Source organism: Nostoc sp. (assembly GCF_036917395.1).
GTDB lineage: Bacteria > Cyanobacteriota > Cyanobacteriia > Cyanobacteriales > Nostocaceae > Nostoc.
Genome location: NZ_JBALDI010000051.1, coordinates 1 through 45,298, shown reverse-complemented (window position 1 = coordinate 45,298; position 45,298 = coordinate 1). Strand labels below are relative to the sequence as shown.

45 protein-coding genes and 4 pseudogenes are annotated in these 45,298 nt (G+C 42.6%); 33 read left to right on the top strand and 16 right to left on the bottom strand.

Going from position 1 to position 45,298, the window contains the following annotated elements:
• Window positions 1–91 precede the first annotated feature (91 nt).
• The 7 genes and pseudogenes from V7K46_RS18480 to V7K46_RS18450 form a co-directional block, all read left to right on the top strand.
• Window positions 92–1,327, top strand: a pseudogene (locus V7K46_RS18480) (amidohydrolase family protein); the annotation flags it as partial.
• 208 nt (window positions 1,328–1,535) lie between these two features.
• Window positions 1,536–2,900 (top strand): FAD-dependent oxidoreductase, encoded by a 1,365-nt coding sequence (locus V7K46_RS18475; RefSeq protein WP_335115592.1) that lies wholly within the window; start codon window positions 1,536–1,538, stop codon window positions 2,898–2,900.
• Window positions 2,901–3,071: 171 nt separating this feature from the next.
• Window positions 3,072–3,692 carry a GDSL-type esterase/lipase family protein gene (locus V7K46_RS18470; protein WP_335115590.1) on the top strand — a complete coding sequence of 207 codons (621 nt, stop codon included), beginning with the start codon at window positions 3,072–3,074 and terminating at the stop codon, window positions 3,690–3,692.
• A 414-nt stretch (window positions 3,693–4,106) separates the two neighbouring features.
• The gene (locus V7K46_RS18465; RefSeq protein WP_335115588.1) at window positions 4,107–5,105 is read left to right on the top strand and encodes an aldo/keto reductase; all 999 of its coding nucleotides are present in this window, start codon (window positions 4,107–4,109) and stop codon (window positions 5,103–5,105) included.
• 439 nt (window positions 5,106–5,544) lie between these two features.
• Window positions 5,545–7,425, top strand: coding sequence for an ABC transporter ATP-binding protein (locus tag V7K46_RS18460; RefSeq protein ID WP_335115586.1), 1,881 nt, complete (start codon window positions 5,545–5,547; stop codon window positions 7,423–7,425).
• A 477-nt stretch (window positions 7,426–7,902) separates the two neighbouring features.
• Entirely contained in the window at window positions 7,903–8,193 is a 291-nt protein-coding gene (locus V7K46_RS18455) for a nucleotidyltransferase family protein (RefSeq protein WP_335115584.1), read from the top strand.
• Window positions 8,190–8,525 carry a HepT-like ribonuclease domain-containing protein gene (locus V7K46_RS18450; protein WP_335115582.1) on the top strand — a complete coding sequence of 112 codons (336 nt, stop codon included), beginning with the start codon at window positions 8,190–8,192 and terminating at the stop codon, window positions 8,523–8,525. The genes V7K46_RS18455 and V7K46_RS18450 overlap by 4 nt, the downstream gene beginning before the upstream one ends.
• Before the next feature lie 143 nt (window positions 8,526–8,668).
• On the opposite strand, the gene V7K46_RS18445 is transcribed toward V7K46_RS18450, so the two are convergent.
• The 3 genes from V7K46_RS18445 to V7K46_RS18435 are packed head-to-tail and all read right to left on the bottom strand — an operon-like array spanning window position 8,669 to window position 10,069.
• On the bottom strand, window positions 8,669–8,836 hold the full coding sequence (locus tag V7K46_RS18445; protein WP_335115580.1) for a tetratricopeptide repeat protein: 168 nt from the start codon (window positions 8,834–8,836) through the stop codon (window positions 8,669–8,671).
• A gap of 36 nt (window positions 8,837–8,872) precedes the next feature.
• The gene (locus V7K46_RS18440) at window positions 8,873–9,739 is read right to left on the bottom strand and encodes a DUF4435 domain-containing protein (protein WP_335115578.1); all 867 of its coding nucleotides are present in this window, start codon (window positions 9,737–9,739) and stop codon (window positions 8,873–8,875) included.
• Window positions 9,740–9,757: 18 nt separating this feature from the next.
• Window positions 9,758–10,069 (bottom strand): hypothetical protein, encoded by a 312-nt coding sequence (locus tag V7K46_RS18435; RefSeq protein WP_335115576.1) that lies wholly within the window; start codon window positions 10,067–10,069, stop codon window positions 9,758–9,760.
• A 13-nt stretch (window positions 10,070–10,082) separates the two neighbouring features.
• Here V7K46_RS18435 and topA point away from each other — a divergent pair, with 13 nt between their 5' ends.
• The 4 genes from topA to V7K46_RS18415 all read left to right on the top strand — a co-directional run bounded on the left by topA (window position 10,083) and on the right by V7K46_RS18415 (window position 13,892).
• On the top strand, window positions 10,083–12,272 hold the full coding sequence (topA, locus tag V7K46_RS18430) for a type I DNA topoisomerase (protein ID WP_335115574.1): 2,190 nt from the start codon (window positions 10,083–10,085) through the stop codon (window positions 12,270–12,272).
• 90 nt (window positions 12,273–12,362) lie between these two features.
• Window positions 12,363–12,596, top strand: coding sequence for a hypothetical protein (locus tag V7K46_RS18425; RefSeq protein ID WP_335115572.1), 234 nt, complete (start codon window positions 12,363–12,365; stop codon window positions 12,594–12,596).
• 448 nt (window positions 12,597–13,044) lie between these two features.
• Window positions 13,045–13,359 carry a type II toxin-antitoxin system HigB family toxin gene (locus V7K46_RS18420; RefSeq protein ID WP_335115570.1) on the top strand — a complete coding sequence of 105 codons (315 nt, stop codon included), beginning with the start codon at window positions 13,045–13,047 and terminating at the stop codon, window positions 13,357–13,359.
• Between the two features lie 119 nt (window positions 13,360–13,478).
• Window positions 13,479–13,892 (top strand): helix-turn-helix domain-containing protein, encoded by a 414-nt coding sequence (locus tag V7K46_RS18415; protein WP_335115568.1) that lies wholly within the window; start codon window positions 13,479–13,481, stop codon window positions 13,890–13,892.
• A 214-nt stretch (window positions 13,893–14,106) separates the two neighbouring features.
• On the opposite strand, the gene V7K46_RS18410 is transcribed toward V7K46_RS18415, so the two are convergent.
• Window positions 14,107–14,625, bottom strand: a complete 519-nt coding sequence (locus V7K46_RS18410) for a phosphoribosyltransferase (RefSeq protein WP_335115566.1) — start codon at window positions 14,623–14,625, stop codon at window positions 14,107–14,109.
• A 101-nt stretch (window positions 14,626–14,726) separates the two neighbouring features.
• On the opposite strand from V7K46_RS18410, the gene V7K46_RS18405 reads away from it, so the two are divergent.
• A complete protein-coding gene (locus V7K46_RS18405; protein WP_335115564.1) occupies window positions 14,727–16,178 on the top strand; it encodes an MFS transporter in 1,452 nt (483 codons plus the stop codon).
• A gap of 69 nt (window positions 16,179–16,247) precedes the next feature.
• Here V7K46_RS18405 and V7K46_RS18400 read toward each other — a convergent pair whose 3' ends face one another.
• Together V7K46_RS18400 and rtcA are read right to left on the bottom strand one after the other, a co-directional pair.
• Window positions 16,248–16,379 (bottom strand): hypothetical protein, encoded by a 132-nt coding sequence (locus V7K46_RS18400; protein WP_335115562.1) that lies wholly within the window; start codon window positions 16,377–16,379, stop codon window positions 16,248–16,250.
• A gap of 374 nt (window positions 16,380–16,753) precedes the next feature.
• Window positions 16,754–17,800 carry an RNA 3'-terminal phosphate cyclase gene (rtcA, locus tag V7K46_RS18395; RefSeq protein ID WP_335115560.1) on the bottom strand — a complete coding sequence of 349 codons (1,047 nt, stop codon included), beginning with the start codon at window positions 17,798–17,800 and terminating at the stop codon, window positions 16,754–16,756.
• Between the two features lie 421 nt (window positions 17,801–18,221).
• On the opposite strand from rtcA, the gene V7K46_RS18390 reads away from it, so the two are divergent.
• A complete protein-coding gene (locus tag V7K46_RS18390) occupies window positions 18,222–18,374 on the top strand; it encodes a hypothetical protein (protein ID WP_335115558.1) in 153 nt (50 codons plus the stop codon).
• Between the two features lie 76 nt (window positions 18,375–18,450).
• Here V7K46_RS18390 and V7K46_RS18385 read toward each other — a convergent pair whose 3' ends face one another.
• Both V7K46_RS18385 and V7K46_RS18380 read right to left on the bottom strand, forming a co-directional pair.
• Complete coding sequence (locus tag V7K46_RS18385; RefSeq protein ID WP_335115556.1) at window positions 18,451–18,852, bottom strand: ABC transporter substrate-binding protein; 402 nt, start codon at window positions 18,850–18,852, stop codon at window positions 18,451–18,453.
• Between the two features lie 361 nt (window positions 18,853–19,213).
• On the bottom strand, window positions 19,214–19,696 hold the full coding sequence (locus V7K46_RS18380; RefSeq protein ID WP_273765268.1) for a tetratricopeptide repeat protein: 483 nt from the start codon (window positions 19,694–19,696) through the stop codon (window positions 19,214–19,216).
• A 259-nt stretch (window positions 19,697–19,955) separates the two neighbouring features.
• Here V7K46_RS18380 and V7K46_RS18375 point away from each other — a divergent pair.
• The 3 genes and pseudogenes from V7K46_RS18375 to V7K46_RS18365 all read left to right on the top strand — a co-directional run.
• Window positions 19,956–20,173: pseudogene (locus V7K46_RS18375) on the top strand (GTP cyclohydrolase II); the annotation flags it as partial.
• Window positions 20,174–20,216: 43 nt separating this feature from the next.
• Window positions 20,217–20,375: pseudogene (locus tag V7K46_RS18370) on the top strand (uracil phosphoribosyltransferase); the annotation flags it as partial.
• Window positions 20,344–20,574: a hypothetical protein gene (locus tag V7K46_RS18365; protein WP_335115596.1), complete on the top strand. Its 231-nt coding sequence runs from the start codon at window positions 20,344–20,346 to the stop codon at window positions 20,572–20,574. The pseudogene V7K46_RS18370 and the gene V7K46_RS18365, both read left to right, overlap by 32 nt.
• Window positions 20,575–20,589: 15 nt before the next feature.
• Here V7K46_RS18365 and V7K46_RS18360 read toward each other — a convergent pair whose 3' ends face one another.
• Entirely contained in the window at window positions 20,590–21,909 is a 1,320-nt protein-coding gene (locus tag V7K46_RS18360; RefSeq protein ID WP_335115554.1) for a CCA tRNA nucleotidyltransferase, read from the bottom strand.
• 86 nt (window positions 21,910–21,995) lie between these two features.
• Here V7K46_RS18360 and V7K46_RS18355 point away from each other — a divergent pair, with 86 nt between their 5' ends.
• From V7K46_RS18355 to tsaB, 3 genes are all read left to right on the top strand, one after another.
• Window positions 21,996–22,244 carry a Ycf34 family protein gene (locus tag V7K46_RS18355; protein ID WP_292790237.1) on the top strand — a complete coding sequence of 83 codons (249 nt, stop codon included), beginning with the start codon at window positions 21,996–21,998 and terminating at the stop codon, window positions 22,242–22,244.
• A 313-nt stretch (window positions 22,245–22,557) separates the two neighbouring features.
• A complete protein-coding gene (locus tag V7K46_RS18350; protein ID WP_335115552.1) occupies window positions 22,558–23,049 on the top strand; it encodes a 6-aminohexanoate hydrolase in 492 nt (163 codons plus the stop codon).
• A gap of 221 nt (window positions 23,050–23,270) precedes the next feature.
• Window positions 23,271–23,927, top strand: coding sequence for a tRNA (adenosine(37)-N6)-threonylcarbamoyltransferase complex dimerization subunit type 1 TsaB (gene tsaB / locus V7K46_RS18345; protein WP_335115550.1), 657 nt, complete (start codon window positions 23,271–23,273; stop codon window positions 23,925–23,927).
• A gap of 97 nt (window positions 23,928–24,024) precedes the next feature.
• Here tsaB and V7K46_RS18340 read toward each other — a convergent pair whose 3' ends face one another.
• Entirely contained in the window at window positions 24,025–24,942 is a 918-nt protein-coding gene (locus V7K46_RS18340; protein ID WP_335115594.1) for an AEC family transporter, read from the bottom strand.
• A 102-nt stretch (window positions 24,943–25,044) separates the two neighbouring features.
• On the opposite strand from V7K46_RS18340, the gene V7K46_RS18335 reads away from it, so the two are divergent.
• Window positions 25,045–25,848, top strand: coding sequence for a M15 family metallopeptidase (locus tag V7K46_RS18335; RefSeq protein WP_335115548.1), 804 nt, complete (start codon window positions 25,045–25,047; stop codon window positions 25,846–25,848).
• A 181-nt stretch (window positions 25,849–26,029) separates the two neighbouring features.
• Here V7K46_RS18335 and V7K46_RS18330 read toward each other — a convergent pair whose 3' ends face one another.
• Together V7K46_RS18330 and mrdA are read right to left on the bottom strand one after the other, a co-directional pair.
• A complete protein-coding gene (locus V7K46_RS18330; protein ID WP_335115546.1) occupies window positions 26,030–26,500 on the bottom strand; it encodes a hypothetical protein in 471 nt (156 codons plus the stop codon).
• Window positions 26,501–27,294: 794 nt separating this feature from the next.
• On the bottom strand, window positions 27,295–29,142 hold the full coding sequence (mrdA, locus tag V7K46_RS18325) for a penicillin-binding protein 2 (protein ID WP_335115544.1): 1,848 nt from the start codon (window positions 29,140–29,142) through the stop codon (window positions 27,295–27,297).
• Window positions 29,143–29,345: 203 nt separating this feature from the next.
• Here mrdA and V7K46_RS18320 point away from each other — a divergent pair, with 203 nt between their 5' ends.
• Together V7K46_RS18320 and V7K46_RS18315 are read left to right on the top strand one after the other, a co-directional pair.
• Window positions 29,346–30,473, top strand: coding sequence for an ABC transporter ATP-binding protein (locus V7K46_RS18320; protein ID WP_335115542.1), 1,128 nt, complete (start codon window positions 29,346–29,348; stop codon window positions 30,471–30,473).
• Between the two features lie 226 nt (window positions 30,474–30,699).
• Window positions 30,700–31,149 (top strand): hypothetical protein, encoded by a 450-nt coding sequence (locus V7K46_RS18315; RefSeq protein ID WP_335115540.1) that lies wholly within the window; start codon window positions 30,700–30,702, stop codon window positions 31,147–31,149.
• Window positions 31,150–31,293: 144 nt separating this feature from the next.
• Here V7K46_RS18315 and V7K46_RS18310 read toward each other — a convergent pair whose 3' ends face one another.
• Window positions 31,294–32,067: an MlaE family lipid ABC transporter permease subunit gene (locus V7K46_RS18310; protein ID WP_335115538.1), complete on the bottom strand. Its 774-nt coding sequence runs from the start codon at window positions 32,065–32,067 to the stop codon at window positions 31,294–31,296.
• Between the two features lie 626 nt (window positions 32,068–32,693).
• Here V7K46_RS18310 and V7K46_RS18305 point away from each other — a divergent pair.
• Together V7K46_RS18305 and V7K46_RS18300 are read left to right on the top strand one after the other, a co-directional pair.
• Entirely contained in the window at window positions 32,694–33,269 is a 576-nt protein-coding gene (locus V7K46_RS18305) for a TIGR04376 family protein (protein ID WP_335115536.1), read from the top strand.
• A 547-nt stretch (window positions 33,270–33,816) separates the two neighbouring features.
• Window positions 33,817–34,377, top strand: coding sequence for a nitrate transporter (locus V7K46_RS18300; RefSeq protein WP_273765293.1), 561 nt, complete (start codon window positions 33,817–33,819; stop codon window positions 34,375–34,377).
• A gap of 304 nt (window positions 34,378–34,681) precedes the next feature.
• Here V7K46_RS18300 and V7K46_RS18290 read toward each other — a convergent pair whose 3' ends face one another.
• The 3 genes from V7K46_RS18290 to V7K46_RS18280 form a co-directional block, all read right to left on the bottom strand.
• On the bottom strand, window positions 34,682–35,365 hold the full coding sequence (locus V7K46_RS18290) for a response regulator transcription factor (RefSeq protein ID WP_335115534.1): 684 nt from the start codon (window positions 35,363–35,365) through the stop codon (window positions 34,682–34,684).
• Window positions 35,362–35,775 carry a sensor histidine kinase gene (locus V7K46_RS18285; protein ID WP_335115532.1) on the bottom strand — a complete coding sequence of 138 codons (414 nt, stop codon included), beginning with the start codon at window positions 35,773–35,775 and terminating at the stop codon, window positions 35,362–35,364. Before V7K46_RS18285 ends, V7K46_RS18290 begins: the two co-directional genes overlap by 4 nt.
• Before the next feature lie 61 nt (window positions 35,776–35,836).
• On the bottom strand, window positions 35,837–37,270 hold the full coding sequence (locus V7K46_RS18280; protein ID WP_335115530.1) for a sensor histidine kinase: 1,434 nt from the start codon (window positions 37,268–37,270) through the stop codon (window positions 35,837–35,839).
• Between the two features lie 905 nt (window positions 37,271–38,175).
• Between V7K46_RS18280 and V7K46_RS18275 the strand changes: the two genes are divergently transcribed.
• From V7K46_RS18275 to V7K46_RS18240, 9 genes and pseudogenes are all read left to right on the top strand, one after another.
• Complete coding sequence (locus V7K46_RS18275; protein ID WP_335115528.1) at window positions 38,176–38,343, top strand: hypothetical protein; 168 nt, start codon at window positions 38,176–38,178, stop codon at window positions 38,341–38,343.
• 383 nt (window positions 38,344–38,726) lie between these two features.
• Window positions 38,727–39,291 (top strand): annotated as a pseudogene (ribA, locus tag V7K46_RS32100) (GTP cyclohydrolase II); the annotation flags it as partial.
• Between the two features lie 95 nt (window positions 39,292–39,386).
• The gene (locus V7K46_RS32095) at window positions 39,387–40,406 is read left to right on the top strand and encodes a RibD family protein (RefSeq protein ID WP_442939851.1); all 1,020 of its coding nucleotides are present in this window, start codon (window positions 39,387–39,389) and stop codon (window positions 40,404–40,406) included.
• Window positions 40,407–40,499: 93 nt separating this feature from the next.
• The gene (locus V7K46_RS18265; RefSeq protein WP_335115524.1) at window positions 40,500–41,480 is read left to right on the top strand and encodes a zinc-dependent alcohol dehydrogenase; all 981 of its coding nucleotides are present in this window, start codon (window positions 40,500–40,502) and stop codon (window positions 41,478–41,480) included.
• Window positions 41,481–41,485: 5 nt separating this feature from the next.
• Window positions 41,486–41,863 (top strand): 6-pyruvoyl trahydropterin synthase family protein, encoded by a 378-nt coding sequence (locus V7K46_RS18260; RefSeq protein ID WP_335115522.1) that lies wholly within the window; start codon window positions 41,486–41,488, stop codon window positions 41,861–41,863.
• 7 nt (window positions 41,864–41,870) lie between these two features.
• Complete coding sequence (locus V7K46_RS18255; protein WP_335115520.1) at window positions 41,871–42,914, top strand: glycosyltransferase family 4 protein; 1,044 nt, start codon at window positions 41,871–41,873, stop codon at window positions 42,912–42,914.
• Window positions 42,915–42,977: 63 nt separating this feature from the next.
• Window positions 42,978–43,748, top strand: a complete 771-nt coding sequence (locus V7K46_RS18250; protein ID WP_335115518.1) for an FkbM family methyltransferase — start codon at window positions 42,978–42,980, stop codon at window positions 43,746–43,748.
• The gene (locus tag V7K46_RS18245; protein ID WP_335115516.1) at window positions 43,745–44,620 is read left to right on the top strand and encodes a class I SAM-dependent methyltransferase; all 876 of its coding nucleotides are present in this window, start codon (window positions 43,745–43,747) and stop codon (window positions 44,618–44,620) included. The genes V7K46_RS18250 and V7K46_RS18245 overlap by 4 nt, the downstream gene beginning before the upstream one ends.
• Before the next feature lie 154 nt (window positions 44,621–44,774).
• Entirely contained in the window at window positions 44,775–45,047 is a 273-nt protein-coding gene (locus tag V7K46_RS18240; protein WP_335115514.1) for a hypothetical protein, read from the top strand.
• Window positions 45,048–45,298: the final 251 nt, after the last annotated feature.

The window sequence follows — 45,298 nt, the reverse complement described above, 5'->3', positions numbered from 1 at the left end:
TTTTATTTCGACTTGTAATCTTAAACCCATCACGCTTAAACCAAATTTACCCTTGGTGATAATTTAGCGCAGCTTCATACAGAAATGGTATTACACCCTTCCCGGACTGCTCTATGAGCGTCAGGCGGAGCAGGGGTCAGACTATTCGGTGCTGTTTCCGAACAATGTCCTGGCACCGGCTGGAGCCAGTCCAGAGAACCGTCAGGCACTGCAACGTGCAGTCAATCACTATCATGCTGATATTTACCGGAAATATAGCGATCGCCTGACACCGGTAGCTGGCATCCCATTAACTACTCCCCAAGAAGGCATTGAGGAGCTAGAGTTTGCTGTGAAAACACTGGGATTAAAAGTTATTAATATCACTGGGGGTGTAAAACGGCCAATTAAAGCGATCGCTGATAAGTATCCAGCCGATAAATTCCCCGAAATCGCCAAGTATGCGTCTTATATCGACTTTTACGGACTGGATAGTGAATACGACTACGATCCCTTCTGGACCAAAGTCATAGAACTAGGCGTACCCGTCACCACCCATTACGGCAGTCAGGGTTGGACTGGACGCTCCTCCACTAGTAACTACATGAACAACCATATCGGCCACTTCGCCGATGGTTCGGAAGCCTTTGCTAAGGCGCTGTTCTTCGGCGGTGTTACCAAGCGTTTTCCGCAGTTGCGAGTGGCTATGCTCGAAGGTGGCGCAGCTTGGGGTGCCAACGTCTACATACATCTGGTGGATCGCTTCTCCAAGCGCAATCTGAAGGCGCTACAAAACTACAATCCAGCGCTGACGAATGCCGATGAGCTGTTTGAGATATTTGAGCGCTACGGTGCGGAAATCACTCAAGGGCATTCCCTCGACAAGGAGGAATTAACCAAGAGTGTCTTGGGATCTTCATTCAGCCGTTTTAGTCGGGCGCCGATTGGTAGCGAGTTGGAGGATTTTGCAGCAGCAGGCATTGAAACAACCGAGGACATCCGCGATCGCTGGGTGAACAGTTTCTTCTTTGGTTCCGAGTCCGACAATCGCACGATCACTGCGGCATTCAATGACAAAGCTAATCCCTTGGGAGTCAAAATTAACGCGATCTATTCCTCCGATGTTGGTCACTGGGATGTGCCAGACCTCACCGCCCCCTTGGCTGAAAGCTGGGATTTGGTTCAAGAAGGGGTTATTTCCGAAGCCGACTTCAAGTCTTATGTATTCGCTAATCCCTACAAGTTTTACACCCAAGCCAACCCCGAATTCTTCAAGGGTACGGCGATCGAATCCAAAGTAGGTAACACCGAATTTAAACAAGTGGACAAGAGCCTGGTAGTGGTCTAAAAGGCAAAATGAGGGAGAAACATGAAGAATATTCTCCCTCATCACCTTCTTCGATAACAGGACTTACGCAAAATCATGAAAAAACGAACCGCAAAGGACGCATTCGCGCAGCGTCTCGTAGAGAAGGACACAAAGGAATAAGGTTTCAGAGAGTTATTGCGTAAGTCCTAGATAACAAAGATATACACTTTCAGCCTGGGAGATCGACATGACGATAACGACTGACCCTGATGTTGGGGCCCGCGAGGCGCTACGCCTAATCGGCCCCGATCCCGATAACTGGATACCCGACCGCCCAGACGTCGCTCACAACGTCACGGTGGTGGGTGGCAGCGGCAGCGGCAGCACCTTTGCATTTGCGCTGCGGCGTGCCGGCATTGGCCGCGTGACAGTGATCGACGCAGCCGATGACGAGGCTCATGCTGGCGTGTGGCTCAACCGAGCGCGGATGAATAAACTACGCACGCCGAAGAACCTGCCTGGCCACGAACTTGGGATTCCAGCGCTATCGTTCCAAGCTTGGTACGAGGCGCGGCACGGTATTGAGGCATACGCAGCGATCGACCGCATCCCCCGCTTGCTATGGGCTGAGTACCTCAGCTGGTATCGGCAGTTTTTGGGCATCCCGGTTCGGTACCGGACACGGCTGGTGCGGATCGAGCCAGCAGAAGGTTTCTTTGGCCTGCACCTTGAGGTAAATGGTGTCGCGCAGGTGGAAACCACGCGCAAGATCATCTTTGCCAACGGTGTGGCTGGCACTGGTGGCCCCTACGTGCCATCGGTGCTAGCTGGCCTGCCACGCACGCTGTATGCACACACCGCCCATGCCATCGACTTTACCGCGCTGCGCGGCAAGACTGTAGCGGTGCTGGGCGCTGCGGCCTCGGCCTTCGACGCCGCAGGAGTAGCGCTCGAATCGGGAGCAAAGGCGGTGCATCTGTTCGCGCGGCGACCAGCGATCGCATCACTGCCTATAATTCGCGTGCGCGGGTATCCTGGCGCTTACTACAACTATCCAGAACTGCCCGATGCGGCTCGCTGGTTCCAGGCTTGGCGCTTTCGCCAAGTTGGTTCTACGCCCCCACCCGACGCGATTGAGCGGGCGATCGCCTTCCCGAACTTCCACCTACACCTGTCGGCAACATGGAGATCAGCGCACGAGCAGGGCAACCGCATCGTCGTTCACCTGCGCGACGATGTATTCGAGTTCGATTTTGCGATCGCTGGCACCGGCTACTTCGTTGACCCGACGGTGCGGCCCGAACTAGCGGACTTTGCACACCACATCGCCCTCTGGCGCGATCGCTACGAACCACCAACAGACCAGCGCGACGATGGGCTAGGCACGCACCCCTACCTCGGCAGCGCCCATGAATACCAGGAGAAAGTGTCTGGTAGCGCACCTTACCTGAAGGATATTCACGTCTTCAACCCCGCAGGCTTTAGTGAGCTTCGGTCTGCCCATCGGCGACGTACCCAGCATTCGGCGCGACGTGCCGGGGGTGGTGGCACGCATCAGCCACGACTTGTTCTTCGCCGACTGGGCACAGCACGAGACACGGATCACGGGTGACAACATTGCGCCAGACTTTGATGCTTCGCTGTACGCAGCCGCACTGTGGAAACAGCCAGCCAAGGCGGCAGTTAGCTAAGGAATGCATAGTCTACAGGAATTTTATATTTTAGATTTTAGATTCAATTACAATCCAAAATTGCAAATCCAAAATCCAAAATTGATTGACTTATGTCAGATTCTCGCAAAGAAATCAGAATTTGTTTTATTGGTGAATCCTTTGTCAATGGCACAGGTGATCCAGAGTTTCTGGGCTGGACAGGTAGAGTGTGCCGCAATGCTGAATCAAGAGGATACGCTATCACCCATTACAACTTAGGGGTGCGGGCAGAGACGAGTCGGTATCTTAAAGAACGTTGGTACTCAGAAGTCTCCTATCGTCTCCCAAGAGAATCTGATGGTCGAGTAGTGTTTTCCTTTGGCGTAAACGATTCAGGATGGGCGGGTAAACAGCAAGGAATCGAACTGTCAGAGTCAATTGCAAATGCTCGCAGTATTTTAAGCAAAGCAAAGCAACTCTATCCGATCTTGATGGTTAGTCCGCCACCGTGTGGTGATGTCGCTCAAGAAAAAAGAAATCAAATTCTCGCAAATCTGTCACAGGAATTTGCATTAGTTTGTGATCAACTAGATGTTCCGTATCTCGATGTGTTTTCCAGTTTGGTGAAGTCACCCATCTGGCTAGCAGAAGCAAAAGCCAATGACGGCGCTCACCCAAAAGCAGATGGTTATGCAGAATTTGCAGCGATCGTACAAAACTGGGAAGGTTGGTTAAATTGGTTCACGCCTTAAAAAATGCCGACATCGTTATTTTATTGGCTAATCATTGCTTAGTACAGTTTTGCGTAAAAGCGTAGCGTTTTTAATGCGGCTGACGCATTAACAATGTAAGCCGACGCATTAACAATGTAAATTGATGCATTAACAATGTAAACCGACGCATTAACAATGTAAACCGACGCATTAACAATGTAAACCGACGCATTAACAATGTAAGCCGACGCATTAGCATTGCAGGGTTATTGCATTTCATTAATTCGCTACGAATTAATGAAATGCTGTACTTAGTCGATGTGTCCTACAGGCTTTTAGTTCTGCGTTAGCGGTAGCGACGTCAGGAGCGTCAGCGGGGCGGAACGCACGTCGCATTCTATTTAGAAATTTCAACACTTTCTCAATCAACTACTTTCAATCAACAACATCTCCATGACATTACCAACTACCAATCTCGGTAAAACCGGATTGACTGTTTCCCGCCTTTGTCTCGGCACCATGACCTTCGGATTGCAGACCGACGAAGAAACTTCCAAGGACATCCTCGACACCGCTGCTGATGGCGGTATTAACTTTCTGGATACAGCCGACGTTTATCCCCTCGGCGGCGGGCTTGCTACTGCTGGTAGCACCGAAGAAATCGTTGGGCGCTGGCTCAAAGGCAAACGTGAACATTTTATCTTGGCTACCAAGTGCGTCGGCCGGGTTGGCCCTGCACCTTGGGATCAGGGGGCTTCGCGTAAACATATTCTGGATGCGATCGATGCTTCCCTGCGGCGGCTGGGAACTGACTACATCGACCTGTACCAATTGCACTCCGACGATGCTTCCACCCCCCTCGATGAGACTTTGGAAGCGCTGGATGCGGTGGTTCGTGCTGGCAAGGTGCGCTACATCGGGGTTTCCAACTTCTTAGCCTACCGACTCGCCCGTGCCTTGGGTCGCGCCGAGACGCGCAATCTAACTAGGTTTATCTCGATTCAGCCCCGCTACAACCTGTTGTTCCGCGAAATTGAGCGAGAACTATTGCCCCTGGCGAAAGAAGAAGGACTGGGTGTAATTTCCTATAATCCTTTGGCGGGGGGTCTACTCACCGGCAAACACATTCTCGCCAAAGGCCCCACCTCAGGCACCCGTTTCACGCTAGGTGCTGCCGCAGAACGCTATCAAGATCGCTACTGGCACGATCGCGAGTTCAATACTGTCGAGGCTTTACGCACAGTAGCGGATCTCGCCGGATTTTCCCTCACTACCCTAGCGGTGGCTTGGGTTTTATCTAATCCGATTATCACTGCCCCGATAATTGGTGCTAGCCGCCCAGAACAACTTGCTGACTCCCTAAAGGCAGTAGAACTAAAACTCGACGATAGTTTGAAACAAAAGTTAGATGACTTAACTGCCGAATACCGAAGGGGAGATTCTCTTCGTTAGTTTCAACTGATTTTCATAATTACGAATTACGAATTGGTATTATAGCGGTTCCCATTCAGATGTGGTACAACATTATATTGCGAGGTGTAGGGGCACGGCAGTGCCGTGCCCCTACGCGTGTACCTCACGTCAAAAAGAACCGCTATAGACGTTTGTCAACCCACAAAAAGAGTTTTACTTCTAGCTAATATGCAAATTCAATAAACCTCTTACAAAAATACTTGAACCGCCAAAAACTCAAGTCCCTGGCTAATAAAAAAGCTCCATTGAAACGGATTATAAATACTCTCATTATTCGGTTAAAACGGACTTTAATTATTATCCTGGAAATTTATTTCCGGGTGGGTGATTGACAGTCCCTAATACCACCGGACGGCTTATCCAGTCGTCCATTTTTATCTTACAGAAAAGCTAAAACAATGCTACGTGACCAACTTTCATGACGAAAAAAGCCAGACAATCCAAATCCTTTCAACGTGCTGCTGATGCACCAGATTTGCCATCAACTCCATTTAGGTTCATTTGCTATTTCATTAACCAGTTTCGCTGGTGGTATGTGGCAGCAGTGATCCTGGAGATAATACACGCAACCTGTGGGATTATGTTACCGTATGCCATCGGTGAGATCATCCGGGGCGTAACGCGATCGACGGGCGACAACAAGCCCATTTTTGATGCCATGAGGCAACCCCTGATGCTGTTCACCGCCTTAAGTGTAGGTGAAGTGATATTTGGGCGTTCGGCTGGACTCTTGCACACTATCCTCCATCCGATCCACCGACAGCACATCGTCCGATCGCTATATGCCTACTTGCAGCACCATTCGCATCGCTACATGAGCAGCAGTTTTTCAGGGGCATTGGCACATCGGATTAGCGAAACTTCTCTGGGTGTTACTCAGACGATGCAAATGATGATTACTGAATTTATGCCAGTAATCGTCGTGTATACTGTTGCCACAATGTTACTGTATCGCGCCTATCCTCCGCTTGCTGCACTCGTGGGGATATGGGCAGTTCTTTTCATCAGTATTTCGTTCTGGCTAGCAACTCGCTGCCGAATTTACTCCCAGAAAGCCGCAGCCGCAAGAAGTGAGACAACTGGCATCATTGTAGATGCAGTAACAAATCTTACCAGCAGCAGACTATTTGCTCGCTTGGGTTTTGAACGACGCTATTTAAATGAGCAATTAAGGCGCGAAATCAAACAGGTGAGAGAGTCCGGCTGGTACTCGGAGCGAATCCGCTGGTTTCAGTTCATCTCAGCAGCCATTCTGAAAATCAGCACCCTGTATTACTCTCTCGAACTCTGGAGTCAAGGAGTGATTGCTACTGCTGACTTCGTTGTGGCAACCAGCCTGTCGCTGTTGATCATCAGTGAAGCCCGCAATTTGAGCCGCCGCTTTCTGGAATTTTTTGAACATATCGGTAATGTCGCCAATGGTGTCTTGATCATCGTTCAACCCCACGAGTTGATTGATCGTGATCGCGCGATCGCCCACTCAATCACCCAAGGTAAGATTGAGTTTCGGCGGGTGAATTTCAACTACTCGGATGAGAAGAAAGTTTTCCACAACCTTTCTATTACTGTCTTAGCGGGACAGCGTATCGGACTAGTGGGCTTGTCCGGCTCTGGAAAATCCACCTTTGTCAATCTGATTCTACGTTTGTTCGACCCACAATCTGGACAGATTATCATTGATGGGGTTGATATTCGAGACATGACTCAGGATGCCTTACACGCTCAGATCAGCTTGATTCCCCAAGATCCGTCCCTGTTCCATCGCACTTTGCTAGAAAATATTCGTTACGGACGCTTGGATGCAACCGACTCCGAAGTGATCGAGGCGGCGCGAAAGGCTAATGCTCACGATTTCATCATCCAAAGTAAGGATGGTTACGATTCTCTGGTGGGTGAACGTGGTGTCAAGTTGTCTGGAGGGCAGAGGCAGCGCATTGCGATCGCCCGCGTAATTCTCAAAGATGCGCCGATCCTGATCTTGGATGAAGCCACCTCCAGTCTGGATTCAATCACTGAAAAAGCGATCCAGGATACCCTTGACTTAGCAATGAATGGGAAAACGGTGATCGTAGTGGCTCATCGGCTATCTACCATCGTCCATCTAGACCGGATTCTGGTGTTTGACAAAGGTGGCATTATCGAAGATGGTTCCCACCCCAAACTACTGGCACTCGGCGGCGCTTACCACAGGTTATGGAAAATGCAGGCAGGTGGATTTCTACCGGAAAATCTCGGCGAGGAACGCATACGTGAGGCTGGCACTGGCACAGATAACATCGAAGAGGAAATGATCGCTTGACATTTGCCGCTACTTGAGGTTTATTTGCAAATTCAATTCAGGAATTGTGCAAGAAAGAGTCCACAAAACTAAAGTAATGTAATTGACATGGCTTTAACCGCAATTCCTCTTGATCCATTGCTCGCTACTATTGTTATTCTCTACATCCTCAAAATCGGCTTGAATGTCTATTGTTAAGTCTACCGATGGAGGTGACGGGGGAATACCACCAGGGAAATAACTTCGTTAACTTGCGCGATCGCACTCCACTTGTAATCAACCACGGGCGATCGCATTTATAATTTGCTTATACCAATTCTGTATGAAGATGCGCCAAACGAAATGAGGAACGTAGACGCAAAGCGGCTTGCCGCAGGCTACCGCAAAGGACGCATTCGCGCAGCGTCTCGTAGAGAAGGACACAAAGAAAGAAATAAGAAGCCAAGAAAATTTGGCGCAGCCTCACAAAGAAATGGTATTACATATTTGTATTGAGTTATGAATATCTATGAAATATTGGCAGCCAAACGGGAAGAAATTTTGCAAATTGCGGCAAAATACGGAGCATATAATATCAGAATTTTTGGCTCAGTAGCCCGTCGTGAAGCTGATGTTAACAGCGATGTTGATTTTTTAGTTGAAATGGAGACAGGACGTAGCCTTTTTGATTTGGGTGGATTCTTGATGGAATTACAAGAAATACTTGGTTGTAAAGTCGATGTCGTCACAGAGAAGGGATTGCGATCGCGCATTCGAGAGCGAGTATTAAATGAGGCAGTTCCGTTGTGAGGGATAATAGTGAAAAGTTGCGCGATATTTTAGAAGCTATCGAACGGATCGACAAATATGCAGTTCAAGGTCGGGAAGCTTTTGAAGACAACGAACTAATTCAAACTTGGTTTATTCAACACCTACAAATTATTGGAGAATCATCACGTGTATTATCTGCTGATATTCGTGAGGCAAATCCCGATGTTCCTTGGTCGCAAATGATTGGGATGCGAAATATTTTAACTCATAATTACTTTAAAATCGATTTAGATGTTGTTTGGTTGGTTATTGAACGGGAATTACCAAACCTTAAGCCTCAAATTGAAGCAATTTTACAAACATTATCTTGAATATTAGACTTGCGATCGCCCTCCCCCACAAAACTCAAATGCGTACACGCAACGCGGCTTGTCGTTAGACATCGCACATCGCCCACCCTCTACTCCAGTAAACCCTTTAAAATCTCTCGCGTCACCGTAGCCATATATTCATCCTAATACTCAACATATATCTCCAACGCTGTCTGCAAATTAGCCCTAGCTTTCGCGTAATTCTCCTGCGCTTGTGCAAACAATCCTAATTGTCCGTAAGTGCTAGCACTCGAATAGCGATCGCCTGATTTTCTACCAATGCCAACACTCTTCAACCGCTGGGGTGTCAAAAAGAACAATACTATACATAGTTTACGAATTTGGTATTATCTGTCATTCCGCAAAACCCTAAATGGCTGATTATTGCTTTCCCATGTCCGAATGTCCAAGTAGAGTTGTGTTTGATGAAAGTAGATTTCTTCATAAGCAAGTCGCAAACTACGCTCAAGATTGTTCGGTTCAACATCAGCAGCTTTATTAGAACCAAGTGCTTTGCGTAAACCAAGCGACAGAATTTCTACCAAATGATGGCCACAGCAGATTTGCCAAGGATCGTGGTTATTGCTTTTCAGACTTTCTAGCCGTTTTTGCATATTTTTTTCGTCCAAAGAGAAAGCTTGGGATTTATTCTTAATCTCCTGAATCAGCTTGAGTTCATCAATTTGCAGAGTTTGCTCATCAATGAACTTGCTAAATGTAATACCCTCAAAGGTTAGATTTAATCCATCACATTTAGAGATCCAAAGCAAATAACCTACCAATATGCCATTTTCAAGTAATACTAATTTTACGTCTCGATTAAACTGAGCAATTTTATCTTCAGAACCAAATTCAGCAAGTACTTTGTTAAATGCTGGTGAATTAATCAGCATCGTTTCAAGGTCATGGCTATCAGTGCAAAGCAGATTATGATTGGTGTATAGCAAAGTTTCAAGGCGATCAAAATCTGCATCAACAATCGCTAAAACTCCCTGGAAATTTGATTCTTCCAAAATTTTTAAAATTTCAATAGCACGCTGCTTACTAGACGGTTTTCCCGATGTTTCGACTAACTCACAAACTAATTGGTCAACAAATCGCTTATAGAAAGTTTTATCAGAACTTCCTTCTACTAATAAAAAAATTCCAGTATATGTGCTTCGTCGTAATCGTATTTGGTTAGCAACACGGTCAACTGTCAGAAAATCTCTCACTTTTGTGGCCCTTTCAGTTCAACCGTCAAATCCCAGCGATCTTGAATAATATCTGGTGAATGAGTAGCCATTAGTATATTTAAATCTGCAAGCTGTGTAATATCTTGCAAGTCTTGAGTCAGTTGCAACAGCGATGGCTGCGCCAACGCCAAGGGCGATCGCACAATCAGGCATCGCGTTGGGATGATTTACCTCTAAACTGAGTTGAGCAATTTCCAAAGCTTTTTGGTACAGTATTCTAAAAAATCCCCATGAGGAAGATAGGCGATCGCCTTTGGCGTTGGCGCAGCCATCGCTCATCGCAATTGCCAGTTTATTGCTCAGAATCAAGAATGCATTTGCTATGATCAAACGCCTGCTTGTGGTCGAGTCTCCCGGAAAAGTCAAAAAACTCAGTCAAATTCTGGGTGCAGATTGGAAAGTTCTAGCCAGTTGTGGTCACATCCGAGAACTCAGCAATGAAGGGGACGATTCCTTGGGCTTCGTCATGGATGGCAGTAATGTCCGGTGCAATTACATCCCGCGTGACCAACGAGCGAAAGAAACAATCCAGAAGCTCAAGTCTGCGGTGAGGCAGGTTGATGAAGTTGTCTTAGCAACTGACCCAGACCGGGAAGGCGAGACAATCGCTTGGCACCTGAAAGAAACGCTGGGTTTAAGGGAACCGAAACGAGTAATTTATACTGAGATTACAGCATCTGCGGTGCAGAGTGCGATCGCTAATCCCAGAAAGCTAGACCAAAATTTGATTGGTGCTGGGCTGTGCCGAGATTGCCTAGACAAGTTGGTGGGTTACAAGGGTAGCCCTTTAGTTTGGGCATTAAATAACGGTGCTAAAAGTGTTGGCAGAGTCCAAAGCGCGACGTTGCATTTAATTTGTCAGCGAGAAAACGAAATTCTGGCTTTTGTCCCCCAAGATTACTGGAGTGTCTGGGTAGATTATACTGAGGGATTTCGGGCTTTTTATAAAGGGACAGTCAATTCTGCAACAGATTCAGCAGACCAAGAAACTGAAACTCACGATGACGCGAAGGTGGGTAATAGTACAGAAACACCGGAGTCTAAGCGTGTTCTTTCCGAAGCAGAGGCAACACGTTTAGTTGAAGAAGCACGGCAACATCCTCATCAGGTGATTCATGTTGAAGGAAAAGTCGTTAACCGCCAGCCACCACCACCTTTTACAACTTCCAGCCTTCAGCAAGCAGCTGGTTCAAAGCTGAGGTTTGCTCCTGACAAAACTATGGTTGTTGCTCAAAAGCTCTATGAGGCTGGGCTTATCACATATATGCGAACAGACTCAGTGATGCTGAGTCCAGAATTTTGTGCCAGTGCCCGTAAATGGTTAGAGCAAAATGATCCGCAAAATGTACCACAGCAAGTTGCCAAACATCGCAGTAGCAAATCGGCTCAAGAAGCACATGAGGCGATTCGGCCAACAGATGTGTTTCGCCCCTCAGTTCAATTGCGCTCTGAACTTCCTGATGATCAGTTTAATCTGTATGTGATGATCTGGAAACGGTCGATTGCTTCTCAGTGTCGTGCTGCCCAATTGCGTAAAACTCAGGTGATTACTCAGTCTGGTTCTTTACTGTGGTCAGCCAGAGGGCAAGTAATTGAATTTTACGGTTATGCCCGCTACTGGAATAATCTCAGCAAGGATAGTGTTTTACCTTCATTACAACAGGGACAAGCATTGAAACTGGAGAATGCTGGGCATGAGCAGAAGCAAACCCAGCCACCACCCCGTTATAGTGAACCAAAATTGGTGCAATTGATGGAACGTAAAGGAATTGGTCGCCCAAGTACTTATGCTCCGACTGTTGCTACTTTAAAAAAACGAAATTATGTCGAATTGATAAAAGACCATCTTCAACCGACAGCGTTAGGGTTAGAAGTTGATGCGTTTTTACTCAAAGCACTGCCAGATTTACTAGAGGCGGAATTCACAGCGAAAATGGAGGATGCCCTTGATGCAATTTCCGAAGGAAAACACTCTTGGCAGCATTATTTAATTAGTTGGAATCAGGATTACTTTCTACCAGCGCTCTCCAAAGCTAAAACTGTAGTTGCGAGTTCCTCAACAGCTAAAGTTTATGGGATAAGCGATGTCTACGACGGGCTACGCCAACGCAAATATGAAACTTCTAAGACTCGATGCCCTGAGTGCAAAAGTTTTCTCGCCAAAATTCCCAGTAGTAAGGTTAAAAAGAAATATTTCCTCAAATGCACAAAAGGCTGTGAAAATGTCGTGCTGTTTTGGAGCGACTTTAACAAAACTTGGGAGCCACCACGAACCAAAGCAGTTCAAGTTGAGAATCAGCAAAAGCCTTCCGTCAACATGACGACATATCCCTGCCCGGTATGTAAGAAACCTCTAGAGGAGTACAGTTATATCAAAGAAGGGCAAAGTAAGACAATGTTGCGATGTTGTGACCCGCGATCGCGTCAGGATACCAAACATAAAGATGTGGCTTATTTCAATACGCCAAAAGGGTGGTGGAGTCCTAAGTTTGGGGAGATATCAAAAACTTAACTTAAAGTTATCTAACCCTAGCTGCTGTGGCTATAGTATTGTTAATTATTTACTTGTATTTTTGAACAAAAAAAATACTTAATTTTACTTATGACAGAATCAAAAGAAATTTGTACTGTGTTTTTGGGAAATTCAATGGTCGATGATGATTACACCCTGTATCAATATGGACAGGTGAAAAGATTTTATGATTGGAATGCGTGGTCGCTTAATAATGTGGATTGGCTTGACGTAAAAAAATTGAATAACTCTGTTAAGCAAAAACTACTTGATGAATGTCCTGAAGAGTTCAAAGAGGAAGCAAGAAAACTGCTTGGTCTGTAAAAGAGTTTTATACAGTTATTTTTTGGAAATAAAACTTCGTAAAATATTTTAAAAATTGTATGTAGGCTGTTAACAAATTTGCTGACAGTAGTACTCGTTACAATCTTTTAGAAAGTGTTTGCGCTGCACAGTAATCTATATACATCTAAGAAAATGAATTGAGCCGATTTGGTCAATTCACCCTGTACTAAGGCGATGACATCTTGCTCGGCTCTTCCTTAGTAAATATAAATACTTAACAAACAAGCGCTTGCAATCATATTCGCAATTTGCTAAGATTATTTTAAAGCCTCTACTTTACTTATTAGTTAAGTAAGGTTTTCAATCAATTTAGAGAAGGATTATTTTGAACTCAGGTAAATCGCCGGAGTTATAAAATAACCCTAATTCCTATTCCTATGAATTACAAGGAGAGATTTATGTTCTTTTTTCTGTCTAGAGGTAGTCCATGCCCATACGTATTATTACTGAAGCCAGACTCAAAAATGGCTGGGAAAAGCACCCTGATGCAGAACCTGGTTTACGAGCTTGGAAGAAGCTTGTAAAAGCACAAAACTGGAATAGTTTTGCTGAAATAAAAGCTACTTCTATTTTTGCGCCTGACCAAGTTAAAAACTTTATCGTTTTTGATATTGGAGGAAACAAATATAGATTAATAACCTATATTGACTATGAATCTAAAATGATATTTATCCGCGACTTTCTCACCCATTCAGAATATGAAAAAAATAACTGGAAAAGTGATATATGGTTTAACAGCTAGCGCTAATTAAAAGCTTTACTAGCTAAGTAAAACTAAGATTGGTAAATACACCAATCTTAGTTTTAAAATAATTTAAGTAATATTCTAATGGCAAAATGTCATACAACAATACCAGCTACATGGAGTTGCTCACATCTTTTCCCCCTCGCCCCATAGTTTCTGAAGAAGACCTAGAAAAAACTCAAACGGTAGTTGACGCTCTAATTGATAAGGGAAAACTAACTGAGGACGAAAGAGCCTATTTGAATTTACTAGGTATGTTAATTCACGAATATGAAGAGAAACAAGATATTGTTCCAGATATTTTTGGGGTAGAGCTTCTCAAGGTTTTAATTGCAGAACTGAATTTGAAACAAAAAGATTTAATTGATATTTTCAAAACTGAATCGATTGTTTCTGATGTATTAAAAAGTAAGCGTAAATTAACAGTTGAACATATCCAAAAGCTTGCAGATTTTTTTCATGTTTCTCCGGCCGTATTTTTCCCAGTAAATCCATCACAGAAAGACTTCTTAGAAGCAGTCTACAGGTAGCGAAACTGTTGAGTCTTCATTATCCTATCCTGGAACCGCTTGCATATATATGGCAACTGTTGGGGTGTCTGCCAAGATAATGTCTAGTACATCACGGCGTAAGTAAACCAACTACACCCGTATGGGTATCTTGTTACAAAACCAGTAAAAAGGTGACTCTATAACCTTTTTGAATTCTTAATTTTGAATTTCGCGTAGCGCTACTAAGTATTTATCAACACACTTGACTTACCTTAGCCGCGAGTTGTGCGATGTTCATCTGCTCGTAGTGTTCAAAGGGTTGGTGAATCCAGGGATTGTCAGCTAAGTAATCAATATAATAATCAGGTGCTATAACTGAACAGGCTTTATACCAAAGAACGGCAGTGCGAATTTCCTCAATCGGGAAATCAGTATTTTGCTTCAGCCAAGGTATAGTCTGTTGAAGTGTGATACCAGAGTCTACCAAATCATCTACTAGGAGAATGCGCGAACCTAACTTTTCGGCAGTCATCGTTAAGTAGCGGGAGAAAATTAAATCACTTCTTCCTTGCTTACCAGTGCCACTGTAAGATGAGGTTGCTAAAATTGCCAGCGGCTGCTGGTATATACGGGAGAGAATATCTCCAACTCGTAGTCCTCCTCTAGCAAGACAGATAATCTGGTTAAATTCCCAACCGGATTGATAAATCTGAATAGCCAGTTGTTCAATTTTTTGGTGATAATCTGACCAAGAAAGATAAAGGTCTGGCATAAGTATCAGGGGAGTGGTAGATAGCTAGTATTGAAGGCGATGTCTACGATAGTCTATTCGGCGTCGCAAACTTTATTATTTTAATCTGAGTGCAAAGTTTTATGAATGATTCTGCTGCTGATGGCGATGCCCAACGAGATATTCTCAGTGAAAAACTCGACTTTAAAACAAAACTGGCTTACGGTGCAGGGGATTTTGGCCCAGCAGTTACTGCAAGTATCTCCGTCTTTTATCTGCTGCTTTTTTTTACCAGTGTCGCTGGTATCCCTGCGGGTTTAGCTGGCACTATTTTGATGATTGGCAAAATCTGGGATGGCATAAATGATCCGCTTGTCGGGTTCTTGAGTGATAAAACGAAATCTCGTCGTTGGGGCCGTCGTCTTCCTTGGATGTTTTATGGGGCTATTCCCTTTGGTATTTTCTTTTTCTTGCAGTGGATTGTACCGCAATTTAGGGCAAATCAGAGTAATAATATTTGGCCGCTGTTCTGGTATTACGTAGCGATTGCAGTGATATCTCAGTCCTTTTACACCGTTGTGAATTTGCCTTATACGGCAATGACTCCAGAACTAACTCAAGATTACGACGAACGCACCAGCCTTAACAGCTATCGTTTTACATTTTCTATTGGTGGCAGCATTCTGTCGTTGATTTTAACGCAAATTGTTTTTTCGCAGATTGCCGATCGCCAACAACGATATCTTGTTTTAGCGGCAATTTGTACGGTAATTTCGATTTTAGGATTATATTGGTGCGTTTTTGGAGTCCGCGATCGCATCCTTGCTTTTGAGGCTAAACGCATCCTAGCCGAAGAACCTGCATCTGTCTCCTTCGGCGAACAGCTAAAAATTGTCTTCAGCAACCGACCTTTTTTATTTGTTATTGGTATATATCTTTTTTCTTGGCTAGGTGTGCAGATTACAGCCAGCATTATTCCCTATTTTGTAGTCGATTGGATGAAACTCAAAGAATCAGATGTGCCCACAGTGCTGATTGCAGTCCAAGGAACAGCCCTGCTGATGCTATTTGTCTGGGGGGCGCTGAGTAAAAAAATTGGCAAAAAAGTTGTTTATTTTCTGGGAATGAGTTTATGGATAATAGCCGCTGCCGGACTATTTTTCTTACAACCTGGTCAAATAGGTTTGATGTATGTGATGGCTGTGATGGCGGGCGTTGGTGTATCCACAGCTTATTTAATTCCCTGGTCGATGATTCCAGATGTGATTGAATTAGATGAACTTCAAACTGGACAACGCAGAGAAGGCATTTTTTATGGCTTCATGGTTTTGCTACAAAAATTTGGTTTAGCTTTTGGGCTATTTTTGGTGGGAAATGCTTTGCAAATAGCTGGTTTCAAAGAATCTGTAGCCGGAAGTCTATCACCCACGCAACCAGAATCGGCACTGTTTGCTATTCGCATTGCTGTTGGGCCTATACCTACAGTTTGTTTAATTCTTGGTTTAGTTTTAACGTATTTTTACCCAATTACCCGTGAAATGCACGCAGAGATCATGCTGAAACTCAAAGAACGGCAAGAGAAGAAGGAGAGTTAACAATTCAAAATTAAAAATTCTAAAATCCTTGTAGAGACGCGAAATTGTACTGGGCTTTGCCCTGCTACGCTAACGTTCCCCTAGTACGGGAAGCTGACGCGCATCTGGGAATCCTTCTAGATAGACATCAATAAATGATACATACTGCGAGAGTGCGCCTGACTCCCGCCCAAATTCTAGGCGTTCGCGCCGTTTCTGCACTCCATTCAGATAGTGATGCCTTAACCGCCATGCTTGTTTGAGTATCAGTTTCTGTTTTGGGGTGCAATGGGGAAAGTTTTCTGCAACATCCTCCTTGTAGCGGTTAAATTCTCCAGAGTTTTTTGTAGACTAGTACCACTCATCCAAAGCCAAAAACTGAGCTGGTAAAATCCTGTATGGTTTTACTAGAAGTAATTTTGACTATCCTGTACGTCTGAGTAAAGGTTCTAGGTTTTGCCTAATAGTTAAACAGACGCTTGTCTTGGGCTGTTTCGGCAAAAGTTATACTACCTCTGTTTTTGGCAAAGGTATTGATAGAATAATAATTTATAATACTCTATTATACACCACTACTAAAGTAATAAACACTTTTTTCATCCAGTCAAACTCTTTACCGACACTATTTTCTCAGCTTCATCTACTGTTATCTGCGCCAGCCCAAACTGTTCAATTACCGCCGCATTCGTCGTCAAATGTCTACTCACCTCAGCTACTCGATACTGACTTCCCTGTGACGCTAAAGCAGCTGCCAATAATAATTGATCTGCTAAATGTTCATCCACTGCTGCACCAGTTTGATGAAACTCAAGCAGTTGCTGACAAGCAATCTCTGCAACTGTCTCCGCCGACAACCGCAAACGCCCAAATCCACCAAAGCCACTCAAACTATTTTGATATTCAGCAGTTAAAAAAATACCCGCCCCAGGTGCCACACCCCTTTCTCGCAAGGCGTGTACAGTAACTTTCAAATGGGCCTCCCGTAACAAATTTTCCGCACGATTCGCCATCCGTTGGGGAATATGGGAAGGCAATTCCGTCACCACTGCTAGTCCTCGCACTTGTTGTAACTCTCCCCGTTCCAACAAATTGATCCCGCCGAGTTGACTACCGCCATTCACCTGCAATTGTACCTCTCCCCCACCTTGGGGAAACCACCCCCAAGCGCCTAACTTGACTTTTGCCTCTACACCCATGCGTTGCAATATTGGCAAATAAACTTGCTCGATATACGTCACTGTCGGGCTAAAGTTTACATGAGTTCCACCCTTTAGTGTTACCTGAGAATTACCAGTTGCTAGTGCCAAAGGTAAGAGAATTGTTTGTAAAACTAGAGCGATCGCACCCGCAGAACCACCAAGTTGTGCTTTACTAACATCAAACGTATAAGTTCCAGCTTGCACACCACTACCTGGGATGAACTCCAGCAGCATTGAACCCAAAGCATCACCCCGTAGTTGGGCATTACAAATTCTCGCCGCAGCCCGAACTGCCGTTAAGTGTTGTGCTGCTAATCCTGGCTTTTTGCGTCCACTGCGAATGCCTGCAATTCTTATGGGTTGGCCAGTGATGGCCGCTAGACTTAAGGAAGTGCGAAGAACTTGTCCGCCTCCCTCTCCGTAGGAACCGTCAATTTCAATCATGAGCGATTTTGGAATGGTGGATTTTGGGTTATCCCCACGGCTTTTGAAATCAAACCACAAATTATAGACGCCTAGTAGCTAGCTTTTCGGAGGGAGGTTACACAAATATACACAGAAAGTTCTGATAGTGTTTTTGTAGTTTCCTAATTTTGAATTTGGATAGGACTTACGCACACTCTACAAATTAATGGCGCTCTTGCTTGGCGTCTTGGCGTCTTGGCGGTTCAATAAATTAAGCTTTTTAGCAATTTTTGCGTATGATAATTACATATTTCTAACTACTGAAACTATAAGTAAAAATATAAAAGACTATGCTGCTAATCTCTATGAAAAAACAGGAGGCATAGAGATTGTAGTGCTTGATTGTCTTAGTTTTTTACGGCATTTTTTGCACTTGTTTCATCGCTTACGGATGTAGTTTGTGGAGGAATATCAAAAGCTTGTGCTTGCAGAACCCGACAGTGCAGTTAGTTACCCCTTAAAGGAAGCTTTTTTAGCATTACGCCAAGCTGTTGAGAGTGTTGAAGTAGAAACAAACTTAGATATCGAGACTGAATTGGATACTCCACTTTGAGAGTTGGCAAAAAATCTGGAGAATAGCAAGCGGCTTACTTTTTTTGATAGCCTTAATTCTGGATTTTTTCTTTTACTTATTTTTTTGTTTCAATAGTAGTTGCATTTGCTTGATAACCAAAATCTGTTAATAAAAATACCACTTGCTGAAAACCGCCCTGCTTCTCAATGGCAAAGGCTTCAAATGTAATATAACCTTGTTGGGCTGAGTTTTTCTCAATCAGAAAAGCAACAAGATTAAAGTTGTAAGGACGCTTGTGAGCTTTGGTAAAACCATACTTTGCTTCGAGTAAAAGCCAATAGGTAATCTTAACAGAAGCAAAGACATAAATTGGTTTGCCTTTGAGGTCTGCAAGGATTTTAATTGCTGAGTTGGGATGTGCAATAAGACACCAAGGGTCTTTCTGTAAAATTGCTGCAACTGTGATTTTGGGAATACCTTGTGCTATGGTGTTCACGGCAGCCATGCCATAACCCATAAAGAAATCTACCGCACCCCCCATCAACAATTAAGTACTACTGAGAACCTGGGGATTACCCATTTTGATAGTTACATTTAAACCATAGTCTTTGTAAATATCAGTGGCGTAGGCGCAGCCCGTCGTAGACATCGCCTGGTAAAATCCGCCGTGTTGTGATTGTACTATTCATTGAGTGCCAAATATAACTTTATCCAACCGAGAATTGCTAGTTGACGGTTGGTTGCTATTACTATAAGCAGCAATGACGCTACTACTAATCTAGATAGAACCGTATTGAATAATAATTGCGGCGACTAAGGCGATGAATTGCTGTTGATGAGGGTGATGACCGATTCATAAAACAGGGTAATGTTCTCTCCTATTTACGGTTGTAGCTGAATCTAAATGTACATTCTAGAATCAACTTTTGATTCACCAGCGAATAGGGCTGAATTTCTAAAGCCTGTTGAAAAGCTTTGATCGCTTCACCATATTCACCTAGTGCCGCATAACACAAACCCATGCCGTGAAGCGCTCCAAAATGTATCGGATTTATCTGCACAACCATCTGACAATCTGCCAGAGATTTTTGATAATCACCAATACTGTAATAGAGAAAACCACGACGATTCCAGGCTTCGGCAAAATCTGGCTGCTCTTCGATTAGTGCTGTCAGCGTTGTTTCGGCTCCAGTAAATTCACCTGCATCAAGTAACTTTTGACTGCGGTCAATTATTTCCAGCCCATAAATTCCCTTTTGCTGAAACCAGATCCGCCAGATTTTTCTGGTTGCCTTGTCGCGGACTGTAGCATCCGGGTTTTTCAACTCTTCAAGTAAGGAATTGATAGATAAAGAATCCATGAATTTGAGATCAGTGAATATACCTTTGTATTAACTTTCTCACAAAATATCTCTATTAAATCATTTTTAAAGTCATCTTTAAATTTGTAGGGGTTAATTGTTAATTATGAAATTTCTGTGTGATTTCTTATATTCAGCAATACGACTAATACCACACTCGACATTTAGAGTCATAAAAATCAAAACTGACTAGAGGTAGTTGACAGATCCCTAGTGAGTAATAGCTGATCAAAACATCCCTAAAAAAATAATGACTATGCCGATTTGGGATTTACCAGGAATTGTCAAGCACTTTGGCATTGCAGCACAGTTGCGTCGCGCTTTATTTGAACAAACTGGGGGATGCTTCCAAAATTGGTAACGCGATCGGATTTAGAGGGATTTTTGCCGCCAATTGGGGGCGTAACAGTGTATATTCTCGGTGAGATCGCTGCGATCGCCAATCTCAAGAAAGCTGTAGCTGTGCGGCTTCATGATTAATGCAACGGTTGGGACGTGTTTGACTCAGGTATCTGCACCTGTCTGCTTACTCGCTGCACCATAAAGTATCGAGCGTTTTTGTGATCTACATCCTAATGTGCCGCTATATACCGCCGCCATTGATGACTATTTGGATGAACATGGCTATATTATTCTTGGGTTAGGAGATGCAGGCAATCGCTTATTTGGCACAAAATAAGATGATTACCCATGAGCAAATGAGCAACAATGGAGTAATTAACCTGACACTGTACGAATCGTTGATTAACAACTTTTACATTCGTCAAATTTGGGAATTGTTGCAGACAAATTCATCGCAAATACATCACATTAATCCCCTAATTTTATATCCAATATTAATAATTTTCTCAGGCTATTCCATGAATATCTACTATTGACTCGGAAACTCAATATTACAGCCCCTCAACTAACTGACGTGCAAATGCGATCGCCTCTGTTGGCGTTGAAACTTTCCCCTCAGCTTGTGCTACGCCAATTTCTGTCAACAGTTGGCCGATGATTGGCGAAGCTGGAATATCTAATGCTATAATCAACTCCTTCCCGCTCACTAGTGGAATGGGATGAGCGACCAGATCATCAGGGTTCAGGTAGCGGTTGATTAAAGGTGCCCAAACAAGGCAGCCTATTGCTTTGGTTTCCAAAGTTGTAGCAACTCCTGCCTGTAGTGGGTTGTCACCAGACATCGCCTCTACCAAATTATCAAATGCTACAGCTAGCACTGCCGTAGCGGGAAACACAATATCTGCGTCATTGAACAAAAAGTATTGTTCTCGCAAGGACATATCGACTACTTGAAACTGCGGTAACAATTTCAGTGCAGTGGTTACACCCCGGATTTCGGCACGACTATAAGTTAGTTTCTGTAGCTCTATTTCTGCTAATTCTGGATTTGGGTTGACAAGACAAGCAAGTTTGGCAATACCTAACCAAGTGGTTTTGATACTATCGCGGACATACTCTTGCAGTTGTGCCCCTAATTGTTGCCAATTTTGGGTGAGTAAGGCAGCTGCTTCGTCAACTGCTGCTAGTTTGAGCAAGCTTTCACGGGTGGCATTTTTGAAGAAAGGGGCAAGTAACCCATCTTCCCAAGCACTTGTAATCCAAGGAGTACCCTGAGAATTTGCCAGCAGATAGCCAATTTCTACCCTAACTCTTTCGGCTGCAACTTTGCTGATATGTGATGCCAAAGAACGAATTGCGGCTTGGGTAGCTGGCTCAATAGTAAAACCTAGTTGGGCGGCTTGGCGATAACCTCGCATTAACCGCAAAGGGTCATCTTCTAAGTTCGCGGGTGATACCATTCGCAAAATGCCCTGTTGTAAGTCTACATAACCTTGTAGAGGATCGATAATTTCTTGTGTATGGGGATTATAGGCGATCGCATTTACTGTAAAATCCCGTCTGTGCAAATCAACTTCTAAACTATTTCCTTCCTGTTGGGCAAAGTCAGCTGTGGCGTGGGGAAAAACCACACGCGCAATTTGTCGTTCTGCATCGAGTAACACAAAACCAGCTTTGTAATGACGAGCGATCGCTCTCGCTACATTTACCGCCTTAGATGGTATAACAAAATCTAGATCCAGATATTCGCGGGTTTTGCCAAGGATCGCATCTCGGACAGCACCACCTACCATGTAAGCGGGTTGTGGCAGGAATTCCAAGCTAAAAGGCCAATTTTTGGGAGCTAGGGTAGAAAGAACTGATTTATGCATTGTAATAAAAATCAACCCAGCAACTCATGAATAACAGTTGCGCTTAAGTTAGATTAACAATAAAGGCCCCTGGAGTTGGTTCTATTATGTGTATTTGCGTTAACTGCCACTATGTAGACAGCTGTTTTACCTATCATGCCGTAGAAGGGCAGCACCAACAGCCTCACTTGACCGAAACACCAAATTTTGATCCGAATGAACCTTCTATCAATGTCAACATTCGGACTAAAGAGGATGTAATTGAAATGGAATGGGATGTTGTTGGTTGTCTGAGCTTTAAGCGGGAAACCGGTAAATGGTCGAAGTTGCGTCCTGGTGAATTAGTGCCGACTTGATAGAAAATGATTGGTGTATCTTACAGCTATTTTCAGGTAAATAGACTACGTGGTAGGGGCACAGCATTGCTGTGCCCTTACTACAGATGTGGTTCAAATACATGATTTCTGCTGTAATGAGATTTTGTCCATCAACGATCACGAATTCATGTATACGAACGAGATGTCAGGAAAGCGATCGCAGAAGATCAGGACTTACGCACAGCTAACGGAAAATCGAACCACAGAGGCCCAGAGGTCACAGAGAAATGAGAGTTTGAGAGATATTTTGCGTAAGTCCTAAAGATAAAGAAGCCAGCCAAAAGAAAACAGCATGACCAACGCACAGCGACTAGACTATGTAGAAGATGAACTCGAAACTGTTAAGCGATTGCTAGTGTCTACTGCCAGCTACGCAGAATCAGCAAACAGGCGGCTTGATGAGTTGACTATAAAACAAGACCGTACTCAATCTCACCTTGATGAGTTGACTATAAAACAAGACCGTACTCAATCTCACCTTGATCAACTAGGGGCACGTATTGATCAGGTAGGGGGAAAAGTTGACCAAGTTTCTGATAAGGTTGATAGTTTTATCACTCACACGCAACGCCTATTTACAAAGACAGGCGCTGAGATAGAGGAAACCAAGGCACGAACTGAGCGATTAGAAGCACTCATGCTAAAGCTTGACCGAAGCTTTGAAGAACAAAAATCTCAGTTTCAGGAGTTTCAACTTACTACAGGTGCTGTCTTGGAGCGAATTGACAGAGTTTTAGACTATCTACTGAGACAACAAGGCGGTAATCCAAATCCCCCATCCTAGCCACGATCGTTATTAGAGAGTGAACAACAAGCGAACATTTGCGATCGCCTACGGCGGGCTACGCTTACGCGTTCTGATTTTGCTGAAACAGCCAAAGGATTGCTCTAAGACTTCTGTCCAAAGCAGAAGAAAAGAAGTATTGTCTATTCAATTAAGAACCACTATGTTATATGCTTGAATAAATCACGTTAACTCTATAAAAACAGATATTTTAAATAACTTTGATAACGGAACAAAAACACCTTGCAATAAATAAATACGCCTTGGGACTACACACGACCACTCCCGAATTGGGTTTGGCAGTTAGTAATTTTACAGATGAGACTCGCTCTCAAGTTTGGAATTTGGGGCGTGATTTATCGAGCTTAGTGCATCAATATTTAATTGAATTTATCAAACCGCAAACTTGGGTAGATTTATCCTTTATCGCAGTTGCAAAAGGCCCCGGCGGCTTTACAGGAACTCGGATTGGCGTTGTCACTGCTCGGACTTTAGGACAACAGTTAGATATTCCTGTATTTGCGATTTCAACTTTGGCTGCGGTAGCTTGGTCAGAAGCAGGCAAAAGTCAAAATCCAAAAACTCTTGCTGTAGAAATGCCAGCACAACGAGGTCAAATTTTTGCTGGTATTTATCAGTTTGAGTCAAATGCTTCTAAACTAAGAGTGTGTTTGTCAGATAGAGTGTTTACACCAGAAACCTGGCAGGAAACTTTAGCAAATTGGAACACTGATTATCAGTTGATTCAAGCTCAATCTGGGTTAGCAGCGACGGTAACAAGTATTTTGGAATTAGCTAATCTTGATTGGCAAGAGGGCAAGCGTCCTAATTGGTCTGAGGCTTTGCCATATTATGGGCAGCATCCAGTAGAAGTTTAACTAATATTAGGTAAATTCCTCCGCCAGGTTCTAATTATGCTAAGGAATCGCGCACAAAGAATTTACCTATAGCGCATCACGGTGCATAAATCCAAAATCAAAATAGCCACAGCCAAACTGGGAGAGTAACCAGCAATACTATAGCCCCAGCAGCTAAGGCAGTAACTGCCAGATCCCGATCAAGATTGAATGTCTCAGCAATTACCAGTGTGGCGAAAGCTGGAGGCATTGCCATTTGTAGTACGATTATCTTTGCTATGGGCCCAGTTAATCCAAACAGTGGTAAAATGCTGCCCAATATTAAGGGAACTAACAACATTTTGATTCCCAAGCTCATCCCTGCTTGTGGTAGGCTACGCCAAGATTTGAGCAGCGCCAGTCGCATTCCAATTAACGCCAGAGATAAAGCTACACTACTCCAAGCAAATTTTTCTAGGCAGAATTCCACTATTGTGGGAATTGTTACTTCTCGAAATAGTAAGCCAAATCCGAAACCCCACAGGGCAGGATTAATTAAGATGGGCCTAGCAATCTGCCAATGATTATGGATACCACCGCCAAAACGCGCTGCTAGTAACACACCCAAGCCATAAGCTCCTGGGAAGGAACCTAGCAAATCGTAAAATAGTGCCCAAGCAAAGTATTCCTTACCTACGATTGCTAAGGTAATGGGAAAGCCAAGATAACCTGTATTACCCAACATTGCTGCTAATATCAAGCTAGCTTGAGTCGATTGTTGAGGGACGGTACTTCTAAAATAGGCTTGTCCTTTAATCCCTAACCAAGCTAAAAATGCCCCTAGTAAAATGGCTAGGTAAGCGATGGCAGGTGCAATCCAAATTTGCTCCGACAAGCTAGATTGACGTAAAAAGGATACTATGCTTATGGGTACTCCCACCCAAAAAAGAAACTGTCCCAAACGAGTAGGAACTGTCACAGGTAGTTTGCGTCCCAGAATAAAACCTACCAGGACTAATCCTCCCAGCTTGACGTATAGTTCTAAAAGGTTTGTCAAGATTGCGCCTAAAAACCACAGATGTAAAATGCTACCTGTTCCGTCTACTTTTGTCCAGTGCAAAATCTGTTATGGTTATCCCACAAAAACAGGAGTTTACCCTTGAATAAGGCAGGGTTTTCTGGAAAACCGCAAAACTCATCGAATGACCTTGGTGATGATATTCCAGTGGCTGTACGCGATACCCCTGATGCAACACCTAAAATTTGGTTGCAACCCCGAATTATGCTGATTGGGGGAATAACAGGATTTGTCCTGCTGGCTTTAATTAGCGGTTTTTTGTTTTTCCTCACTGCACCCAAAAAAACTGCTGATTCTCAACGTTTACCAGCTACTTCTGCTCCTCCAACTCCAGCAGCATCTAATAATTCTAGCGATACTGTGTTAGGGCATTTTCCCTACCCAGAAGCCCCTCAGTCAGAACTAGTAACCATCTCCGCAAATAGGGGCATTAGAATGCGAAAAGCTGCTGCCCAAAAATTTGAGGAGATGGTAGCAGCAGCACGGAGTGCAGGTGTAATTTTAGTGCCAATTTCTGGCTTTCGCTCAGTCAAAGACCAGGAGCAGTTGTTTTTTAATGTCGGTGCCCAGCGAAATCAGACGCCAGCAGAACGAGCTGCCCTCAGCGCTCCTCCTGGTCATAGCGAACATCACACAGGTTATGCTGTGGATGTTGGAGATGGAGCAGTACCAGCAACTAATCTCCAAACTAACTTTGACAAGACCAAGGCTTATCAATGGCTGCAAGCAAATGCAGCACGTTTCAGCTTTGAAATGTCATTTCCTAAAGATAATATTCAAGGTGTGAGTTATGAGCCTTGGCACTGGCGTTTTGTAGGCGATCGCGATAGCTTAGAAATGTTTTACAAAGCCAGAAATTTGAAACCCGCTAAGTTGCCTCAATAAAAGTTGAGCTAGAGATTACTATCTTTTTATAAAGGAGTTGCTTGTGTATCATTTATGAATGGTATGGCATTGATAAATGATACGCAAAATTAGGGACTTCCAACAAAAGATCCGCTTTTTTCCACTCCCCTGCGCCTACTCTGAGTCACAAGTTATTAAAACTTGGAAAAACTAACTGCGCTTACTGAGTATTCAGTTCTGCCGTGATGCATCGCGAATCTATGACAGCTGTCTTACCAGCAGAGCCACTAACGCGCCAGTAAGGTGTAATGGTGTGGGTTCCATAAGGAATTGGCACAATAGCAATTACAGCGCGACCTTCATAATACTGTTGATGGTTGGCAAGGTTACCTGGCCCATAAGTATCTTCTCGCGGAACTCCACCATCAATAGAGTAAGATATACGTACTTCAGCAGCATCATCTACACCGACGTCTGCACTTACGTGGACAATAGCATTGGTAGTAGAACCGTAGTTAGTAACTGTGGCACTTAATCCCGGAATTGGTTGAAAACCATTAGCAGGAGTTATACTTGCAAAATTAAATGCACATTTTCCTTGAGATGCTGGAATAGCGTGTGTCGGTAACACACCAACTACCATGTTGCTTAGTAACCCACACATACCAATAAGCATTATAGGCTTTTTCATTCTTTTCGTACCTCTATTTCTCTAATACTCTCAACAGTTTTTGGTGTGCAAGTAGATGATAACTTTGGGTGTAGTAAAATAAACCCAACACAAATTATTATGTATTTGAAAAGATTGATTTGGCGCTAAATCAGGTAGTAAGCTGTTCCACATTTAAATTGCATATACTGGGCGGGCAGGATACCCACCCCACAAGATTTCTATTTAATTCGATTATGCAAATTAGATGTTTTTTAGCTTATTAGGTTCTTTGGTGTTAAAAATATAGTTATTTGATACTTGATACAAGTATTCTTAATAATTTTATACACTTCATAGCTGGTGATATAAATGGTTGTGTTACAGGTCACAACGTTCTGGTCGCAATTGTGCAGAAACGCAATCGGTACTACTGACTGATTATCATCCGGATCGAGCGTCGGCTTGCCAAAACATCTACCACTTACAGCTATTTATCTGAAAACTGCTGTAAGAGGCTTGCATTCTCCCAGAGTGACGCTCCTACCTCCTGTCTTCTACTTAGCGCTCTTTAATCAATCTCACTAAAGTAAAAAGCAATAATCCTTGCTACACAATAGTTTCAGACGAAAGAGATGATTTTAGTCATAATGTTAGAAAATAAAGCTTCAAACCAAGTTTCTTTTTATTAAAATTTAGGCAAAAAGACAGTGAAAGCCTTGATTTCCTGTAGGGGCAATTCATGAATTTCCCCTACATTTCATACTTGATGCGTAAGTCCTATCTATGTTTAAAAGTTGGCTGAGATTTTTTTTGACCAGAGTGATGGAATAGCCTTAGTCTCCAGTGCCATGTCCTGAATTCTGAGTTTTAGCTTCTGATGGCTCAGGCTGAGGTTTTTGATACTTACCTGGATACTTATGCTGAAAATAAGCTTCTAACACTTGTAAAACCATCGGTCCGCAAATAGTACCCCCATGTTCGCCAGTATTTTCCCCAAAAGCCACAACCACAATTTCCGGCTTACTACTGGGGGCATAAGCACCAAACCAAGTATGATTTGGGCGACCAATACCAGCTTCAGCAGTGCCACTTTTTCCAGACGCTGGGGCAATTGTCGGCACGTCCAAGCGCTTACCTGTACCTTCACTCACCACCTTCCGCAGTCCCTCACGGAGAACTTTGATGGTTTCCGGCTTCATATTTAAGGATTCTCGCCAACTTTTTGCTTCTTCGTTGTCTTTAAGCAAATGCGGCTGAACTCGATACCCACCATTAGCAGGAACAGAAAACATAATTGCTGATTGCAGGGGTGTGACTTGCAAAGCGCCCTGACCAATTGACATATTAATGGTGTCACCTACACTCCAAGGTGTCTTCAAAACTCTTTGTTTCCATGTTTCATCTGGAACCAAGCCTTTTGATTCTTCGTTGGGAAATTCAATGCCAGTTTTTTGACCAAACCCGTATTTGCGACTCCATTCGATTAAAGTTGGGCCACCAACTTTTCTGCCAACTTGATAGAAAAAAGTATCACTACTCATAGCGATCGCTCTGGGAAATCCCAATGGTCCAAATCCGGCGTGGTTCCACTCACCAAAAGTCACCCCCCCAACAGTCAGGGAACCAAAGGTCTGTAATACTGAGTCAGGAGAGAATTTACCTGATTCCAACCCGGCTGTCGTAGTGACAATTTTGAAAGTACTAGCAGGTGGAAAGGCACTCAGGGCCCGATTGATCAAGGGATGATCTTTACCTTGCACGCTTTCCCAATCTTTCTGGGAGAGTTTTTGTTTGGAGAAGATGTTTGGGTCAAAGGTGGGGTAAGATACCAGTGCTAAAACAGCACCGTTATTCGGGTCAAGTGCGGCGATCGCGCCTCGGTGATTTCCCAAAGCTTTTTCTGCTGCCTTTTGCACATCCAAATCTATGGTTAGGTGCAAATCGTTACCAGCTTTTGCCTGTTTCTCCCCCAAAACCCGGATTGGTCTACCCGCACCATCTACTTCCACCTGCTGACCGCCCCATTCGCCCCGCAGAGTTTTCTCATAGGCTTTTTCCACCCCCATCTGACCGATTACATCTCCCAGTCGATAGCCTTCCTGCTTCTTGTCCTTTAACTGGTCGGCGGTCAATTCCCGCGTATAACCGAGTACATGTGCTAATTGCTTACCGTGAGGGTAATAACGTACAGAATCTCGATTTATTTCTACTTCTGGTAGTTCATTTTTATACTCTTTTAATGCCGTGATTTGTGCTTCATTTAGATCACGAGCAATGCGGATCAGCGAAGAAGAATTAGCACCTGCTAGTTCTAATTTCTTTTCCATCTCGTCTTGCGGGATGTTGAGAATTTGCGCTAGACGGGGGCCGACTACAGACCAGGAAGGCTTAGTATGTGCCATCGGCCACAAATATACAGAGCTTGGATAGCGAGTACTGGCTAAAAGTTTGCCATTTCGGTCAAAAATATTGCCCCGTTCTGGTTGTTTAAGAATCATCCGAATTCGGTTCGCTTCGGCTCGTTCCCGGAGTTTTGGACCTTCAACAATTTGCAAATATGCCAAACGCGCCCCAATCCCAGCGGTCATTAATAGGGTAAATACAATTAAAAATATTGATTGGAAACCACGTCCAACTGTACGGGTATCTTTTTTGCTGCCAATTAATGGGAATAAAGACATAAGACAAAGAATGATTCCAAGAGCGGTATTATCTGTATACAATTACCCTAAACTCTTCCCCAGTAATGGGTACGAAAGAATCGGGCGAGTATATTCATTCCTGAACAATTGTTTTTGGCGGATACAATAAACCAAAGTGTCAAATCTAGTCTGCCCAATAGACTATTGACATCACGTAATATCACGGCATTCTACTAAGGATTATGGCTCAAATTGTCATGCAGAATCAGAGGGGGATAACAACTTTTCAGCCACTTGATGTTGAACTGCGTAATGTCTTCAAGTTTTTTAACCAAGAACCAGCAGTAAATGGAATCGACTTGGATGTTAGACAAGGAGAATTTTTTAGTATTTTAGGCCCCTCCGGTTGTGGTAAAACAACAACACTGCGCTTAATTGCTGGGTTTGAAATCGCTGACGCTGGCAAGGTATTGATTCAGGGTCAGTCTATGACTAATGTGCCGCCTTACCGCCGACCCGTCAATACTGTATTTCAAAGTTACGCTCTATTTAACCACCTGAATGTCTGGGATAACATCGCCTTCGGATTGAGGTTAAAAAAAATACGTAAATCGCAAATTGAAGCTAGAGTCGAAGAAGCTTTAAAACTGGTGAAAATGGAAAGTTTGCGATCGCGCTTTCCCAATCAACTTTCTGGTGGTCAACAGCAGCGAGTTGCTTTAGCAAGGGCCCTAGTCAACCGTCCCACCGTCGTATTACTGGATGAACCTTTAGGGGCGTTAGATTTGAAACTACGTAAGGAAATGCAGATTGAGTTATCAAATTTACACACAGACTTGGGATTGACCTTTGTGATGGTGACACACGACCAGGAAGAAGCATTATCTTTGAGCGATCGCATTGCCGTGATGAACCAAGGCAAAATTGAACAAGTTGGCACTCCCAGCCAAATTTATGAACGTCCCCAGACATCCTTTGTTGCTGATTTTATTGGCGATACTAATTTATTCAGCGGTGAAATCGTAGCGGTAGACTCCTCTAATGTGCAAATTTCGACGAAAACGGGACTTTCAATTGTCATTAGCCGCGCTGAAGATACACCATCTGAATTATCACAAGCAGTGGTAGTGAGTGTGCGCCCAGAAAAAATACAGCTTTCGCTTTATCCACCCAATTTGCCAGCTAACTCCTTTGAAGGACGGCTTGTCAATGTTATGTATTTGGGCACACACGTTAATTATGTTGTGCAATTAACAAATGGCATTAACATAAATGTGTTGCAACCTAATACTTTTGGCACTTTCCCAGACCGCGACACGCCCATCTACGCTTGGTGGGCAGAAAATGATTGTTTAGCTATTAGTCAATAGTTATAAGAATCTGCCTTAATTGCTAAAAGGATCACTTTCTTCAGTTCCCTCGCCTGGTAAAGAATTCACTTACAACAATAAATTATTAGTTTGCTTAGTCTGTCACCTGATATTCATAGCAGCTTGGTAGATAATTATTCTTAATTAAATCCTATCGGTGCGAACGGTGAGTTATAACATTTAGTAATGGAATAACACCTTGACCCCGTACTAGGAATACTAACCCATGTCAATTTTGAAAAGAGTTCCTTGGGTATCCCTGGCGTTAGTACTGCTTAGTTACAGTACTTTGGGCTGGGTAATATCTGAAACACATGCTCCTCTATTTGTGTGGCTGGTAACTGTAGTTGCTATCTTGCTTTTAATAGTAACGTTGACCGCTCCTTGGCCGAAAATGACATATTACTATAGTATTTTGCTTAAATCAAATACTAGGTCTTTCGGCATTGCCGTCTTAGCAGCTTTCTTGTTTTTTATTATGATTGCCTGGTTTTGGGTATTTCTTCATACCTTACTCATCATTTCAGCGACTATATTAGTCAGGATAGACTTTCAAAAAGCTGGTCTTAGGGAAGGGCTAACCTTTTCAGTTGCGTCTATCTTTTCATTGGGAGGTTTAGCTTTGGGTGCACTAATCTACAAGTTAATCTATTCTCAAATTCCACTAACGTTATGAAGTATACCAAAAAAGCTAGCGATGCCTGTGGTGGGCTGTTTGGTGTCGCTTCAGAATCGATATTGCTTACCTAAAGATTTCTTTTTGGCTGAGATTCCCAACTTTTTTAATAAGTTGGGAATCTTGTTCAATACTGACTTAGGTTCAAAATGCAGGCTGTTCAAACAGCAGTAGAGAGAGGAAAAAATCCATGATAAAAATTGACACCCAACTAGTAACAACTGCTTTCGTTGCAGATTCTCCTACTTCTTTGGCTCCCCCTTTAGTAGTTAAACCCCAACTACAACCAATGACAGCAACCAGTACACCAAAAATAAACCCTTTTAGTAAAATAATAAACAAATCTGACGGTTCTAAAAAATTTCTGACTGATTCTAAAAATGTTTCTGGAATAATTTTGTAAAACTGTGATGCAGCAAAAACTCCGCCGATGATGCCTGTAACTAAAGCTAAAATCGTCATCAAAGGCACCATTAAACTACAAGCAATTACTCTAGGAAGTACTAGATAATCAATTGGATCAGTTTTGAGCATATAAAGTGCATCAATTTGCTCTGTGACTTGCATTGCACCTATTTCTGCCGCAAAAGCAGAACCGACTTGTCCCGCCATAATACTAGCGGTCAAAATTGGAGCCAATTCTCTACAAAAAGCTAAGGCAAAAGCACCTCCCACAGCATCGACAGCCCCAAATCGGGCTAATTCCCTCGTTATTTGAATAGTAAAAATCATTCCTGCAAAACAGTTGACAAGGAGAACTGGAGAGATAGAACTTGGCCCAGCAGTTACCATATGTTGCAGAATCTTGCGGTAGCACGTTTTTCCTTGGAGTAAATGTAGCCACACTTGACCGAAAAGCAGTACTGCCGCAAAACAGCGTATAATCCCACATTGCTGAAAATTTGTTTTTAGTCGCAATTTTATCGTCCTTAAAACTGACTTTTTTTGCACATATGTTACATCAATTCTCCAAAATAAGACTACAGATACAAATGGTGGAAACCCAGCTAGATGTAATCTGACTTTCTCAATTACGTAGACGCATAAAGTGCGGCTTCCCGTAGGATATTACAAATTGGTATTAGGGTATGGTACATGAACAGATGTACTGGATGTTTACCCTGAAAGTAGAGGAGGTGTTTGGGCATGGTTTAACTTATACCAATTCTCTATGAAGATGCATAGAATAAAACCTCATGGAATAGAGCTTCAAGTATAAAATCATAACTTGTTCAAGAGGAGATTAACTCTGAAGATATTTGGGAGCATCCCAATGCAAAAATTTACCAAAATCGTTACAAGTCATTGTGAATGAAGCGTACTTCTTCTCTACGAGACGCTCCGCGAAAGGAGAACCCGCAGGGGAATTGCTCTCAAATTCAGCCGCAGTAACGATATTGAGTTCTTTAGCACTGAGCAAAGCTGCTCACGCTGCTGTCTGATCCCACATCCTTGATGACGGTAACTATTAAAATTTAGATTCCGCCCACGAGAATAATTACTACAATAAAATAGTCACGCACCTAATCTCTGGAGTTCTAGCAGTGGGCTTATTTGATGATTTGAATCGGTTTTTAGAAAACCGTTTAGAAGAATTCTTGCGTAACAATCCACATTTGGAGTTAGAGGCGCTGCTAGAACAGCTGCGTGAGCAAGAGGAAGACACATTAAAGCTGATTGCAGATTTACAATTACAAGAGAAGCGATCGCAAGAAGAAATTCTGTCCACCGCTCAAGAAATTCAGCGTTGGCATATCCGTGTTCAAAAAGCCAAAAACGCTGCCAGAGAGGATTTGGCAGCTGCGGCGGGTGAGCGAGAAGCAGCCCTATTGCGCGAAGGAAATCAGCGCTGGGGACATATGCAAGGGCTGAAAGAACGCATTAACCAATCTCAGGAACTACTGCGAAAAATTCAGCAGCGGCGACAGGAGGTGCAAGCTAAAGCAGCCGAAGCACAGACAGCCTATGCTAAAGCGCAAACTCACCAACGTTTGGAAACCAATGGCTGGTCAAATCAAACTAGCAGTTATTCTGGTGGGTTTGATGACTTAGAAGATAAGTTTCGTCGCTGGGAAACTCAGGATGAGTTAGACCAAATCAAGCGGAATCTAGGGAAATAATCGCAAAGGCTAAACTGGAAAGGATGAAAACCAAATAATAAATTTCATCCTTTATACTTCTGATTATATTTATTATCTGTATTATTAATAACAAGTTTTGCAAGTTATTTGCTATTAAAAATTTTACATGTTCATACTTAGCTTAATCATCAAACAAGTCAAATCTGGAAATTGTATTTAATTTACTAATCAGGATTTTTTTTTCTGATAAGGTTTAGTCAAGCCAACTTTTACCTTTTCTGTGTACTACTACTATCACATTGTAAAAACACCTAATTTTTTTGAGTAACAGCCAAGGAGGAGAGGATTTAGGAAATCTTGTCGTCATACTAATTCTATGTAAGGTTGTGCTTTATTCACGTAGGGGCAATTCATTAGTTGACTCTACAGGGTGTTGTTTTGTGTAAGTCTGATAGGCGCATTTTCATACAGAATTGGTATGAGAAAAGAGGAAGTGCAATTAAAATCACTTTTCTATTCGCTATTTTGTGTTGTTGCCGCAGTATTTTCCAAATGTTTGCTATAAGAACTGAGGCAGAAAAATAATATGTTTTTAGACATTTTAGCTAGCCTGCAACGGTTATTTGTGGGTTATATTCCAGCCGTTGTATTGGGTAGTTTCATCGGGTATTTAATCGGCATCAATAGCATGATTTATCAGCTATTTAGGCTGATATTTCAGATACCACATAGTATCCCTCCTATAGCCTTATTACCTCTTGCCTTAATAGCGCTTCCAGAGAAAGAATCAGCTGCTATTATAGTAGTTTTTCTGGGAACTCTCTGGACGATGATTATTAATACGGCAATAGGTATGCAACATTTTCATAGACAGAACAATAACTTTCGAGTAGCTATATTTCATATATTTCATGCTTTGAAAGTTAGCATTTGGGTAGCCTGGTTTATAGTTATTGCTACAGAAATGTTAACAGGGCCAAAAGGACTTGGTTTTACCCTCTGGGATGCTTATAAAGCTGGCAATGCCGATTACATAATCCAGGTGATCCTCTACATCGGTATCATTGGCTTTTTACTGGATCAGTTACTAGATTTTGCAGCTTATATTCTCTCACAAATGGTTTCAGATGGGAAAAAATCTTCCTAAATTTTATTAGGCTTGTGGATTGTACCCTGCCAGCTAATAGTTTGTTTGCTTTGCAGAACGTATTCCCAAAGAACGAGTTGCCACAACTTCAATATCAACGTTGACACGAAAGCGTAAGTAAAGTTTCGTTATGAATTTTGAGCTTGCCTAAAGCTAAAGTAAAACGGTTGTAGTCACGAGTCACAAGTTCGTTGGGAATATCCCTTTCATATTCAGTTTTGTAACCAGAAAAACCGTAGAAGTTATCCTATGCGCGGTATTTCACGCGAAACTGAGTATTAATAGCATTGTCGAAATCACTAAGTCATTGCGATCGCTCCCGTAATGCATAACCTACGCCACGGACTGTATGAATCAAACGCTTTTCATTATTTTCTTCCAACTTGAGTCGCAAATAACGAATATAAACCTCAATAATATTAGAATCACCCATGAAGTCATAACCCCAAACCTTCTCTAGAATTTGCTCTCTAGTAAACACCTGACGGGGATGTGAGAGAAGATATTCTAATAAGTCAAACTCTTTTGCTGTTAACTCAATGCTTCGTTTCACCCGAAAAACTTCACGGGTGCGGCGATTTAAGCTTAAATCTTCAAATTGCAACAAATCCTCGTCTGTTTCTTGTGTGCGGCGGAGATGGGCGCGAATTCTAGCTAGTAGTTCTTCAATGCTGAAGGGCTTAACTACATAATCATCGGCTCCCGCATCTAAACCTGCGACGCGATCGCTCACTTCATCTTTTGCTGTCAACAAAATCACTGGTATTGTACTGCCTGTTGCTCGCAAACGGCGGCAAATTTCTAAACCTGTCAGCCCTGGTAGCATCCAATCCAGAATCGCTAAATCTGGCGATGAGTCTCGCGCCAGGGTTAGACCAGCAATACCATCATGGGCTACACTTACCTGATATCCTTCGCTACAAAGTTCTAATTCTACAAATCGCGCCAGTTTGACTTCATCTTCCACCAAAAGGATATGTGCTGTCATATTTTTGCTCCTAAAGCAGGTAATGTGAGAATAAAAGTGCTACCACCTGGCTCTGAAAGGATGGCAACTTTGCCTCCCATACCTTCGGCTAGGTGTTTCACAATAGATAAACCTAAGCCTGGTTTGCCAGTCGCACGAGCGCAGGAAGGGTCAACTTGGTACAAGGGTTCAAAAATGCGGAACTGCTGCGACAAGGGAATGCCATCACCCTTGTCGCTAACTTGAATGATTGCCCAACCATTAGCCTGAGTGAGTTGCAAGGTAACTAGATCACCCACATACGAGTATTTAACTGCATTACTAATTAAATGGCTTAATAGCTGTATGAGTTGATTCCACTCTGCCTTTATTCTCACAGGAAACGGAACAACTTCCAAATTAATTGCCCGATGCTTAAATTTATCTGTCATCTGCACTATGTCTGCAAGCAAAACATTTAATACTGCAAGACCTAAGAATTTCTTTACCAAGTCAGATGGAACTCTTATATGTAGGTAAACTGATTGTAAACATACTCCCTTCCCCTAACTTTGATTGCACACTTACACTACCCCCCATACCTTCTACAAGTGTCTTGACAATAGATAAACCCAAACCACAACCCCCAGTAGTATGAGAGCGGGATTCATCTACGCGGTAAAATCTCTCAAATATCCGTGCTTGCTGTTGCAAAGGAATTCCATAACCTCTGTCACAAACTTGAATAATCGCCTTATCTTGAAGTTGATTCAATTTTAAAATTATGGGTAAATCAGCTTCAGAATACTTAACAGCATTATCAATCAAATTTAATAATACTTGTTTCAGGCGACTGTAGTCTGCTTTTATCTCAATTGGATAAGATTTTGACTCGGTTGTAATTATGCGATCGCTATAAATTTCTGCCATCATCACAACTTCTTCAACTAAGTCATTCAGCACATAAGATTTCATTTGAAAATATAAGTAACCACTATCTGCTCGTGCTAAATCAAGTAAATCTTGTAGTAGACGGATAGTGCGATCAGCTTCCGATGCTGCAGTTTCTAAAGCTTCTTGTTGGGTTTGGGTTAAGTTATTCTGCCTTCGCAAGACGCTTTGCAAATAACCATGTACAATTGTCAAGGGTGTACGTAATTCGTGAGAAACATTACTCACAAATTCTCGCTCTTGTTCCCATGATTGGGAAAGACGCGATAACAGCATAGTTAAAGTTTGAGCTAATTCTTTAACTTCACTGGGTGCATTATCAAGATATAGCTGTGCTTGTCCTAAATCTTCAACGGAAATCACAGAAGCCATTTGATTTAGCTGGCGCAGAGGTTGCAGAGAACGCTTAATATAAAATGCGATCGCAGCAGTTAAAACAATAATTGCTAAAACACTAGTAATACCTAAACTCTGCACCATTACTACAAACATTCTCTGTTCGCGGGTAATATCCTTGACTACAAATAACTCACCGAGCAACTTACCCTGCACTTGCACAGAACTACCGCATAAAATAAAGTAGCTTTGGTTTACTTTGTAAACTTGTGGTTTAATCGGCATTTTAGTCAGGGACATTAACTCAGCTACCGTAGTATCAGATAACAAATTTAAAGTGGCAGATTTTACTAAAATTTTATTATCAGGACTTTTTAGCCATAATAATGTATTGGTATTTGCCAAATTATTAATAGCTCTTTGCAATCCAGTTTCAGGTTGCATCATTTCACTATAAATTTGCACATCTTGTGGCAAGCGCTTGGCGATTTGCTCTATATTATACTTATGACTATCAACTAAAATTTGCTGCATTTTCCAACTAGTCCATGTAGCGAGGCTACCTAATACCAAAGCTGAAAATGCTGCAATACCAACCGTGAGGCGTGACTGTAAGGAAAATGGGTCTATATTTATCCAAACTTTTATGATTTGCTTCACTGTTCTGGTTGCTTTTTAGGTGTTTAAGAAGGCTTGATCAATAAAATCAGACTGCTAAATGTAAAGTTACTTTCAACCGCTACATCTTTAGTTATAGCTGATTTTAACTTACCTCTGTTGCATACCTACAGTGAAAAAGGTAGCGATTCCAAGAAGATTGCTAAATATTTTATTTCATCGCCCTTTTAATTACACAAATTTTTCTCTAATAATATAAATGCATTTACTAGTAATTAAATTAATTTCTGCTGAGAATTACCTTAAAATTGATAATCCTATCTGCCTTAACTTTATACTCTTGTTTGAACGCAGGGCTGAAAGTTAATCTTGCTCTTTAACAGAGATAGTATATTTTATAAGACTTACGCAATAACTCTCTGAAACCTTATTCCTTTGTGTCCTACCCTTCGGGAAGCCACTTCTCTACGAGACGCTGCGCGAACGTGTCTATGCGTCCCTTGCGGTTCGTTTTTTCATGATTTTGCGTAAGTCCTGTTTTAGAGAATAATCGCAGTCTTTAATTTATTTGTCTGTTTTAATTCAATATCCTTGGTGTTAGTGATATTTGTCCCTAGAGTGGCTCCCCAACCCCAACCCTTGTAGCGTTGGGGAGCAAGAATCAAAGCCTCTCAGAAGTGGGAGAGAGGAATGGAAGCGGGGTTCTAAGAATAAGTTGCACATCGCGTGAGTTCACTATTCAAATATTATTAAGTTACGGTCAGATACCCTGCTGTGTCTCTCTCATTTATCTAACAAGTGACATCATATCCACATCTTGTGCATATATGACAACCTGTCATATGAATAAATATGACAGAGAAAATTTGATAATTTATACACAAATAATGAGATAATATGCAGATTTTGGTCATTAAAAAAAATATCGTTAATCTTTTTGCTTATCTATGGAATATGGTATTCTCACAGCAGGAGGAGCTCTGGTAGCCGAAGCTTTTGGGGCGAAGAATATAGACCAAGCTAGGCGGATCGCTTGTCAGGAATTATGGCTAGCAGGTGTTCTGTCTCTAGAGGATGTTTTAAAAGTCAAAGAAGGTATAAATTTTCCGTTCTAACTGGGTTAACTCCGACAAAAAATCAAGATTTTAGCCATATGCTGAGATCCTATGCAGTGTTAACAATGAGAGCAAAAGATACTTTTAAAACATCCTCTTAGCCGGAATGCTTAAATTTTGTATTGGGGTTATATTCTGCTATTATCAGCAGTGACTTGAATTACGGATTTTGAGCTATTAATTGCCAACAAGATTGCCAGTAGTGAGGATGCAAAAGAGGGGGTTGTGTTGTCAGAAATGAGTGGAATGGTAAATTAAGAAGTTGATGTGCTGCTCAATGCAATGTAGCGCTCCAGCTAGTTAATCTAAACACCAAAATATTGTCATAAATTATGAGCGACCTAAAACCAATTACCGAAAGTACATTTGCAGAAACTGTAGCGATCGCCAAATTACCCAGCGAATTTGGTCAGTTCAAAATTTATGGCTACCGTAATACTCTGGACAACTCAGAAAACGTTGCGATCGTCAAGGGTGAACCGACAAAGTTCGACAACTCGGTAATGGTAAGAATACACTCAGAATGCTTAACGGGGGATGCCTTGGGTTCTCTGCGCTGTGATTGTGGAATGCAGTTGCAAATAGCACTAAGGATGATTGATAAAGCAGGTCAAGGGGTGATAATTTATTTGGCGCAAGAGGGAAGAGGTATTGGTCTGTTGAATAAGGTGAAAGCTTATTCTTTGCAAGATTTGGGATTGGATACAGTCGAAGCAAATGAACGTCTAGGATTCTCTGCTGACCTCCGTGACTACAGCATGGCGGCGCAAATACTTAAGAATTTAGGGGTGAATCAAATTCGCTTGATTACTAATAATCCTCGCAAAATTGCTCGTTTACAAAACTACGGTATTGAGGTAGTTGAACGTATTCCTTTAGCGATTGAACCCAATGACTACAATTTAAATTATTTGACGACAAAGGCAAAGAAGTTGGGGCATCTTCTAAAAGTAAAACACCGACAAGCTCAAGCAATAAATGCATTGAAAATTGATGAATACTTAGAAGATATTTGGTCAGCATTACTAGAATGCAAGGAGGTAATGAAAAATGAACCTCCCCAACTTAATGAATATTGGGCTTTTTTTGGGAATGCAAAAAGTCCGTGGAGTTTCCAAAAACTTTCTAACGAAAAGATAGCCAATATTCCAGAAAGTGATTTCTTGATTATTATCGATTTTCCAAATGATTTCTGTCAAAACTTGAATTTTGTAAATCAACTATTTTCTCAAGTACAATCTGCCATCGTATTCAAAAGCGGCTCCCCTTTTAAAAGCGATATCGTGCAAGATGCCCAATGTTTTAAAGGAATGTGGAGCAGCAATGGATGGCAAACTTTTTCCTTATATATAAGGCTCTTAGTTGCTCAAAGAGAAGCTTACCTAGAAAAGCGTCCTTTTCTGATGGCTCACTTGGCACAATCTCTTGACGGCAAAATTGCGGCAGTCAATGGAAACTCTCAGTGGCTCAGTAACGAGGCTAACTTGAAACATGCCCATCGTCTGCGTGCCCTTCATGATGCCGTCATGGTAGGGGCAGTAACGGCAACACTTGACAACCCTAAGTTAACGGTTCGTTTAGTACCTGGTAAGCATCCAACTCCTGTGATTATAGAAGGTCAAAACGATTTGAGGCTTGATGATTTGCAGATGATGGCGCTTCATGAAAAAGTGATTGTGTTATGTCCTCAAGAAAAGCACGATCGAGTACTACCACAAGCAGCTAAAGAAAAAATTTTGGAGCTTCCGATCTCTTCAACAAAAGATTCTCAAGAAAGACCCGTTTTAGCTCCCTCTGAAATTTTAAAGGTTTTATACGAAAATGGCATTTCAACTATTTTTTTGGAAGGTGGAGGACAAACCGTATCCTATTTCTTACAAGCTAATTGCATAGAGCTACTGCATCTCCATTTTTCTCCTTTGATTTTAGGTTCTGGACGGTCGAGTTTCACCCTTCCAGTTATAGACTCGATCGACGAAGGACTTCGCTTTAAAATGAAACACTTCGATCTCGATGGAGAAATTCTGGTGGAATTGCTCCAAGATAAGCAGTCACACATTTAATTTGCTCGTTGAGGCTGATCAGGAAGTCAAAGAGATGAATTGTTTGTGCTTTTGCTTAAGACTACGCAATTAAAATGTACAACAGCTTTAAAGATGTCTACAAATTCTCCAGCTTATGCCTACTGGTTAGTCTCTCCTAGCAAGGGTGAAATTAGAGAAACTTCAGTCACGCCGTCCCTTAAAGATCCTCTGTTTTTGGACACGCTTTACAGTGGGATTAGTCCGGGTACAGAACGGCTGATAGGTCTAGCAAAAGTCCCCCAAGAGTGCTGGGAAACAATGCGCTGTTGGTATATGCAAGGCAGTTTTGCCTTGCCTTTAAAGTACGGTTACAGTCTTGTCGGTCAAGCTGATGAAGGTGACAATCAGGGGAAACGATTTTTTGTCATGCATCCCCACCAATCGAGAGTCGTCGTCGAGAGTTCTGATGCTTTAGAGTTACCAGATTGGTTACCTAGCAAACGGGCGACTTTAATTCCTAACACGGAAACAGCCTTGAATGCCGTTTGGGATGCCGAAGTTAATCAGGGCGATCGCATCCTAATTGTTGGTGCAGGCATTATCGGTATTCTCATTAGCTTTGTCCTCAGCAAAGAGTATGGTATTGGGGCAGACTTTTTAGAACAGGATAAGCAGCGAATTCAATATTTAGAACAACTACCTTGGCTGCAAAATTCCCGTTTAACAACCGACTATAAAGAAAGCGATTACAATATCGTTTTTCATACCAGCGCTTCTTCTTCTGGACTTCAAAGTGCGATTAATGCTCTAGCTTTTGAAGGTCGCTGTATCGAACTGAGTTGGTACGGAACACAATCAGTTTCCTTGCAATTAGGGGGTTCATTTCATTACCAACGCAAACAAATTATCGCTTCTCAAGTTTCTGCGATCGCCAAACCGATGCGAAAGCTAATTGACTATCGCCAGCGCAAAGAACGGGTTTTGAGCTTGCTTGCAGATGCAACTGTAGATATTCTCTTGGAACCTGTGATTTCTTTTAAAGACTTGCCACAATTTATGTCACAGTTATATCAGCGTCAAGTGCATCCAGTTTCACCATTAATTGAGTATTAAAAATCATGTTTTCTGTTGCAGTAAAAGACCACATTATGATTGCCCATAGCTTCCAAGGGGAAATTTTTGGCCCTGCTCAAAAGCTGCACGGAGCAACCTATATAGTTACGGCTGAATTCAAAGTACCTCAGTTGGATAAAGATGGCTTAGTAATTGATATCGGTCAGGCGATCGCAATTCTCAAAGAAGTTCTAGAACCGTTAAATTACCAAAATCTGGATACTCTTGAACAATTTAAGGGGATAAATACAACGACGGAACACATGGCTTATTATATTCACCAGCAAATTAGCAAACAGGTCAGTTCTTTTTTCAAAGGCTCTCTCAAAGTCACTCTGGAGGAAAGTCATATCGCTTGGGGAAGCTATGAAGCTGAGGTATGAACTGAATATGATCTATTTTATTCAGCCTAAACTAAGTTTCACATCAGGAGGCTCGCTCTACAATTTAGAAATTGTCAAGCGCTTGGAGGAGGAAGGCAAAGGAGAGAATTTTTTTTATCCCTTAAATGGATCTGTTTCTGGGCTTCTTGAACATTTGAGTGCTTTGCCCTCTAATTGTAGCCTTGTAATTGACGCACTCTACTTGACAATTCCTGAGTTCAATGCTTCCTTAAAAGAATTTCTTCCCTATGCTCAACGGACTTACCTCATGCTCCACCATCTTGAGTCATTGAATACCTACTACTCGACTCAGGAAAAGAAAGCGCTCTGGAGTGATGAAGCGCAGTGGTTAAAAGCTATGAAGGGTATTATCGTTCCTAGTTTCCAACTGCGGAATTATATCTTAAATGGTGGCATAGAAACAGATAAAATCGTGGTAGCATCACCAGGTATCGATCAGGCTCAAGCTTGCCTGCCTAATCTTAAAGAGCGATCGGAAAATGAGCAGATAACTCTAATTACCATAGGAACCTTCTATCGACGCAAAGGCCAACTTGAATTAGTGGAAATGTTAGCCCAGATGAAAACAAAGAATTTTAGGCTGCATTTGGTTGGTGATTGCGAAGAAGAAGCCTACAAAGACAAGACTCTGGCGTTAATCAAGCGTGCGCGACTGGAAGATGCCGTCATTGTCCATGGCCGTGTTCCTCAGAAGACTATGTTGGAGCTGTTGTCCCTGTCCGATCTTTATATCTCCCCATCTACCTATGAAAGTTATTCTATGGCCAGTGCTGAAGCAGTTGCTCACGGACTACCAGTATTAGCTTATGCAACTGGAGCAATTGGTGACTGGATTGAGGATGGAGTCAATGGGATAGTGATTGAGCTAGGTAAGCAGGAACAATTTTTCATGGCACTCAAAAGGTTGCTTACAGATCCTAATGAACTTAATCAGTTACGGAAAGAAGCTTTAAATCGTGCTGTGAACCTATCCTTTAACGATTGGAATCAAACTTATAGAGATTTTTTCCAAGTATTTACAAATGACTAATTACTAAAAATCCTAATATTTGCTCAATGACTAGAACTACTAAATCATTAGGAAACAATTAATATGTCCTCTTTCTGGCAGCAGGTAGGGATTCTTCGCTCATTATTAATGTACTACGGTATTCCCTTTCGCATCCGTCAGTTGTCACACTTTTATTCACTGTTTGTCCAACCAGGCGATCTTTGTTTTGACATCGGTGCCCATGTTGGCAATCATCTTCTTGCCTTATCTCGTCTTGGTGCCCACGTTGTCGGCATCGAGCCTCAACCTCAGTGTATGCAACTGTTGAAAAGCTGGTACGGTGATCATTCCCAGATTACCCTGGTTGAACAAGCTGTTGGCGTGGTTCCTGGGACGCAAACATTGTTGGTGAGCCGACGTACCCCAACTGTAACCACCCTCTCCCGTGATTGGATGCAAGCTGTTCAACAGGTTGACTCTTTCGCTCATGTGCGTTGGGATACAACTGTGTCTGTTTCGGTAACAACCCTTGATAGCCTCATCACCCAGTATGGTAAGCCCGCTTTTTGCAAGATTGACGTTGAGGGTAACGAACTCGAAGTTTTGCGTGGCTTGTCGCAACCTATTCGTGCTCTTTCATTTGAATACACTCCGAGTGCAATAAACATTGCTCTGGCCTGCATTGAACAATTGAACCATTTGGGACCTTATGAGTTCAACTGGAAACCGGCAAAGTTCGGCGAATCGTATCGATTGCAGTCAGCTAACTGGCTTAATTCTGACGAAATGATCACTCAACTCAAAAGCCTACCTGTGAATGTAAACTCCGGTGATGTCTATGCACGTTCTCTGCTTACTCTCGATACCCTATGACTAAAAACTATAAATTAGCCCAATGGCTGGAATTACGCATCCCCTATGATGCCAAGGGGCGTGACTCAATTGTGGAAGATAGCTGCCAACAATACCTGAAAAAGCGCAAAAGCCTTAAAATCGTTGATTTAGGAGCAGGTACGGGAGCTAACTGTCGCTACTACCTTAGTAAAATTTCCCAGGATCAGGAGTGGTTTCTAGTCGAACAAAATGAAGAACTTTTGGAAATCGCTGTTGAGAAGCTAATCATCTGGGCGCAGGAAAATGGATATGAGTCACAATTGCAAAACTCAAGATTGGTCTTGAAAAATCAAGTTCATAAAATTACCATCCACAGAATTGTCGGCTCTATTTTGGATCTGGAAAATCTGATAGATTTAAATACTTTCGATTTAGCTGTCGCCAATGCAGTGTTCGATTTGTTTAGCGAAAAGCAGTTTCAGACACTACTCGAATGTTTAAAAAAGTACCAATTGCCGATGCTAGCTACTATTAACTATACTGGCATGAATTTTATTCCTCAAACCGAGAACGATTCGGACTTTATTAAATACTACCATCACCATATGCAGCGCCATCAAGACTTCGGCAGGGGGATGGGCCCTGAGTGCGGTTCCTTTATGTGGGAAGCAATGAAGGGTATTGGCATGAAGGTATTACAAGGAGAAAGTCCGTGGCAAATCAGTAACAGCGATCCTGTCTTTCTTGAGTTCATCTTAGGGTTTATGGAAGAATCGATTCCAGAAATTATTGAAGAAGCAACTTTGCAGGATAAATTAAATACCTGGTTGCTTGAAAAACAACAGATGATTGCTCAAAAAAAGCTTAGTTCTAACGTCGCGCATCAAGATTTTTGGGGTTACTGGGAGTAGCTAGACCAGTCTAGTAGCAATCTGCAATTAGGCTTGACACAAGGGATGAGAAAAATTTAAATTATCTGGTATTCCATTTGAGTAAAACGTGAGTTCGACGGGTCAGATGGCAATACTGCTCGGTTAAGAAGATTTGTAGGTTGGGTTGAAGGTCGTGAAACCCAACAAAGCCATGAAAATGTTGGGTTACCCTGCGGGATCTTGCTACGTTCCTCAAACGCCAGTTGCTTCTCCCTACAGCCCTTTGGGCATCCTACGGCAGGCGTTAGCCTCTCCCAATGTGAGAAGGGGAGACGCTGCGCGTAGCTTGCTTAAGAGCAGGGGTACAAGTCGGCAGAGCCGCCCAACGCACTGGCTCCCCAACCTACACCAGAGTGATTTTTTAGGCAAAACCTACGCAGTATTGGGTCAAATGGTGTCCGCCTAGTTAGTCAAATCAAAAGACCTCTAGGAGGTTTTACTACGCAAAACCTGTCCCTCTCCAAGTCAGAGCTACGGTGTACACACAAGTATGACCAGCATAGGTTTCAATTCTAGTTGTTTCGTAGGGTGCGTCATGGAGATGCCAAAATAACAAATGAGTTCGCCGAAATAACAAATGAGTTCGCCGAAATAACAAATGAGTTCGCCGAAATAACAAATGAGTTCGCCGAAATAACAAATGAGTTCGCCGAAATA

Excerpts from the sequence above, each read along its gene's own strand:
- V7K46_RS18250 (WP_335115518.1), top strand. The coding sequence starts at position 42,978 with ATGTCCTCTTTCTGGCAGCAGGTAGGGATTCTTCGCTCATTATTAATG.
- rtcA (WP_335115560.1), bottom strand. The coding sequence starts at position 17,800 with ATGATTGAAATTGACGGTTCCTACGGAGAGGGAGGCGGACAAGTTCTT.
- topA (WP_335115574.1), top strand. The coding sequence starts at position 10,083 with ATGATCAAACGCCTGCTTGTGGTCGAGTCTCCCGGAAAAGTCAAAAAA.
- V7K46_RS18455 (WP_335115584.1), top strand. The coding sequence starts at position 7,903 with ATGAATATCTATGAAATATTGGCAGCCAAACGGGAAGAAATTTTGCAA.
- V7K46_RS18290 (WP_335115534.1), bottom strand. The coding sequence starts at position 35,365 with ATGACAGCACATATCCTTTTGGTGGAAGATGAAGTCAAACTGGCGCGA.
- V7K46_RS18385 (WP_335115556.1), bottom strand. The coding sequence starts at position 18,852 with ATGGGTTATGGCATGGCTGCCGTGAACACCATAGCACAAGGTATTCCC.
- V7K46_RS18460 (WP_335115586.1), top strand. The coding sequence starts at position 5,545 with ATGACGAAAAAAGCCAGACAATCCAAATCCTTTCAACGTGCTGCTGAT.
- V7K46_RS18475 (WP_335115592.1), top strand. The coding sequence starts at position 1,536 with ATGACGATAACGACTGACCCTGATGTTGGGGCCCGCGAGGCGCTACGC.
- V7K46_RS18245 (WP_335115516.1), top strand. The coding sequence starts at position 43,745 with ATGACTAAAAACTATAAATTAGCCCAATGGCTGGAATTACGCATCCCC.
- V7K46_RS18425 (WP_335115572.1), top strand. The coding sequence starts at position 12,363 with ATGACAGAATCAAAAGAAATTTGTACTGTGTTTTTGGGAAATTCAATG.
- V7K46_RS18380 (WP_273765268.1), bottom strand. The coding sequence starts at position 19,696 with ATGGATTCTTTATCTATCAATTCCTTACTTGAAGAGTTGAAAAACCCG.
- V7K46_RS18365 (WP_335115596.1), top strand. The coding sequence starts at position 20,344 with ATGCAGGCAATCGCTTATTTGGCACAAAATAAGATGATTACCCATGAG.
- V7K46_RS18465 (WP_335115588.1), top strand. The coding sequence starts at position 4,107 with ATGACATTACCAACTACCAATCTCGGTAAAACCGGATTGACTGTTTCC.
- V7K46_RS18350 (WP_335115552.1), top strand. The coding sequence starts at position 22,558 with ATGACCAACGCACAGCGACTAGACTATGTAGAAGATGAACTCGAAACT.
- V7K46_RS18320 (WP_335115542.1), top strand. The coding sequence starts at position 29,346 with ATGGCTCAAATTGTCATGCAGAATCAGAGGGGGATAACAACTTTTCAG.
- V7K46_RS18360 (WP_335115554.1), bottom strand. The coding sequence starts at position 21,909 with ATGCATAAATCAGTTCTTTCTACCCTAGCTCCCAAAAATTGGCCTTTT.
- V7K46_RS18255 (WP_335115520.1), top strand. The coding sequence starts at position 41,871 with ATGATCTATTTTATTCAGCCTAAACTAAGTTTCACATCAGGAGGCTCG.
- V7K46_RS18355 (WP_292790237.1), top strand. The coding sequence starts at position 21,996 with ATGTGTATTTGCGTTAACTGCCACTATGTAGACAGCTGTTTTACCTAT.
- V7K46_RS18315 (WP_335115540.1), top strand. The coding sequence starts at position 30,700 with ATGTCAATTTTGAAAAGAGTTCCTTGGGTATCCCTGGCGTTAGTACTG.
- V7K46_RS18405 (WP_335115564.1), top strand. The coding sequence starts at position 14,727 with ATGAATGATTCTGCTGCTGATGGCGATGCCCAACGAGATATTCTCAGT.
- V7K46_RS18285 (WP_335115532.1), bottom strand. The coding sequence starts at position 35,775 with ATGACAGATAAATTTAAGCATCGGGCAATTAATTTGGAAGTTGTTCCG.
- V7K46_RS32095 (WP_442939851.1), top strand. The coding sequence starts at position 39,387 with ATGAAAAATGAACCTCCCCAACTTAATGAATATTGGGCTTTTTTTGGG.
- V7K46_RS18265 (WP_335115524.1), top strand. The coding sequence starts at position 40,500 with ATGTCTACAAATTCTCCAGCTTATGCCTACTGGTTAGTCTCTCCTAGC.
- V7K46_RS18410 (WP_335115566.1), bottom strand. The coding sequence starts at position 14,625 with ATGCCAGACCTTTATCTTTCTTGGTCAGATTATCACCAAAAAATTGAA.
- V7K46_RS18260 (WP_335115522.1), top strand. The coding sequence starts at position 41,486 with ATGTTTTCTGTTGCAGTAAAAGACCACATTATGATTGCCCATAGCTTC.
- V7K46_RS18300 (WP_273765293.1), top strand. The coding sequence starts at position 33,817 with ATGTTTTTAGACATTTTAGCTAGCCTGCAACGGTTATTTGTGGGTTAT.
- V7K46_RS18275 (WP_335115528.1), top strand. The coding sequence starts at position 38,176 with ATGGAATATGGTATTCTCACAGCAGGAGGAGCTCTGGTAGCCGAAGCT.
- V7K46_RS18420 (WP_335115570.1), top strand. The coding sequence starts at position 13,045 with ATGCCCATACGTATTATTACTGAAGCCAGACTCAAAAATGGCTGGGAA.
- V7K46_RS18415 (WP_335115568.1), top strand. The coding sequence starts at position 13,479 with ATGGAGTTGCTCACATCTTTTCCCCCTCGCCCCATAGTTTCTGAAGAA.
- V7K46_RS18330 (WP_335115546.1), bottom strand. The coding sequence starts at position 26,500 with ATGAAAAAGCCTATAATGCTTATTGGTATGTGTGGGTTACTAAGCAAC.
- mrdA (WP_335115544.1), bottom strand. The coding sequence starts at position 29,142 with ATGTCTTTATTCCCATTAATTGGCAGCAAAAAAGATACCCGTACAGTT.
- V7K46_RS18470 (WP_335115590.1), top strand. The coding sequence starts at position 3,072 with ATGTCAGATTCTCGCAAAGAAATCAGAATTTGTTTTATTGGTGAATCC.